Genomic DNA, 53,532 nt, shown 5'->3' on the forward strand with positions numbered 1-53,532 from the left:
TAGGCTAACGCACCAGAATCTTCGGATGGTGCGTTAGCCTACGCCATAACACACCCTACTGAAATATTTTCAGAAATCAAATATGATTCCTATATATTAGTGTTGGGTTAGATGTAAATAAAGGGTGTACGATTTGCGGTCTGTGCTGATGGATCTCACGGCTAAGGTTGAGAGCAAAGACCCTTTGCAAAATTATTTTCAATACTTAAGTATTTGTTCTCACAAGAAGATACTGTTACGTGAGCTTTTTTACTTCTCAGATATTCTCTTAGGATCAACGCTATTTTGTGATTGCAAAATTACAGGCTTCTGGTAATTAGAAGTATAACCTGGTAAAACTTTTACCCCTGGCTGAGTCAACCTTAGCGTTAAAGAAAGTCTGACTTTACCACTATTATTACGTACTGAGCGATGTAGTAGTGTATTAGTAAACAGTACAAACTCACCAGGACGTAACACTACAGGAATAGCTTTTTTTGCAACTTCATCAGTGATTTCAAAAAAGTTATTTCCACTAAAAGGATCGGTTCCTTTTATTTGGCAACTTTTTAAGTAAATATTAGGTATATACTCAAATCCATTATCTTCATTAACTTCTGTCAAAGCTATATATGCATTGATAGTTTTACCATCTCCTTCCAAGAGTTTAGAATAAGAGTCTTGATGCCAAAAAGGAATTAATTGCTGGGCGGGATAATTTACCCATAGTTCTGACCGCCATAATACTAATTTATCCCCTAAATGAGCATTAAGCCTCTCTAATAAGTTTTTATCTTCACATAATTGCAAAATTACAGGTGAATCTAAATGTCTTTCCATGTAAAAACATCTGGTAAACACTTGAAGCAATATAATTAATAACGAACCAATATCAAATCTAATAAATGATTTAACTACCTGTTTTAATAATATTTTTATTGGCATCTTTAGAATAACATTATCAAAAATATATTGGGTAATCTCAGCTATTTCGTTACTGCTTAAAGTTAGAGAATTTGGCCCCCATATTTCATCAGTACCATCATAATTAATTTTCTTTGTATTCTGCTGTTGGTTGCAACCAGCCCATAATAAACTACATTCCCATAATTGCTGTGATAATTCTTGATTTTGTACTATTTCAGGTAATATAATTTCTTGAGCGTGACTATTTAAAAATTTTCCACTAATATTTTGATAATCTGGGGAAATAGCACAAACAAGGGTACTATATGCTCCGGCTTCCGAAGAAATACCTAAACCTAAATATTTACTGAGACGATGCCATCTAGTAATATTTGATTGTACAAAGCCTGGATGTATGGCGTTAACAGTGACTTGAGAATTATTTAATCGCACAGAAAGTTCTCTTGTTAAAAGCAATAAAGAGAGTTTTGAAACGGCATATAATTTTAAGAAATTTAAAGGTGTTTTTTTAACTAATAAATTCCAGTCAATACCACTTGGAGATAATGCCAAATCTGATGCTAACATAATAATGCGGCTAGGAGCAGATTTTTGCAACTTTTCTAGTAATAAATAAGTCAGCAAAAAATGGCCTAAATAGTTCGTTCCCCAAATCAGTTCAAAACCTTCTTTGGTTGTACCTCTGTTGTTGAATATCCCCGCATTATTGACTAATATATGTAATGGCAACTTGTAGCCATTAAATAGTTTTACACACTTACGAACTGAATCTAAAGAAGCTAGATCGAGAGGTAAAAATTTCACATTTTCATTTCCGGTGATTTGGCGGATGTAGTCTATAGCTTTTGCGGCTTTATTTGCCGAACGACAGGCAATAAATACATGATTGCCTAATCTGGCTAAACCTATAGCCGTCATTAAACCTACACCAGAATTACCACCTGTAACCAGACACACTTGCATAATTTCCGCTCTCTTAGTATTTATTTCCAACTAATTCCTAATTGCCAGAAATATAGCCAGTATTAATATAACGTTAAGTATTTCATCGTCTTGCATCATGATTAAATCCCTCTATAATTTGAATTGGGCGGTTAGGCATCACCGTGCCAAAACCTTATTTCCAGGTAATAATTATGGCGCAACAAGTTTTGCGCTCGCTCAAGTCAGATAAAAGCAACTTACTGAATAAGCGATTATTGTCAAAAAAGCCTTGGTAAATGCCTTAACCTTCACTAATCAGCTGTAACAAGGCTTCCGTTGATATCTTGCCACTAATATCAGTACCTTCCAACAGGCTGTCTGCCAAATCTCGCTTGTGGTGGTGCAATTGCACAATCTTTTCTTCTATAGTATCCTTTGCTACTAGACGATAAATGGTAACAGGGCGTTGTTGCCCAATGCGATGGGCGCGGTCTGAGGCTTGGTCTTCCACGGCGGGATTCCACCAAGGGTCTGTATGAATCACATAATCAGCAGCAGTTAGATTCAGTCCTGTACCCCCTGCCTTGAGACTAATTAGAAATACATCTCCTGAACCAGCTTGAAATGCATCCACCCGTTTTTTCCGCTCTGCCACTGAAGTACTGCCATCTAAATATTGATAATTAATACCTTGCTGCTCCAGATAATCTCTAATAATGTGCAAATGGTCAACAAATTGACTAAACACCAACGCCTTATGACGATTTTCCAGCAGTTCACCCAGCACCTCACCAAAAAGTTGCAACTTGGAACTGGGTAATTGAGTATCAGGTATAACGAGGCTGGGATTACAGCAAGCGCGACGCAGTTTCATAATCTCAGCCAAAACCTGCAAATGTTTCTTTCCTGCTTCTGCATCAGTTTCGGTAAGTTTAGATATTGCCTGGCGGCGCAACGCTTCATAGAACGCCTTTTCCTCTCGACTTAACTCTACATGCAACAGAATTTCGGTACGAGATGGTAACTCTTCTAATACCTGATTTTTTGTCCGCCGCAACAGAAATGGTTGAATCAGTTTTTTGAGTTTATTACGTGCAAGTTTATCCTGATATTTTTCAATGGGGGTAGCAAGGCGTTGATTGAAGCTTTCAAAAGAACCCAATAACCCAGGATTAATAAAGCGGAACAAATTCCACAACTCACCCAGGTGATTCTCAATCGGAGTCCCAGTAGTCAGCAACTTAAAATTAGATTTGAGGTTCATGGCTGCCTGAGAACGTTTAGTGGTCATATTTTTAATCGCCTGGGCTTCATCTAGCACAATAGTTTGCCACTGTACAAGAGAAAGCATTTGCGCTACTTCTTCCTGCTGTAATAAACCATAGCTGCAAACCAACGTATCCAACGGTTGTAAACCAGAAAGTAATTTTTGGCGGTTAGCACCAGAAAATTGAATAATATTTAGGGTTGGGGCAAACTTCTGCGCTTCACTCACCCAATTCATACACACAGAGGTGGGGGCAATAATTAGGGTTGGCCCTTCATGGGCATTTCTGAGGATCACAGCCAATGCTTGCAAGGTCTTACCAAGTCCCATTTGGTCTGCCAAACAAGCACCTACACCCCAATGTGCCAGACGCGCCAGCCAACAAAAACCCTCCATCTGGTAGTCACGTAGTTCTGCTTGAAGCGTAGATGGCAGTTCCGGCTGGAGGTTTTGCACCTCCTTAAGCCGCTCTCTATGTGCCTTCCAATGTTTATCTGCTTTTACTTTACCTACCTCATCGACAAAATCTTCTAACCCTAATGTTGCCAAGGGGTGAAAACGAATACCTTTACTATGCTTTTCCGAAAACATCCGTAATTCGTCGAGGCGTTTCCGAAAAGCTTGAGTTAAAGCCAGAAATTGACCATCACCAAGGGGGATGAAACGGCTGGGCGTTTTCTCTAATAGTTCTAGTAGTTGCTGCATATCCAGCACTAGGTCGTTATTCAATTTCAACTCCCCAGTTGCTGCAAACCAGTCTTGCTGACGTTGAATTGATAAATTAAAGTCTTTCAAGTCGGCATTGTGGCTAACACGCAGTTTTTCTCCTTGTGGCCATTCTATGACTACGTTACTTCCCAGTGCTTGCAGTTCTAGCAGCAATTCTAAACAGTCTTCTGGGTCAGCTATAACCCATTCACAATCTTGTTCTTCAGTCCGCGTCAAGGTGGGACAGGCTTTGATGGCGGCTTTAGCAAGCTGTTTCTCTTCAGGTAGATTTCGTCTGGTTTGCAGACGTTTCCCGTCAATCTCGGCAATTACAGTTTCACCACCTGTACCAGGACGATAGTAGGGACCACCTTGGGCAAAGGGGCGCGACAAAAGGCTGATTTTCAAGCCGACATTGGCAGGTAAAAGGTGAATATGGGGTAGAGTCAGGGCGGGTACTTCTTCTGCACCTTCAAGTCCGCCGCCAATATCAGAATGTACGGTAACTATTCCAGAGACGGCATTAATCGCTGCCAAAACTTGCTTTTCGGCGATCGCAGGCACGTTTAATTTATTTTCCTTACCAAGAATCTCGGCGATGCGGCGGTGTTCAGCAGTAATTTCAATGACTTTGATCCGAGTTGGGGTTTCTTTGATATGCAGAATATTTTGTGATTCTGGTAATTTGGGAGAAAATTCCAAGGTGAGACGATCTTGTTTCCCCTTTTTAACCAGTAGTTCCGGTTCTCCCTTGACAATTTCTACACGAATAGTGGGTGTATCTTCCCAAAAAACCAACGGGTGTCCAATTAAAGCAGAGATGGCTTTTTCACCGAAGGTATAATCAACTTTCCCGTAATAAGAGCCATCATTATATGTTTCAATACAACTACATACCCGCATATCTTGGGGTGTGATGTAATCAAACTCAGATAATGCACTGTTCAGACGCTTGAGGGCTATGGGGCGACCTTTACTCCATTCCCCTTTGGCATTCACTTTTTGTTCTCGTGGTTGCAAGACACATCTGCTGGGATAGAAGGTTATGAACCATGCTAAACGTAGTTCCGATTCTGGTTTTAGGGATGTTTGTGATTTTGATTGGAGATTTGCCAAGGCATTGAGGCACATTTCCCAACCTTCTTGGGGTCGAATTAAGTCTACGATGGTTTGAATATTGCTATCTTCTCGCAGTGCGGGAGCAAGTTGATTATAGTTACTGCTAGGTTTTAGCCGAGATAGGAGTTCGGCGGTTTCCATTGCCAACCAGTGATAACCAGAGGCAAGCGATCGCCGATATAGTGGTTCTAGTAAATTAGGTAAGCGTTTTTTAGCACTTTCTGCATCCATCCAGTAAAGGCATAGTGAACAAAACAATGTTTGTAAGCTATTTTCTTCTTCCACGGAAGAAATATGACCGCTGACTACAAATTGTTTTTGGGTAATATCACCAAGGTGAATTTGCAGTACCATGTTCAGTCTGCCATAAGTGAACCTGAGCCAATGATCTGATTGGCGGGACATCAAACTGGTGTACTCTTCTGCTTCTCGGAGGCGTTGTGCTGAACCATCTTTTAAAAGTGCGAGGATAAAAAATAAGCCCCCAATTGTATTGAAATATATTTGGCGTTTGCCTGTAGCCTTTTTGATCGCTTTCAGGGCATCTGTATAATATTTTATGGCTTGTTCATTTTCACCCCGTAGAAAACTTAACCAACCCCAAAAGATAGCAGCGTTATTTTGATATTCATTCGATATACGCTCCAGACTTTCTTGTGCTTCTTGGGTACAACCCTGTAACAGCAGTTGTTCTGTCAAAATCAGATGTAGATAATCTGAGCAATGTTTTCCAGGTGTAGCGCATTCTTCTTCTAACAGCGTCAACACATCTTCAGAAGCGGATAATTTTAAGGCTGAATTGAAAAGAATACTTGATATGCCACTTTCATATAATTCAAGTGGAAGGGTGTTAAACCAATCTGCATCAAATGGATTATTGTATATCTGCTCAAAGATATTTTCTATTACTATTTTTTCTTCGCTATCAGCGTACTTCTGGTAATCTTCAATTTGCTGATTAATAAGACTAAGGTCTTGACGATAAATACCAATGCGGATTTCTCTGATACACTGGCGTAAACTGTAGAATATCCGAGAATCCCTGTTCCAGTGAGTACGTATTGGTAGCTTCTCCTCTACTGCTGTAACGAGGATTTCAAACTGTCCGGTTTGTACAGCATGGCGAGTAGCAATTTCTGTGAGTAACGGATGACATTCAGTACCTTGTCTACTTGACTGTACTAACAAACCTGCTTTTAACAATTTATCAATCTGGGAACTAAGGGTTTTAGTAACCCAAAGTTTATTGTTTTCATCTAAAGCGCCAGTCTTGCTAATACAACTTACGAATGAATTTTTGTCTATCGGTGCATAAATTACCGAAAATAACTGAATAATTTTTTGTAAGGAAGGATGTAACTCGAAGTATATATGGGCGAGTTTTGTTTGCAGTTTTGTGGTATCATTATCCAAATTAATCATATTATTTATTCAGTTCTTTGAATAATTCCATTAATTTACGTTTACGTCCATGAGCCGCTTCTAGTTGTGAGCGATAAACACACCATTCAGCTTTTTGTCCTAGTTGAATATAAGCAGCCTTGACTTTCTTGAGCCAACTAACCGCAGCGTCATAACGGTCAGCTTTTCCTTGTTCCATAATTGGTTCTGCCCGTCTGCGAGCGTTATCAATTACCCAATTTGGACGATGGTCAACTGCTGCATCCATGACTCGATGAACCAGTTTGGAATCATAGTAAGTATCTCTCTCTACTGTTTTAATTGCATCATCAATTAATCCTTCATGGAGGAAAATATCAACTTGAGCTTCTCGTATTCCCCAATCTGGCTGATCTCGCAGTGTTTGCAGTAAATTTTGTTTGAGCGTCAACCAAGTTTCTCCTGCATAGTCTTGAATCCTACCATAGTCTCGAAACGATGGTCTGATTTTAAAAGCAATGATGCTGGCAGTTAAGGCAGTGGCATTATCTTCTAATCCTTGGGCTAAATCACTTGTCCAAGTAGCAAATTCATATAAACAGTTACCTGTTAAATTTATACCAGCAAGACATATTTCTAACGCTTCAACCAAATACCCATCTTCTCGCAAGATTTTTGCCAAGGCAAAACCCTCTTCTGCTTTTTCCATCAGGATTTTAGCCGCAGACATGGCTTCTTCTACTCTTCCCAAAGCTGCTAATTGCGTCAGGTATTGCAGAGTCATTTCTTCTGCTAAAGCTAGATTTAAATACTCTGTGTAACGATTTTGACGTTCAAGAATTTGCAAGCGAATCAATGCTAAATTATCAGCATAGCTTGGTCGTTCATTTTCCCAAAGTTCTGCGGTATCATCTCCTTGCATAATTTGTTGCAGTGGTTCATAATCCCAACCTTGACGCAATGCTTCTAAACTCATACTAAAGTCTGCACTGATTTCGTCTTGCCATGATTCCAACATCAACTGCAAATCTACTATTTCTCCTGTAGACATTTCTGCACACAAAATTGCTTCTGTCCACGCGCTATCAAGAGGTTCTGCGATGGAATAACTGTCTCCACCGTAATCTAGCAACTCGTCCCATTCTTGGGCATAAGTTTCGGTAATAGTTTCGAGAATTGCGATCGCATTATTGCCATCTTCATTTTCTGCTAACTCCCGTGCTTTCTCAATTACAGCTAGCAAATCATCTGTAAATGGGTCTTCTTCTGAACCATACTCTAATTCTTTCAATCCATCCCGCAAAATCCGCAAGACATGAGAGCGAAAAGGTGATATGTCAATTTTGCTTTGACGGGTAGAAGGCTGTTTTGTTTGCGGTTTTGGCAAGTCTATCAAACTTACAAACTCATCAATATCATCAATTAGTTCTGGTCTATTTTCCACCAGTTCTTGCAGTAATCGCTGAGTTTGAAGAATATCAAGGCGATTTAATAATTGTCCTAGCGTTGGACGTTCTTCAATGATCTCTGATTGACGCGAACAGCTTAATAAGGTGGCAACGATATGTTTGCACCAACCATCATAATCATAAGGGCAAGTACAACTTGCTGAGGTAATTCCACCTGCATCAAAACGAATACTGACTTCATATGGTGTAATTTCGCCACCTTCTACCTCTGCTTGAATCAGATTACCTCGTTTTTTGAGATCAGCGATCGCACCCCTACGGTAATATTCTTCACCCCGACTGTAGGATGAAGCGTTGGAGTTATGACGTATTATTGCTTCAGAAATTCCTGGAATCGACATAGCACCCAAGTCTTTTATTTTTAGCTTACGCTTAAACTGCCTTTATTTCCTCTTGGGACTGTATCCCACTTAAATAGCATGGGCGAATTGTAGCGTTTGAGTTGTCGTTGTGATAGACAATAATTCTACTACAGAGCGCCCTATCTCTTCACCCTCTTCTTTTGGCTAAGATATTGGTATCGAAATTTCAATTAATCACGGCACACAAACCAACGAATTGCTATTCTCTGATTTAACAAAAGCAAGCATTCTTAACACAAGGTCGAACATAACATGGAATCTACACAAGACAAATGGGCATTAGTCACAGGTGGAAACCGAGGGATTGGGTTTGCCATCGCTCAAGGTCTACTGGCAAAAGGCTACTCGATAATTATCACTTCCCGCTCCACCTCCTCTCGACGTATTAAATAATGGATTTATTTGCTCAGCATCTTGCAAAAATAACTGAAAAAGAAGCACCCCTAGCGGCTCGGATGCGTCCACGGACACTTGATGAATTTATTGGTCAAGAGCATATTATCGGGCAAGGAAGGCTATTGCGGCGTGCTATTAGTTTGGATCAACTGTCTTCCTTAATCTTTTCTGGGCCACCAGGGACTGGAAAGACTACTCTAGCCCGTGTTATTGCCAACACCACCCGCGCTCACTTCATCGCTATCAATGCTGTACTCTCAGGAGTTAAAGAAATTCGAGCCGCAATTGAAATAGCCCAACAACAGCGCAAGTTTCATAATCAACGAACTATTCTTTTTGTCGATGAAGTCCATCGTTTTAACAAGTCTCAGCAGGATGCCTTATTGCCTTGGGTAGAGAATGGTACAATCATTCTCGTTGGTGCTACCACGGAAAATCCTTTTTTTGAGGTCAATAAGGCACTTGTCAGCCGTTCGCGGATTTTTCAACTTCAGCAATTAACTGATAAAGATTTATACAAAATTATTGAGCAAACACTAGCTGATTCGGAACGCGGTTATGGGAACTTAACAGTACAAATTGACGCAGATGCTTTAGCTCATCTAGTTAATGTTGCCAATGGTGATGCTCGTTCATTATTGAATGCTTTGCAACTGGCTGTAGAGACTACACCTCCCGATGCTACAGGTGTTATTCATATCCCTCTAGCAGTGGCAGAAGAATCTATTCAGCAGCGTGCTGTTTTATACGACAAAGAAGGGGATGCCCATTTTGATACCATCAGTGCTTTTATCAAAAGCTTACGGGGTTCTGACCCAGATGCAGCACTCTATTGGCTGGCCAAAATGGTTTATGCAGGTGAAGACCCCCGTTTCATTTTCCGTCGGATGTTAATTCTTGCCAGTGAAGATGTCGGATTGGCTGACCCACAAGCAGTTATCGTTACAAATGCCTGTGCCGAAGCCTTTGATCGCGTGGGAATGCCGGAAGGACGTTATCATTTGGCACAGGCAGTAATTTATTTAGCGACTGCACCAAAATCCAATAGCATTATGGGCTTTTTTGATGCTTTAGCCGCAGTAGAAATTGAAAATGTTGCAGAAGTTCCCACTCATCTTAAAGATGCTAATCGCGATCAAAAAGGTTTTGGGCATTCTGCGGGTTATCTCTATCCTCACGCTTATCGAGATCATTGGGTAGAACAGCAATATTTACCCACCAGCTTGCAAGGTCAATTGTTTTACCAACCATCAACCCAAGGTTATGAACACCAAATCGCAACACAAGTGGCACGTCGTCGGGAAGCTCAACTTGCTGCAATAGTAGAAGGTATTGGTGTTGCACCAGTGGAAGTTATGACTTATGGAACTGTTGACCGAGGAGATGAGCGCTGGTTACAACGCACACTTTCTCAGGTAAGCACACAATTAGCATCTGTGCGCGAGCGCATTTTCACTTTCGCTCAATTACAACGCCATCACTTAGTATTAGATTTAAATGCTGCCACTGGTTTACTTACTTGGGAAGCAATCCGGCAAGTTCCTGAAGGCGGGGTTTATGCCTGTGTCCGCAATAGTTCTGATGCCAATGCTTTAAATGAACTTGCTGCGGCACTTCCTGAAACAATGCGACCAATAGTTTTTACTGCATCTGTTGCACAGATACCTGCTATGCTGACATCTCTTGCACCAAATGTACAGTTTGACTCTATTATTGGGCGCAATGTACTAGCCTCGGAATTAGATAAGGGACTTGCTGCTCAAATTTTAGGTCAATTGATCCCGCGCTCAGTCAAGCTTATTTTAGCTGAGACAGTACCTCGCCATACCCAAAGGTTTTACCGGTTACTGCCCAGCCAAAATCTCGATGCCCAATTGTATGAGCGATTAGTTTTAGCGGAAGAAGCTATTTATACAGATGCCTCTGACCCCATGCTTAACTGGGATGCTGATGATTTGCGTCACGCTTTTGCTTCAAATGGACACTACGTACAAGTGATTATCGAACAGTATTTGACACCAATGCACATCTCTGAGCATTTTATCAAGCGTTTATTTGCTGCTAATCCCAATCGACCAAGTTATGCCGAACGTCTGGCTGCAATTTTGACCAGTGAGGAAATAGGCATTATTAAAAGTTTATTTACTCGTTACTTACTCAACCAATCCGTTAATTGGTCAAGCACTGTGGCATTTTTAAATATTAGCACATGAATCTTTTTTGACTCACAAATCACAGTCATTTATAGTTATGATTGAAATGGTGCAATTGCTATTAGACACGTCCTGTTAAAAACAGATAACTGAAACCGAGATGATGTTTCTTGATTGACTGACTTTGAGCTTTATTTGTGAATGCTCTGCTCAAATTAAAATAATTTTAGATAACTATGCCAATTAAAAAACGCATTGAGCTTAGTCCGGGATCTTTTCTTAATTCCGCAGATAAAAAGATACTTGTCAATTTAGCTACTGAAGACATTTTAACTTCAATCACGCAAGAATTAAAAACTCGTTACTCTCCAGAAACTCAAAAACTCTTACTTGAGGAAAGTTCCCAGTTATTACCTAATTTCGTGCTACAAGAATTATTAAAGCGCCAAGAGCAGGTAGTAAACGTTAACCCCGATACATTAATAGTGGTTAACTGTCAAATAGCAGAGGTAGAGGTCGATGATTTGGGATTTGATTTAAATGTCGAAGCATATTTTGTCATTGCAGATACAACAGGTCAAAACCATTTTCGGGCTAATAAGATAGTCCTTTGGTCGAATATATGGGGTGATGAACAACGGCTTTTTGATTTAGAAGATGAGCTAGGCGACCAATTCTGGACAGATTATCAAATCCAATTGCTTTTTGATGAAAAAGAGCAGCAAACAATTGAACTATCAGTCTCACAAACAGATGATTATGCGGCGAGGTTAGAATTTTATCCATTGCTAAAAAGGTTTTCACCATCTATAGTTCCCTTTACGGATAATGATTTTTAAAAATTATCCATCAGAATACATGCGTCAGTCGTCAGAATACAGGAAAGGTATTCTGACCGATAAGCCGAAAAAATAACTCCAATGTAGGTCACTCGCTTCGCTCGAATTCAAAATTATCAATTCAAAATTCAAAATTAATACCCCATGCATAAATGCTCTTTCTTGAACAACAAGTTTATAAATCTTTCTCTCCATAAATGAATTTAGGGGCTTGTACCTGAATTAATTAATTCAAAATTACTGAGCTATTCTTCAATTTTGAATTTTGAATTTTGAATTGTTTCGGTCATTGTTCTGGTCAAGGGATTTACTAATTTTGTCTATCTTTGCTCAACGTTCAGTATTCATCCGCAGTTTTCTAAAACTGGCATCTGTAAATGTTCTTTCAAATCTAATGGTTCCGTTAGCAGGACTAATAGATGTAATGTTTTTAGGGCATTTAACGGAGATTCGTCATTTAGCAGGTGTAGCAATAGCAACAATTTTATTCAATTATATTTATTGGACATTCGGTTTCTTACGCATGGGTACAACTGGAATGGTTGCACAGGCTATAGGGCGTAAAGATAACCAATCGGCAGTACTGATTAGTTTACAGCATGGAATTTTAGCGCTGATATTAGGACTTGCCATCCTGATATTTCAAAAACCTTTACAAGTATTAGGGTTTGCAATTCTAAGTGCTACACCAGAAGTTAAAACTTCTGGTGTTGATTTCTATAATGCTTTAATATGGGGTGCCCCAGCAACATTGATTAACTTTGTCTTGATTGGTTGGTTTCTTGGACAAACCCAAAGTAGTAAAGTTTTGTTGCTTTCAGCTATTAGTAATTGTGCAAATGTACTACTTGATTATCTATTTATTGTTCAGTGGGGATGGTCAAGTAGAGGAGCTGGGTTAGCGACAGCCACTAGTCAGTATCTGATGCTAATAGTAGGTACTTTACTATATTGTCAAACAATTTCATTTAAACAAATACAAGCTTCAATTGGGGAAGTATTTAACCTATCTGCTTTAAAATCAGTTTTCATGCTGAATGGAGAAATTATTATTCGGACTTTCGCTTTAATTTCGACAATGGCGATGTTTAGCAATCTCAGTTCTATGTTAGGAACTGAAATTCTGGCGACAAATACCCTGCTTATGCAATTGGTGAGCTTGGCAGCATATTTCATTGATGGCTTGGCATTCGCTACTGAGAGCTTGGCTGGAATTTTTCAAGGTAGTGGAAATATTACTTCTTTAAAACAACTCTTGCAAACTTCTGTAGTCAGTAGCTTAGTTATAGGATTAATGTTTGCTACTGCATTTATTTGTGTCCCAGAATCACTGTTAAGATTGCTGACCAATCATACTGATATTATCAATAATTTACGTTCTTATATTCCTTGGCTGTTACCAGTTTTGGGTTTTGGCTCAGTCGCTTATGCGCTAGACGGTTATTTTCTAGGGTTGACTCAAGGTCATACACTTCGCCAAGCTATGCTGAAAGCCACTGTAATCGGTTTTATTCCATCAGCAATTACAGCAATGTATTTCCATAATAGTCATTTACTATGGCTATCAATGTCTTTATTTATGGCAGCAAGAACAATAACTTTGGCATTGTGTGTACCAAAATCATTTTCTACAAGACAGGGATGAATACAGAATAAATCTATCTTCAGGGGAAATGTATATTTTCAATTATCTATTTTGCCCTTGAGTGATGCCTACGGTTCAAGAAGGCTACGTACCTTTACTGCAAGACTAAAGAAAGACCAGCTATGTTTTAAATGTTGCCAAACGCTTCCGGGAGCCTTACTTTCATTAAGCGTCGGAGAGAACTAAAATACTTTTTAATACAAATATACTATTAACCGAATAAGATGACAGAACTAGGCAGCATTTACAACCATAATGGTCAACCATCTACAGCTAGCATTCAATCACGTCAAATAGCCGAAAAGTTCGCCAATGGCATTGCTGAATTTAATTGGAAAGTTGATTACTTCAAATTTTGTGAGCTTTTAGAATTAGAACCAGGGGAGTATGCAGACGAGCAATACCGATATTTTCAGCAGTTAGCAGAATCGCTGACGAGATTTAATACAGAGTCTTTAGCCAAAATGATTGATGCAGGGATGGAAAAATAAGCTTTTGAGTTGAACACGCAGCTAACGGTGGAGAATACAATCTAAGCTTATTGGTTGAGTTTGAATTTGAATCTCCACCACTGACTAGCAATCTTTGACAAAAAATTATCCTAGCTTACCCTCGTCACTCCTATAAGTCATAGCTCTGGGTTTTCTCTTCTTGAGAGGTACTACTGATTTCTTGGGTGCTTGTGGCGGACGGCATGTTTCACAATAAAGCGGTCGAACTCCAAAGGTTTCTCTTTGGGTCGGTTGTTCGCACTTTACACATACGAAGTTGAAAACGCGGGTATGAATCTCCCGCTTATGCGCTCTGACGGTGTACTCTCGGACTTCAATAGTTTTGCTGGGCATCGGTTCTTTCTTCGGTGTTCTATTTATAAGGATAGTTTCTACTATCAATATATTCATGCATCATTTGATTGAAACAGTGAGGTTTTTCGCCGGGGATTAAGCAGAGGCGATGCCACCGGTTCATGGCAGGTACGCGATCGCACTCCTGAGAGCAACAATTGAAGGCATCTTTAACAGCAGTCGCAGTTTGCTCTCAGCCTTTGGAGTAGCGAGTTCGACTTATATAAATGAAACTAGAATGCAACAACCCTTAATTAATCAGGATTAATTAAGATACTCTCTAATATCATTTTGCTTACGACGAAGAATTTTTAAAGCAAGATGTTCAGTCTTACGAATTGTTTCCGGGCTTTGATTTAGGCGTTTTGCAACTTGACTCAAAGTTAATTCTTGATTATCTTCCAATCCAAAACGTAGAGTCAATACTTCTCGTTGCCTTGGATTGAGCAACATCAGCAAATTGCTCAAGTCTTGGTCTAAAAGCTCTTGAGAAATTTGCTTATCTAGGGAAATACCACCCATCGGTAAAATATCAGCTAGTTCAGTTTCACGCTCATTCCCGACTCGCATTTCTAGCGAGACTGGAGTGCGAGAAACCTGAAGGTATTCCCGTATTTGATTGGGTAATACATTTAAGGATTCGGCAATTTCTGCTACAACTGGAGGACGACCCAAAGATTGAGACAGTTGCTGCTGTACTCTCCTGATTTTATTTAATTTCTCGTTGATATGGATTGGCAGACGGATAGTGCGAGATTTTTCTCCAATCGCCCGTGTTATTGACTGCTTAATCCACCAATAAACGTAGGTCGATAGTTTATAGCCTCGGTTGGGATCAAACTTTTCGATTCCCTTTTGTAAACCTAGTGCCCCTTCTTGGAGCAAATCGAGAAAATCTAAATTGTGGTTCTGGTATTTTTTGGCAACAGAAACCACCAACCGTAGGTTAGCTGTCACCATTTTCTCTTTAGCTTTTTGACCTTGTTGAATGATTGACTGTACTTCAGCTTCACTTTGCCCAAGGGAGGTAGCTAATTCTCTTGCAGTTGGTTGTCGGTTTAGTTCAAGTGCGAGGCTTGAGCGCTGTTCTTCAATCGCCATCATCTGCTGTACAAGCCTAGCATTTGTAATCTCTTGTTCAGGAGTTAGCAGAGGGTAGCGTCCGATTTCTTTGAGGTAGGAGTGAACTAAGTCGGTAGTTGGGCTGGGCATACTTTCAATTAATTGTGAGGGCTACTTTTATTTTTCGTTTGAGTAAAATATTTTATCTCAACAATTAGCTAATAAATTAAATCTTAACTATAGACTTAACCCCATATTTATGTTTGTCAAACAAATTGGCTCTTCAGTACTTACTATGCTAAACTCCTTTGTAAAACCCTGAAAGCCTTATTTATCAACATAATTAGCATTATTTGCTAACATTTTAGGATTTTAGCAATAATTTTGGCTTTTAACCCTATTTTTTAAGCCAAATTTTGATGTTTAACTAATAATTTGGCATAACAGGTACTGAAGAACCAACAAATTTATAACTATAATACTTTAAATCTTCAAATAGGTAAATACTAAAAACTGCTTTATTTTATAAATAAGCTTTAAAATAACGAAGAAATGTAGCTGAGTCAAATCAGAGAGACGCTACGCTAAATTTAGAGTGAAGTCCTCTCTTGAAGAGAGTATGTGTTCAAATCCGCTTCACATTTGAACAAGGCTTAAAAACGCTTTCCGTAGACCAGTTGAAAATTACAAATACTTAGTTGAGAAATAATCATGGATATACAATCTCTACTCACTTTGACAATCGTAGCTATCTTTTGGGCATTTGTTAGTCTCGTTATGTTCCAGTTCATTAACGGACTATTTGTATCGGCTGCTTACACTAGTAATGTGGTTTCAGTTAGCAATGGAAATATAGCCGCTTCTACAATCCCATCAGTATCAGAAGTAATCACACCACAAGCTCGGACTTTTGAAAAGTTGCCAGATCCTTGGACACTAGAGGATGAAGCTGTTCATCATACCAGTAACGAAGCAGTTATTCTCTCATTCCCTACATTGAGATTACTGCCTCCAGTTAAAGAAATTTCACCACAACCAAAACGTACTACTTGTTCAAGCAAAGCTAACAATGCTGCCAACAATTCACCGAAAACTAAAAAGGCTGATGTAAAGTCTTCAGGCAAGCGCAAGCCAGGTAGACCGCGTAAAACTGCTTAATTCGCTTTTTAATTCTCGTTCGATCACCGAAGAATAAATATCTGAATATTAAAAAGTTTAAATGAGGCAATAATTGCCTCATTTATTAATAAGATAAAGGCTTCGCCATAGCAATAGTGAAAAAATAATGTTGTGAGTAATGCAATGGTACAGCAACTTTTTACCCAAGGTTTTCTGTTCGACTTTCAAACAGTATTAGATTATGGGCAATCAATATTAAGTGTTGGTCAAGAGCTTTTGAAAACACTACTTGAGAATCGCCCCCTGAACACGAAAACTGTTCAAGCCCAAATGAATCGCCACTTTCACGGTACTGCGGCAGAGGGCACATGGCAGTGGAAAGATGCTTACGAAGCTGTGGAACTGGCGGCAATTTTGTACCTGCGACAAAAGGGACTCTCAGAAAATCCCTTAGAGCAATTGCAACTGCTCAAATCCCTTTGCCCCACACACAGCCGCCGTACCCAGGAGCAAATTCAGCTTCAGCAGTTTTCAACTCCACTACCATTAGCATGCTTGGTGGCAATGGCTGGACAAGTCACTTCTGATGATTTAGTGCTTGAACCCAGTGCTGGTACTGGAATACTGGCTCAGTTCGCTAAACTTCAAGGCGCGAGTCTCATGCTCAACGAATTGGCAGAGGGCAGAACTAAGATTCTGCGGCGATTATTCCCTGGTACACCATTATTCTCAGTAAACGCGGAACAGATTAACGATTACCTAGCTGGTAAAACTCAGCCCTCAGTTGTGCTGATGAATCCACCTTTCTCCGCATCTCCCAAAATCAACAGTCGCAACCCCGACGCAACTCCTCGCCACATCAACTCGGCATTGCAAAGACTGTCTGACGGTGGACGCCTGGTAACAATCACAGCCAACTGGTTCTCTCCGGCTAACCCAAGCTGGCGAGAGACTTTCCTTAAGTGGCAGGATTTTGCGCGAGTTCTACTATCTGTTGGGGCAACGGCAAGGTGTACTCCAAACACGGGACGACGATGGAAACCCGGATTACGGTAATTGATAAAGTCCCGCCTGACTCCAGCGAAATTCCTTGCATTACTGAAACTTTAAATCTGCCTGAAATACTGGCACTAATTGAGCAGTTGCCTGGACGATCTTCGTGGGAACGCTCAGAAAAAGTCAAAGCTGCTGCGAAGGCAATTGTTGTTCAATTGCCAAAACGTACTACAGTTGCACAACCAGAAACAGTCTCCTTTCTTCCAGACGACGTAGTAGTGCTGGAATATGAGGTTATCGAGTGGACGGCTAGTGAGGGTTTGAAAGACACCCTATACGAAACATATCGCCCACAGCGAATCAGAATTAAAGATGCTTTACCTCATCCCTCGCTGCTTTGTGAGAGTGCAGCCCTAGCACTTGTCTCGCCACCACCACCAACTTATAAACCGCATCTTCCTGGCAAGATTATCACACAAGGTTTGTTGTCAGAGGCACAACTTGAAAGCGTTATTTACGCAGGTCAGGCTCACTGTGAATTTCTGTCTGGGTCTTATATTGTCGATGATTCATGGGATAATGTGACTGTAGCGGCTCAAGGCGAAGAAAATGCCGTAAAATTTCGGCGTGGCTGGTTTCTTGGCGATGGGACAGGTGCGGGGAAAGGAAGACAATGTGCAGGAATCATCCTCGACAACTGGTGTCAGGGACGAAGAAAAGCCATTTGGGTATCCAAAAGTTCTGCCTTAATTGAAGATGCCCGTAGAGACTGGTGTGCGCTCGGAGGTAGTGAAAAAGATATCATTGACCTGAGCAACATTAAGCTTGGCGATCCAATTCCCTTCACCCAAGGCATTCTGTTCTCCACGTACTCAACTCTACGTTCTCAAAAGAACGGTAAAAGTCGGCTTAAGCAAATCGTTGAGTGGGCTGGCAAGGACTTTGAGGGAGCGATCGCTTTTGACGAGTGCCACAGTATGGGGAATGCAATGGCTCAAGAGGGCAAACTGGGTATGGTTGCAGTATCCCAGCAAGGCATTGTTGGGCTGAGGTTGCAAAACGCATTACCGCAGGCACGGGTTATCTACGTATCAGCAACTGGAGCGACGAAGGTTTCTAACCTATCTTATGCAAATCGTCTGGGGCTTTGGCAGACTGGAGATTTCCCTTTCACCTCCCGTGAGGATTTTGTGGAATCCATTGAGGGCGGTGGTATCGCCGCGATGGAAGTCGTAGCCAGGGATCTCAAGGCTTTGGGACTGTATCTGGCGCGGAGTCTTTCATTCGAGGGAGTTGAGTATCAGACTCTCGAAATTGAGTTAACGCCGACGCAGGAACAGAGTTATAACAGCTATTCTGATGCTTTTCAAGTTATTCACCATAATTTAGACAAAGCCCTGGAAACTTGTAACATCTCTGGTGACAAGACTTACAACCGTGCTGCAAAGATGAGCGCGGTGTCTCAGTTCGAGTCGCACAAGCAAAGATTCTTCAATCATCTGTTGACTGTTGACTGGCATCAAGTGTCCACAGTTAATTAAAGCAATTGAAGAGGATTTAGCTGCAAGTAACGCCATTGTTATTCAAATTGTATCAACTAATGAGGAGTTGCTTAAACGCCGACTCAATGAAGTTGCACCCGAAGAATGGCAGGATCTCAATCTTGATCTGACTCCACGGGAATATGTTATGGATTATTTGATGAGTGCTTTCCCCATTCATCTGCATTCCATTCATTCTGGCGAGGATGGAGAAGAAAGATCCGAGCCAGTCTTTGATGCCGATGGCTCTCCAGTTATTTCTATTGAAGCCGTAGCTTTGAGAGATGCCTTAGTCGATAAGTTAGTAAGTCTTGATCCAATTCCTGGTGCATTAGAACAATTGCTGTGGCACTTCGGTCACAAGCAAGTTGCTGAAGTAACTGGTCGCAGTAAACGAGTTCTCAAGGATGATTCCGGGCGTTTGTTTGTTGATTCGCGTGGTTCCGGCGCTAACATTGCTGAAACTGCTGCATTCATGGCGGACGAGAAACAAATTCTCATCTTCTCTGATGCTGGTGGTACTGGTCGCAGTTACCATGCTGACCTTAACGCTGTGAATCGTCGTAGGCGATCGCACTATCTTTTAGAAGCCGGCTGGAGAGCAGACAACGCAATTCAAGGACTTGGGCGATCGCACCGCACAAACCAAGCATCAGCACCCGTGTTCCGACCTGTTACCACTAACGTCATCGGTGAACGCCGCTTTATCTCAACCATTGCCCGAAGGCTGGATAGCTTGGGCGCTCTTACTCGTGGTCAACGGCAGACAGGTGGCAATGGGATATTTGAGGCTAAAGATAATCTGGAGTCGAACTATGCAGAACACGCGCTGTATGAGTTATTCAGACAAATATACCAAGGTCGATTTTATGAAGTGCCTTTAGGAAAGTTCGAGCAAATGACTGGACTGGGCTTAACCTCTCATGAAGGCGGGATGAAAATCGACCTCCCACCCCTACGTCAATTCCTAAATCGGCTGCTGGCTTTACGCATCAATATGCAGAACATCATTTTCGAGCGTTTTGAGTTATTGCTAAGTCAGCAAATTGAAGCAGCGCTAGCCGCAGGAATCTATGAGATGGGTGTAGAGACTTTACGCGCTGAACGGTTTACTGTTGAGAGCCAGGAAGCAGTTTATACACACTCGGCAACTGGCAGCGTGACCAACTACTTGAAAGTGGAACGCACCCAGAAGAACAACATCAGAACTGCTGAAGAGATGTTGGAGTTTGCCAGTATGTACCAGGGGAAACTGATGGTTAACACCAAGTCTGGTCATGCTGCTGTGTCAATTCCGACACATAGTATCTACGACGCTGATGGTGGTGTTGTACCAAGAGTGTTACTCGTCCGTCCCCAAAAAGAAACCCATATACCAGTCAAGGATTTAGAATCTTCCACTTGGAAAGCGGTTTGTGTCGATGCGTTCGTCGCAGGGTGGTCTATTTTTATTCGACCTATTTAAAAATAGGCGATGCACTGAGCGTAGCCGAAGTGGGCTTCATACCATGAATGTAAAAAGTTCTTTGTATATTGCCCTTTCCCCCTTTCCTTTTCCCCCCTTCTTGGTAATCGGCAGCACCGTGTCAGAAAAGAAAAATTGTACACTTAGAGAATTTACAATAATCCAACTTTTTTCAGGCGCGATAGCAATCCAGTCCGGGTGCTATAATTTTTTTGCATCTGCTTAATAGAAGCTTTGAACTCCTCTAGCTTTCCTTGATATTCAGCCAATTTCCGTAAGTCAACTAGATGTGCAACTGCTTGGTCATAAGTTTTGGATTGCTTGAATTCAAGTAACTTATATATATCTGACCATACTTTATGTTGATTTTTAGCTAGAACTTCTAACTTGCGGATTTTTTCCTGTTGTGCTGCTAATTTTTCTGGTTGCTGACGCTGTTGCATTTGCTCATTAGCATTTTCTAGTAACTGGGAGAATGAGCGTCTGTGAGTATCATAATTGCTATCACTTTTGGGAATTTTAAATAGTTCGCGCAGTCGGTTTATAAGTTGTATTCCAACATTAATTTCACCTGTTGCCAATTTCAAAAGAAAATAGTCTTTTTCCTCTGATGACAAAGCTGTAATCCACTCTTTTATGGGTTCAGTATTTTCTTTTTTATCAATACTCACTTGAGATGCCGATGCAATTAAATCCTGGTCAATATCAAATAACTCTATAAAAGTCCCAATCGCATCAGGTAGCTTTTTCAAGTTGGCTGGGACAGGTGGTTCAACTAAATCTTCTTCATCTTCCCCTTCTTCAATTGCTATTGAAGCTGCTTTTAACCAAGCCAGATAGAAAACTTGGTAATCTCCTTGCAAAATATCATCACGCAATTGCACTAACTTCGCTAGCCATCCCTCTGGTTCTATCCAATCTCCATATCCTTCATCCTGGATACTGATATCTACAATTACATAATTTTTGCTACTTGATACAGTAATTTTATCAGGTAAACAATAAGGTTCAAAAACTGATGGAGCAACCACTGTTTTAGGGAAACGAAACATTAATTGTCGCGTTCCCCAATTCGCCATGTATAACATGATGTCGAAACACTTTTCTAGAACTTCCTTGGGTTCACCTCGAAAGTCTCCATAGCTGTAGGTAAAAATTGCGTTTGTTGCACTCAGTTGTACCCGACTAGATAAACTACTTATATATGCTTGTTCTGATGCAGTTAATGGTCGGTCTAATGCCTGGAATTCGTAATACTGGTACTCGCTCATAGTTTTCTTTATCTTTAATAAAGTATTTAATTTTTAAATATTTGGTATTTGCCAATTAATTTCTGATTGTCCATAAGAAATTAATGCAGAATTAATAGCTGAAAAGGGCTTGCTGCCAAAAAAACCATTGTGAGCAGAAAGTGGTGAAGGATGTGCTGATTGAATTATGATATTTTTGTTAGTATCTATCAGCTTTAATTTCTTTTGTGCATCCTTACCCCACAGCACAAAGATCACAGGTGCAGGTTTCTGGCTAATTTTACTAATTACCACATCTATAAAAGTTTCCCAACCCTTATTTTTATGGGAATTTGCCATGCCTGCTCTGACACTTAGTACTGTATTTAACATTAATATACCTTGTTTAGCCCATGTTACAAGATAGCCATTGTTTGGGGTTTCAAATCCAATATCTTGTTTAAGTTCTTTAAATATGTTGCCAAGTGATGGAGGTGGTTTTACCCCTGGTCTTACTGAAAAACATAAACCATGTGCTTGGTTTTCATTGTGATATGGATCTCGTCCCAGCAATACGACTTTTACTTGGTCGTAAGGTGTCAGTTCAAAAGCAGAAAATGTCTCTTCTTTAGCTGGATAGATAGTATAAGATAACCTTTCACTTACTAGAAAATATTGAAGTTTAGTAAAGTAAGGTTGTTTAAATTCTTCAGCTAGTACTTTCTGCCAATCATTAGGAAATTGCAAATTTATCATTCGATGATTATTTAGCGTCCAGACATATTATCCTACATCTCGCAACCTCAAAAATTCCATGTTTTTCACAAATAACTAACACTCTGATGCAATTAGAGAATATCTTCTAAACCTGGAAACAGAGGCGCTTCTTCCCGTTCGTATTTAGCTAGATAATCTCTAAAGGATGTACCACCAGTACCAACATCAGCACCAACTATTTTTAGTTGTGTAATTGCCAACCCTAGATGAGATTTATGAAATCGCCTTTGCAAATTATCATAACCGCTAAAGCACTGAAGAATTGCACTAGCATTTGTATTAGTTTGTAAATTGACTAGACATTCTGCCTGAGAATTACCAGCCGCGCGGTTAATCAGGATTTGATAATAGTAAGTAAGGTTGTGCTGACGATATAATTCAAACCATTGTGCTACCTGTTCACCATAGCGTTGATTAAACTCGATCTCAGCAATATGCAATTTCCCCTCAGCATTTTTAGTACCACCATCCCAGTATTTACAAACCCCACTCATAATTTCTAGATGACGGAACTGAAAAGACTGAAACCCGCTAGTAGGCCCAATACTAGTTCTGAACTCCGCAAAAGCACGCATTGTCCCCAGAATCGGCATCGTTGTATTTACAACTTCGTAAAGACGCAGGATGCGACGAAAGAAATAGCATACCTCTGCCGTATTGCCAATGATCGGATCAGTTGCATCTTGTAGTGCTTGTACTAAAGTCTTCAAAACTCGTTCCATATCAATAATCATTTGGTGAAAAGCAAGTTCACACATTTGATGCACAGCAATAAATAAATCTTCATCAAGAGATGCCGTCAAAGGCTTTTTACAACTAATTAGTTCCTCGATATTATGGTAATTCCAGTAGTGATTCTCACTAATATCCAAGCTAGGATTAATTAGCGGTAAAGGTTGAAACGTATAAGATTCAGACATATTGATAGATATTGTTACTTTTTTTTATTAGCCAAACAATTTTATATTTCTATCTCAAAAATCATGAAAGCTGTCAAAATTTGATTAATCTAAATACAATGCTGAACTCTGAAATGCTTCTTCTGGTGTTCCATAAAAAGTACCATTATTAAATAAGCTAGGTTCGTATTTTTCATTACTATAAGTATAAAAAGCCTTTGTCCATTTCTCTTCATTCCCTTTGTACCGCAATCGACACAGATGAATTGGTGTATTCTTGGCTCTCTCTATATATTCAGAGCGTGTTATTTTAAACATTGATAGGTCATAACTGTCTGGTAAAAATGGTTCTTTATAAGCATCTATGTAACAGAAATATCCCTTAAAACGGACTTCAATACGTATGTATTTTCCTGCATAATGTTGCTCTGCATAAGCTAATATCCGTTGCTTTGTTCTCTGTTTGACCTGTTCCGGGATTTTTACCCCTCCTGAATGTGGATCATTTACCCATCCTCTCATGATTAGCTCCTTCGGTAATACTGAGGCTGATGTCATACTGCAACGGCAGAGATTACAAATCTGAACTTTTTGCAATTCTTATCATTAACTCTACTTTTCCTGGCAGATTCCACAGACTTTCCACGAACTCAACCCAAAATATCTTTACTACTCTTCCCGAAACGCTACATCAATCTCTCAATACCTACTTAGAAAAACATCCTGATTGGGATGAACATCGCCTTATTACCGCAGCCATCTCCCTGTTTCTGCTGCAAAATGCTGATGGAGATCGCGGTGTTTCCCAAGTTTATCTCGAAACTCTGTTTCGTCGTGGCTAATGTTATTCCCTAGAAGCCATACTAAGTAACAAGGTCAATCAAACTATACACTCAGAAAGATTTTTTCAGTCAGGATTAATGGCAACGAAAAACGAGGTAAAAGCGGAAACATTTACTATTGTAGTATCGCAACTTTCAGATGCAGCAGAACCCCAACTCGTAGAAAATGCTGAAGATGTGGCTCAACCAATGGAAAATTCCCTGGGTAGTGACGACATCTTAAACTCACTCAAAACCAAGAGGATCGGGTGATAGTAACCTATAGCCTTATTCTTCAATATCAAATGACAATAGTTATACACTAACATTAACTAAATCAACATCAGCAAGCCATATTGTTCTGCTTTGGGCAGACACTTCTTCTAAAGTTGGGGAGCGCCACTCTACCCCATAAAGCCAATTCTCTTTGAGACTAAAAATTCCTTGAATAATACGGCGTGTCGGCCGTTCACCGAAATCAACCTCAACTATGTCCCCCAATCTAAAAGCTGGAGTAGAAGCAGTGGACTTTTTTAGTACATTTGTTGTATGAAATTCTTGTTCAGCTAAGTAGAGAGTTTCATTCTGGCAAACAATTGCATAAATCCATTCTTGTCCTGACCACTCAACACCACAGCAATAACCTGACAAGTCTAAGATTGGCAACAAAACTTTTTCTAACATTTCCACTGCTAATGGAGGCATGGTCTTACCCCACTCAGGAGAAATATGCCAACAGGATTCTAAGGCGGTAATTTGGTTAATCATCTGGGAATATAATCCTCTTCTTTATATATTCACTCCCTTACATCAGTCTGATCCGGAATATAATTTAAAGGCTTCACTCGCTGTAGCCAATTCAATTCCCCTAATCAATACAGGTTTTAAAGGCAAAGTTCCTAAACATTTGACCTTAATCTCTAATTTCTTGCAAATAGATGCGAACCATGTCGGAACTGAGGCTGGACATACAAACTTTTCGGCTTTTTTAACCAGGGGATTTAAAAGTATAATTCAATAAACTTTTTTATTTTTAGCAATTCAGTCCTGCCTGAAGTAACCGTGTGTACCGCCGTTGGTCATCAGTAGAGCGCACCGCCAGAGATATCGCTTTTTTTGCTCCTACAACGATCGCTAATTTCTTGGCACGGGTCAGCCCAGTGTAAAACAGGTTCCGGGTTAACATCATGTAGTGCTGCATATAGATTGGCAGAATCACCACCGGATACTCTGACCCCTGGCTTTTATGAATAGTCACGCACCACGCTAGCGCAATTTCATTGAGGTCAGCGTAATCGTAAACCACAGTCCGCTCACCATATTGCACTGTAACTTCCTGCTCGACACTATCAATGTTTTGGATAATTCCTAAGTCGCCGTTGAAAACTTCGCGGTTGTAATCGTTGGTTAGCTGGATGATGCGATCGCCCTCACGAAATAAATTGCCACCCCTGTTAATCTCCACCTTGTCGGGGCTGGGCGGATTAATCAACTGCTGCAATACTGTGTTCAGGTTGCGAGTACCCACAACTCCCCGTGTCATCGGGCAAAGCACTTGGACATTGGTAGCTGGATTAAAACCTAACCGAGGGATGAAATCAGTGATGAGTTCACAGATTGCTTGTACTCCATGTTCCGGCTGATGACCGCCGCCGTGCCACAGACAATCAGACACAGGATTATCTCTTATTGGCTCTATTGTTGGGTAAATTCCTCTATTAATTTGGTGGGCAGCAGTGATAATTGCACTTGTTTGGGCTTGGCGAAATACCTGAGTTAAACGCACCACAGGAACTCGCCCCGAATTGATCAGGTCAGCCAATATTTGACCTGGCCCTACTGACGGCAACTGGTCAATATCACCTACCAATAACAGTAAAGCACCAGCTAATACTGCTTTAACTAAAGAGTAAGCCAGAAATAAATCAAGCATCGATGCTTCATCAACGATAATTGCTGTATGGGGCAAAGGGTTTTCACTGTCGCATTTAAATCCCCTTGTCCTGGGGTCAAATTCTAACAATCGGTGTATAGTTTTTGCTTCAAGTCCAGTCATCTCACCCAAGCGTTGAGCAGCCCGTCCAGTTGGTGCTGCCATTGCAATAGATTTCCCCATCGCTTTCCATAAACTAACTATGGTATGGGTGGTGAAAGTTTTTCCTACGCCAGGGCCACCAGTTAAAATCATCATCCTGGAGTAAGCTGCTATCTCGACCGCTTGCTGTTGTTGCTCTGAAAGCTGAATTTTGTGACTAGCCGTGAAGCGCTCAATCCAGGCACGGACACGGGGAATATCTTGTGCAATGGGCTGGCTCAAGCGCCCAGATATCAGTTGTGCTAGGTTTTGTTCAGTATGAAAGTAAGTTGGTTTGTAGCACAGCAGGGTTTGGTCTGGAATTTTCTCTCTAATTAGCTCATCTTTCAGAGCCATGTCTTTGATAGTTTGAGCCATTGCATCTTCTGTTGGCTGATGTTCCTCAGTAGTCAACAGTTTAATCACTGACTCAATTAGTTCTGCCTGTGGTAAGTAACAATGTCCATCTTCAGCAGCTTCACTCAAAGCGTGGACAAGTCCAGCACAATATCTGAATTCGCTATCAGGTGCAACTCCCAAGTTACGGGCAATTTTATCAGCAGTCAGAAAACCGATCCCATAGATATCGGCTGCTAGCTGGTAGGGGTTATGGGTTACTGTAGCGATCGCTTTGTCTTGGTATTGTTTGTAAATCTTGACTGCATAAGTGGTTGAAACGCCGTGGCTTTGAAGAAACACCATGACTTCTTTGATAGCTTTCTGAGTTGACCAAGCATTTTTGATGAGAGTGATCCGCTTTTTGGCAATACCCTGGACTTCAATCAGTCGTTCAATCTGGTTTTCGATGATGTCGAGCGTTTCTAAACCGAAGTGAGCGACGATACGCTTGGCTGTGACTGGGCCAACTCCTTTGATTAAACCACTTCCCAAATATTTCTCAATTCCTGTGAGAGTGGCTGGTTTGGTTTCTCGATAATTAACTACCTGGAACTGTGACCCAAACTGAGGATGGTCACGCCAGAAACCAGTTAGCTGTAGAGTTTGACCTGGCTGGATGTTAGCAAAGCTGCCGACGATTGTTGTGAGTTCGGTGCTACGGGGGCGGGTCAGCCTTGCCACTGTGTAACCCGATTCAGCAGAGTAAAAAGTTAAACGTTCTACGACTCCGGTGATTGTTTCGTGTTGAGGAAAGGCGCTTACTTGTTGAGGGGAAAGATTAGGAGGAGTGGACATTGCTTATGATCCGATGCCGCAGACTATTATAGTACTGGGATTCAGTTCAATCATAGTACATAAATACTAAAATGCCCCCTCAGCATTAGTGTCATCGAGATCAAGATACTAATACTCATGTAGTCTTGTTGGCTATTCTTCTGTAAGAAGCTTTTCTATTTCTGCAAGAAGCTTGTCAAACTTCTGTGTCTTTTTGGAATCATCCCATACTTTGGTCTTTTTAGCTTTTACAGATATCGCCTTGAGACGGTTTTGGTATAATGCACTTTTTTCAGACTTTGTTTTAGTAACGGCTGTCTTTATACTGGCAATACGCTCCTTAATTTGATTCAAAGATAACTTTTCAGTAATTGCTATTGTTAACAGTTCTTCTCGCTGGCTCTCGTCTTTAATTCGGGCTATTTCTCTTGCTTTTGTATATTCTATTTTTCCTTGGTGAAGATATTCCAAAATATCTTTTGGAAGATTGAGTAATGGTAAGCGATTAGTACGAAAACTGTTAGGAGTAAATTTTCCTATGATGTTAAAAGCTTCTAAAACTACCTTCCATTCATCACTGTGAATAACGTTATTCGCCGACTCCCGCTCCGGGTGAGAAACTACGTGGAACAGTGAGATAACTGCTTCTCTCGATTGATTAAGTTTTAAGGATAATAAGTCTAAAATACCTTCTGTTTCCTCAAGAGGGTTTAAATCCTCTCGTTGGAGATTTTCCACAAGAGCGATTTCAAAAGTTTCTTCGTCGGAAAAATCCTTTATGATAACTGGAACTGTTTCCAACCTAGCTTCTTTGGCAGCGCGATAACGTCGTTCACCTGCAACGAGTTCATATTGATTTTGCCCCTTGGGACGAACAAGAAGTGGTTGTAACACCCCTTTTTGTCTAATTGATGCTGTGAGTGCTTCCATTGCCTCAAGATCAAAGTAGCGTCTAGGTTGTTTTGAGGGGAGATGAATAGCTGATAATAAAACTGATTCTAGCGGTGTTTCATTTTTTTGTAAAAATAGTAAATCAACACCCTTGACTTTATAGGCAGGCTCAGAGCTTTTGTTATTAGTCATTGTAAAGTATCCAGACTTTTAGCAATTTTTTCTAAAACTTTTACTGTTGGATGGCTTGAACTATAAAGTGCCAAAGGCATGTGTTTTTCAGAGGCATCCGCAAAAGCTATAGCAATAGGAATAGTTTCGTAAACAGGGATTTGCGCTCCTAATTGACGGACGGAATCAAGGCTTCTATTACCTTGTGCGGTGCGGCCATCATACATAGTAGGAATGATGCCAGCAACCTTAAGCTGTTGGTTTGCTCCCCTTTGAACACGAGCAAGTGTTTGAAATAGTAGCTCTGTTCCTCGAAGTGCTTTGTTATGTGTCTGAATAGGAATCAGGACATGAGTAGCTGCAACTAAGCTAATATAGCTTAATATTCCTAGACTAGGTGGACAGTCTATCAAAATAAAGTCATAATTATTTACTACTGGTTCTAAGGCTTGCTTCAGCTTAAAATCTCGCATATCAGCCATAACCAGTCCCAGTTCAGCACCACTCAAGTCAATATTGGATGGTGCAAGATCCATACCGTGAATGTTTTTGCTGATAGGTAAGGCATCACCATCGACAACTGCATTGTAAACTGTATCCTCTAACTCTGATGCCTCTAGACCCATGAACATCGTCAATGACCCTTGTGGGTCCATATCAACAAGTAATACTTTATTATTTCGTTGTACTAAATGATAACCAAGATTCATAGTAAGAGTGCTTTTTCCTACACCTCCGGCTTGGTTGAACAGTGCGATAATTCTTCGAGTCATAGTTCTTACTGAGAATAAACGGTGATTTACTGTTAGTCTCTGAGATTTATATAAGGGACTATCAGAAGCGAATAACGTTATTCGCCATTAGTATTTTTATTTTTAAATAAGTGAAATCAAGGAAGTCGGCTTTAGTATTGTTCTCCTTGCTAGACGTAAATTTTAACGAAGAGTATATTTAGGGTCATAGTACATCTTAAGTGTTGACTATAAATAAGAAAATATTTTACTCATGATTTCTGTTGGGGAATTATTAAAACCCTTGCTTAATCTTGCTTAATAAAGATGCAAGATATTATTTCAAGAATCTAGGGGAGTCCATTGCTCTGTCTAGTAGGAATAGTCGAGCAGATTAATAGGAGCCTTATCTAGAGTCATTTGAGCTAGTAACTTAATCCTTAACTTCCGAGCGATAGCCACAAGGGACAAAAAAGTATCAATTACCTGTGTAGTCTCATGCGTCTCAGTAATATAGTTAATGTTGCGTTGCTGCGCCATTTATTGTTCTAGCTACTTAATTCAGCACGATTATTGTGTAATGAAACTGTAGTTGGAGAATATAACGGGCGACCTTCAATCATCCAAATCAAGGTTAAGTGCCCCGACTGTGAGCAAACGGCGATTAGGCTGAGTACGGGAGAAGTTCTTAAGGGCAACAGCGATTCCTTCTCCTTGGAGATAAAAAGTTTTCAACTAGCCAAATAATCTTTAATTTTGTCTTGCTCACGTCTTAAAGCTTTCATTCCTTGTCCATGAGCAGAACGTACCTTGGAATGACTCAGATTGAGTTTTTGTGCAACTTGTTTTGCAGTCAGCTTGTCCTCGCCCTCTAATCCAAACTGTAACATTAAGACTTGGCGTTGATTTGGTTTCAAGGTAGCTAATAAATCCTGTAAATCTGACCGGAGACATTCTAGAGCAACATACTCTTGTGCGGAGATTCTTTCGTCGGGTAATATCTCTTGGAGTTGGTTTTCTTGCTCCTCGCCAATTCCTAGCTCTAAAGAAACTAGCGGGCGAAATGCATTTAGGCATTCGGAAACTTGTTTAGGTGATGCGTCAACAGCTTCAGCGATTTCTATAATAGTGGGTGTTCTTCCCAAGGTTTGAAAAAGTTCAATGTGTGCTTTTTTGATTTGCATCAATCTTTTGGTCAAGTCATGGGGTAGGCGAATAGTGTGGGATTGTTCTGCAACGGCTCTAGTAATAGCTTGTCGAATCCACCAGTATGCATAAGTAGAGAATTTGTAGCCCCGATTCGGGTCAAACTTTTCTACGGCTTTCTGTAAACCTATTGCTCCCTCTTGAATAATATCTAGAAATTCCAGATTACTCCAACGATATTTTTTAGCTACAGCAACCACTAACCGGAGGTTGGCGGTAATCATTAAATGTTTAGCCAGTTGACCAAGCTTTTTGATTTGGGTTAATTCTGCTTCTGTTTTATTCACCTCGGCAGCCAGTTCAGCCCTAGTTGCAGAACGCTTTAGCCGTTGTCTAAGAAGATTGTAATGCTTATCAAGTGCCAGCATAGACTTTACTTCTCTTGCATAGAGAATCTCTTGCTCCGGTAATAGCCGATCAATGCGACCAATTTCTCGTAGGTAAATTCCAAGTGTATCAGAGCCAAAGCTTGCCATCTTGCGTAAAGCTAATTTAGACCTTGACAGTAGAGTATAAATCAAACAGTCAACGATGATCTATAAGATTTAATTTCTGCTGCGTTGATAAAAAGATTTCCAAAATGACTCTTGGGGGCTATATGGGGGCTATATATACCCCAACAATAGTCTAAGATTTTGGTGACATTTTGACCCCTATGTAGGGTTCATATAGGTGCTAAGTGGGGTATATTTGACTGGTTAACATTTTGTACCCCACTTAGCCCCCAAGGGGTTATGATAAACTCTTGAGTCTGGAGGAAAAAGGGGTAGTTATTTTATTCTTCTCTACCTCTGCTTCTCCAAATCATCTGAACAGATAACTTTCACTTTCTCAAAGTGTATTACTTGAAGCCTATGTCAAACATTCACACCTTGCAAAAAATTTTTCCTGCTGGCTTTGACAACGGTTACGGAAGTCTAAAACTTTTAGTCGATGGCTTTGAAGTAGTTCGTGTCCCCAGCTATATAACCAATGCAGAAATGGAAGATGTGCCAGGGCGCGTAGTTTTTAATGGTACTGCTTACACCGTTGGCGAGTCTGCTTACCGGACAGGGAATTATTTTGACCGCAACACAGACAATAATGAAAATAAAGTCAACAACGCATTATTGACTTTATTGGGTGCATTGGCACATCTCCCACATCGTAAGGCTTGGCACTTAAAATTAGTCGTCAGTTTACATGATGTTGCTCTGGCATCAGAACTACAAAAAGTACTCAATGGAGAATATAAGCCTTTACTTGCTGGCAAGCAATCAGAAGTAAAAGTAGAAGTGCTGAAAGTTGTACTAGAGGGTATGGGTGCATTGTTTGGGCATCCACTACCAAAAAAATTAACCATTTTAGACTTTGGCAATGGAACAACCCTGTATTCTCGTTACAACCGGGGTCAACGAGAAGTTCACACCGCTTACCCCATTGGTGTAGAAGTTCTCATCGATGATATTTCCCAAAAAATGAAACATTTGAATGGCGGAAAAATCGGGGATGCCTCCAAAATCCGATTTTGTCTGGAAATGGGGCATACCAGGTACAGCCGTGACATCGATATCAAAGATATATACAGTGCTTCTTTAAAAGATTGGTATGAAAAATACTTGAAGAAAGTGGTGAATCTCACATTGGATGCCAAGCACCAAGGGGATGAAATCTGGGCGATTGGTGGAGGCTGCCTCTTACCAGGATTTAAAAAGCTGTTGGAGAAAAACGGCTTTAAAATCCTGGACAATCCGGTAGAAGCCAATGTCTTTGGGCTTTTAGAGATGGCAAAGACCATCAGCAGCAAGAATCCAGCATCTACATCTCTTAAGTGATCGCAATGGCAGACAAACTTGACTTAACCCCAGAAAAAGTTCGGATTAAAGATAGCTACCGAGAGCGGATATTTGCCGAATCACAGCAACTAGGCAAGAGTTACCTGGAGACGCTTTACTTTATCATCGATTGCTATTTTGCTTTCAGAAAGGGTGCATTTCCGACACAACAAGTGGCTTTCACGCCGACTAATACTGAAGATAACAAAGTCCCCTCAAGGAGTTCAACTCCATTTGCAGAGGAGGAAGAAGAAGATTCTGATGGAGAAACATTCAGCCTTGATTTTGATTTGTAACGGGAATGTATTGGTAGGGCGAAAGAATTTGGAATCTGCGGTCAATCTAAAAACTCTACACCATTGCATTAGCTGTGAATCTATTGTTTCTCAAGGTACTCGGCAACGCTATCTGTTGCTTAAATCCCCTTCACCAGCGAGCGATCGCTCAAAAAATTGACTAATCGGGGACTGAATGCTTTATAGTGCTAGCGTAAAGTTCCCTTTTTGTCCCTATTTTAGATAAGTTTTTGTGCAATGACTCAAGCGCCATTTTAAGAGCGATCACCTCGGGATACTGTTGGCGAATTCAGGAAACAGTATATTAGCTAGTTAGTTCAGTGATGAAACGATTAAGAGCCTTTTGAGCAGTTTTATACCCAGAGGCTTGCTTACCCAACTTCAGTTCAGACAAAACACGGTCACGTAAAATTTCTAGTTCAGAAAATCTGAGTGTGTAACGAGACTCGTTGTTCCGTGTAATACTTGGTTGAGTTTCGTGTTCTGATGAGGTAGAAGTTAAAAAATCTGAATTATCCCGTGTAATATTTGGTAAAACTTGATGCCTAACAACCTGTTCTAAATAATCAGCACGGGTTTTGCCTGAGCATTCAGACACAATACCAAGTGCTTTCCAGGTATCATCAGTTAGTCGCAAAGAACGTACTTGACGATAATCATCATTCTTAAGTGCAAACTTTCCCTGAATATCCCGTTTCCACATAAACTTAACCATGTATTACATCGTAAGTTTAACTCAAAAGGACAATATCTTTCCATGTAATACACGGTAGAAGACGGAAATTTTATTGATGTTTTAGCGACAGGCTAAACCGATATTTTCTAGCACGCAGTAGATGCTGTCAGTCTTGCAAAGTGTGAGGAGCGAGTTTTAGCCCTTGGTATCTTCTCCAACCACGCGAAAACTCGACTTAGATTAATAGCAGCAGCTGTGAGAATATGCTGTAGATGAGTTTTCGCTAGCCCAATGTAACGAGAATCGCGCAGTTCAAATGCTCGGACTCCTTGAGAGATAGTTCCTTCAATGCCGGAGCGCAGTGCATACTGTTGTTGAAACTGTTTAGTTTTTTGCCGCTCTCTAGCTTTCTGGAGAGCTTCGTAATCAGATTGCACTTGTAAAGTTAAGCCTCGTGCCTGAGTTTTTGCACGAGTACACTGGGAGCGCACAGGACAAACTAAACAATCTGTGGCACGAAAGCTAACACGAATTATTGGGTTGCCATCAGCGTTTTGAGTTTGTTTCCAACGGCTACTGCTCTTGCCTTGAGGACAATAGGCAGTTTCTTGGGTCCAGTTGATTTGAAAATGGGATAAATCAAATCCCAAACCTGCTTTTGATTGCCATCCGACATCAACAGGTACTGGACCCAACAGATCAATGTCATAGTCCTGTTGGGAATGAGAAAGCAACTGTCCACTAGTGTATCCTTGATCTACTAAATGTTGCTCAGGTAAAAGTTCTTTCTCTGCCAGAGCTTGATGGATTGAGGGTATCACTGTTTGGTCTGGACTAGTAGCGGTAGTTGTGACTACATGAGTGATGATTTGTGGTCCATCTTCATCACAACTTTCTGTCAGATGCACTTTATACCCTGTCCAGTTAGTAGCGCGTTTAGTGCTATTACGTGCATCTAAATCATAAGCCGACCAAATTCTCACAGATGAAGGTGGACCATCTTGTTCATTGCGTAACTCAATTTTATCCGTGGGCGCATGATATTGTTGTAACCAAACTTGACGTAGGACTTCTATTGCTGGTAGCTTTCTGAGAAACTGTGGAGATGTTTCTGTATAGATGGCATCAAGTAAACGAAAGCCATCAGCCCCCATTAGAGTAGCCAATGCTTCTCTCTCTGGTGCGGTTTTTGGCAGTCGATATTCTTCAAAACGTTTTGTATATCGGTCATACCACTCAGTAGGAGCGATGAATTTTAGCCAACTTGGGTCAATTTCTGCCACCGCATTAAGTGCATAACGTAGGGTTTCACCTAAATGTTCTAATCGGTTCGACGCTCTGACTGCTGCCACAACATGGGTAGAGTCGGTGCGTTGTTTTCCCCTTGCTGAAAGCAGTTTCATGTCTTGAAATCTTGTGAGCATTTTATCTAGTATTTGCTGCTCGATACCCCCACAGATTAGTCGGTCGCGGAATTCACTTAAAACACTCAAATCAAAGCCTGGGTCTGTTAATTCTAACGATAAAGTATATTTCCAATCAATTCTTGCTCGTACTGCCTGCGCTGCTTGTCTATCAGACAGGTTTTCTACGAATTGCATTATCAGTAACATCGCTAATCGCCAAGGTGCTTGTCCTGGCTGTCCTTTTTGTGGATACACAGATGCAAAGTCTTGATCCTGAAAGAAAATTCCCATCTCGTCGCGCAGACACATATACATATTACCTTTGGGGAATGCTGCATTAGCTACACGCGCTGTTTCTTCTGGTACTGGAGGAATTTCTTCCGGATGTAAGCACATATACTTGTCTCCACAGATATTTCTTCTAGTTTATTGATAAATTGTCTTTCCTTCTCCTTTTCATCCTTTTATTGTCCTTATTCATGTATTACATGGTAAAGCCTATCGCTTCTTTCCATGTAATACACCGTATACATCCCTCTTTAAATGTTAAGAAATGTTTCGCCAACAGTATCCAGTATCCGGTGGGCGCTCTGCGCCATCGCACTTCTTACGTCTGTCATTGCCCCAACTACCAACGAAGCGGAAAGCGATCGCGCCACCAAGGGTGTTTTGCTTTCCCAACCTCGGCATCAGTTTTGGCTTGCAGTCAATCTCTTCTTTTGCTGGTAATAATTTGGTAGCAGTAATAACTGTAGGACTTACGCATTGACAGGATAAAGCAAATATATGGTATCGATTTCAGGCATTGCTGGTGACTGGTGTAATAGTTGCTCCCGTTTAGATTAGAGAAATGATGCCACAGGAGACGAAGTTTCGCTTTCGGCTAAATATAAACTTTTATAACGAAGGGAACTTTTTGCGTAAAACTTGAAGGCAGGGGAAGATAAGCACAATAGATACTAGCCATTGAAGCGATCGGAGCGTTAGATGACAAATGATTTTCCAGGGAGAGACGACGTTCTCAACCAGGAACTACAGCAGCTAATTGAGCAAGCAAAGCGATATCCGGCTGAGAGTGAAAATCCAGGTGATCGAGCAAAACGACGAATAGCTTTAAACGAGCTGATCAATAATATTAGGTCTTATGGAAGATTAAGCAAGCAAACTAAATGGTTAAGATTACCTGACTATGAATACTATTATGATGAAGCATTGCAGCGTACATTTCTAGAAATTTGTCAAAAAATTGAACAATATAATCCACAATATCCTGTAATGGCATGGGTTAATCAAATTTTTAAGAGTCGATTTTATGATGTGGTTAAAAAAGAGAGAAAAAAGGGAATAACAATGCTTCCTAAAAATCACAAAAGTATATTATCGTTAGATGAAATTAATAGAGATTTACCCGTAACTAAGGATATCTCCTCAGAACAGCAGATCAAGGAGATTATCGAGAGTGACCCAGAGAATTTTTTGACTAATGAATATGTGAAAGGAAATCCTCAAGCTACTTTAAAAACAATCTTACTACTAGTATTAGAAGGTAGGCAATGGCAAGAAATTTCCGAAGAATTAGGTATCCCAATTTCAACAGCTTCTAGTTTTTATCAACGTCGAATGCAAAAAATTATTGGTTATCTAAAGAAATATATATAAGGTAAATAAACTTACTATTCAAACTGGAGATAATTTCTGATGACTAGCATCACTAATCAACTAATCTTTAGCATTTCTTTATCTATTGAAGCCCATACCATTGCTCAAGAATATAGTCAAGGTATCTCAAACATTGTGAAACAGAAACAGGTTTATCTAAATACTTTGGCTGTATATGCTGTAGATAATTATTTACAGTGTATGGGATTTGCAACGGATTGGAAAGCAAGTGATAGCCACAATAATTTAGCCGTAAAATTAATGGATGTAGCTGATTTAGAAGTCAAAAATATAGGGAAGTTAGAATGCCGTCCGGTTTTACCAAAAGCAGAAGTATGCAAAATTCCCCCGGAAGTTTGGTCAGATAGAGTTGGTTATGTAGCTGTGCAATTAAATTCGGCGTTGAAAGAAGCAACAATTTTAGGATTTACACCCCAAGTGGCGGCTGAAATTTCTCTCAGTCAGTTGCAATCTTTGTCAGATTTTTTGCTTTATCTTAGTGAATTAGAAGTTGCTAAATCTCCAAAAACAGAAGCCTCATCAAGCTTGGTGAAAATTGGACAATGGTTAGATGGAGCAGTAGATGCAGGTTGGCAGACTCTTGAGCATTTATTAAATCCTCAACAATTGGGATTAGCTTTTAAGAATGCTGTCAGCATGACGAGAGGTCAAAAAATTGATTTTGAGGCGGAACTGGAGAGAATTTCTGTTGCATTAGTGGTAAAAATTACTTCTGAAGCTGAGGCTGAGGGTGAAGTTGATATTTTAACCCAAGTATATCCAGTAGGACAAAATGTTTTACCTGAAGGAGTAAAATTAAGTATTAGCGATGAATCAGGAGCAACAGTTTTAGAAGTCACATCTAGAGATGAAGATAACTGGATTCAATTAGAGTTTACTGCTGAATTGGCAGAAAAGTTTCAAGTCAAGGTAGTTTATAGGGACTTACAGCAAACAAGAGAATTTCAAGTTTAAATACACTGCAAACGGCTAATAGCTGGACTTTTACTTGATCTGGTGGAAGCTTTGCTTAAGAAAACTTTTAAGGCTCTACCAATCCCTTTACGGTAATTAAACCTCAATCAGGGTGAAAGCCTTATCGAAACAGAATTCAGGAGTCAGGACTCAGAATTCCCAAAAGTAAACTTTTGTAACTATCTTCCCCACCTGCGTAAAAACACTGAATGGGTACAGAAACAGAAATAGAAGCAATCAACAAGGTTGCATCACCCATCATCCAGACTTTTACGGGGAAGAATTATGTTGAAAAAAATAGTAGCATCTTTATTAACGTCTGTTGGTCTGTTAAGTCTCAATGCTAACCCGACATTAGCAATACCTGCCGTTAATTTTGCAGCGCGGGAAACCATTTATCCATCAACTTGTACCATTGCTATTGAGGGTGAAAAATATACTTGCGACTATACAGTTATGGGAGCTTTCAATGATGCTAGTGCCAATATCAAACTATGCTCCAGACGCTATTGCTTGATCCTCATCCTTAGCCCTACCCAACTTGCTAATCTAGCAGATGGTGAAGATTTTCACGTTCGTCAAATTGCTTGGCAAAGAGGTCATTCTATTGGTGATTATTTGAATGTATCTATGCGATGTGGTTTCCAATCAGATGCAATGGGATGTATGGGAGAATTTGAGAATGGTAGCGCGATCGCTATTTACATGGAATAAAATGTGATCTCGAATTATAAAGCGATCGCACCTTAATTCCGTAAAGTTTCGTAACAATTCCTGCCAATCGCGTAAGATATTGACACGCAAAGCGATTGAAAAATAGGGCTTTGGTTTCGCTGTAGAAGTGGTAAGATGATAAAAAAGTTAGTTGTCCTGAAGCTAGATGGTAACTTCGATCAGGGGTTTCGGGTTGGTTTGTCAATTGGCGAAGATGGTTCAATCCCCAATGTTGAGCTAAGTGACAACGAATTAAAATTACCTCCCCTTCCCACTCTACCAGAGATTTATCAAGACTGGTCTAAAAGCTATCGCAGTCTGGATGGACACCGGATTAAAGCGAAAAAAGGGCAAATTACTCATGTTAGATTTCAATCTGTAAAACAAGAATGCCACCATCAAGCAGAAATTATTAAGCAAAGTTTTATTACTTGGTTGCAAGCAGATTCATTTCGGCTGATTAAAGAGCAATGCTTAACACAACTAACTCCTGGTGATGAAGTGCGAGTGATTATTCGTACTACTGAACATCAATTACGGAAGCTACCTTGGCATTTATGGGATTTATTTGAGTCTTATCCTCATGCAGAAGTAGCTTTCAGTTCTCTTTCATCGGAGCGTTTCAACAGAAGCGAACGCTCGAATATCCGCATTTTAATTATTTTAGGTAATAGTGAAGGAATTAACGTTGCTGAAGATGAGGAAGTCCTCAAAGAATACTGTCAAAAAGCTGAAATAATTGTTTTAGTTGAACCTTCAGCAGCAGAACTCAACCACCATCTTTGGGATAACCAAGGCTGGGGTATTCTCTTTTTTTCTGGGCATAGTCGCACAGAGTCAGCAAAAGGCAGAATATTTCTCAACCGCACAGAGAGTTTAACAATGGAGGAATTGAGGCATGGATTGCAAACTGCGGTGAGGGGGGGGTTACAGTTAGCCTTTTTCAACTCCTGTGATGGGTTAGGAATTGCGGCTGAGTTAGAAAGTTTACATATTCCTGAAGTGATTGTGATGCGCGAACCCGTACCTGATATGGTAGCACATCAGTTTGTCAAGGACTTTTTTCAAGAGTTTACAACCGGACAATCTCTTTATCAATCTGTTAATATAGCTCGAAAAAAATTGCAGGGTTTAGAGAAAGATTACCCCTGTGCGAGTTGGCTACCTGTAATTGTGCAGAATTTGTTAGAAATGCCTCCCACTTGGCAAAGTATGGGGGCAATTTCTAACTGTCCTTACCAGGGATTAGCTGCTTTTAGAGAAGAAGATACACGTTATTTCTATGGACGAGAAGAAATCACCCAAAAGTTAGTCACTGCTGTTAAACAAAAGCATTTGGTTGCAGTAGTTGGGGCTTCTGGGAGTGGTAAATCTTCAGTAGTATTTGCGGGGTTAATTCCAGAGTTAAAACAAGATAGAAAGCATGATTGGCTAATTATATCCTTTCGTCCTGGTAATAACCCCTTGGAATCTTTAGCGATGGCTATGCCCGCCGCAGGCATCGCACTTTGTGGGAGAGTGGAGAGTAGACTACCCCGTTTGGCGGAATTAGAGTTAGAAGTGGAGTTAAAAAAGAGCGATGTCTACGACGGGCTACACCTACGCACCTTACAAAACGTTATAGAATCTATCACTCAAGCTTCACCCAAATCTCACCTAGTTCTCGTAGCTGACCAATTTGAAGAACTCTACACCCTTTGTCAGGATATCAAAGAACGCCAAATATTTTTAGATAATCTCCTGAATGCAGTTGCGAACATTCCGCGTTTTACATTGGTTTTAACCTTACGCGCAGACTTTTTTGGAGAGGCTTTAGCTTATCGTCCCTTGAGTAATGCTTTGCAAGATGCTCAGGTAAACTTGAGTCCGATGAATACCGAAGAATTAGCCGCCGCCATAGAAAAACCTGCTGATAGTTTCAACGTCCAGTTAGAGCCAGGATTAACTCAACGGTTGATTGATGTAGTATTGCAGTCTCCCAGTCACTTACCCTTACTGGAATTTACTTTAACTCAGTTGTGGCAGAAACAACGGCAGGGATGGCTAACACATCTTGCATACACAGACATTGGTGGTGTTGAAATCGCCTTAGCAAATCATGCAGAAGCGATATATGCTCAACTGAGTCCCACAGATAAAGAAAGGGTGCAACAGATATTCATTCAGTTAGTACAACCCACAGACACCAATACAGACATTCGCCGTTTAGCCATTCGTCAGGAGGTGGGAGAAGAGAACTGGAATTTAGTTACACGGTTAGCTGATGCGCGGTTAGTAGTGACAAACCGCAATGAAATCAATAAAATCGAAACCGTTGAAATCATCCATGAGACATTAATTAAGAACTGGCGAAGATTAAGACAATGGATGAAAGTAGATGCAGAGTTCCGTCTTTGGCAAGAGCAATTAAGAGCAGCAATCCGCCAATGGGAAAATAGCGGTAAAGATGTAGATGCATTCTGGCGGGGAAAGGCTTTAATTGATGCTGAAGAATGGTTATTACAACGCTCAAATCAAATTAGTATTCCTGAGCAAAATTTTATTAATTTGAGTGTGGAATTACGGGATAGGGAACAAGAGAAGATTAATAAGCTTAGAAAAAAAATCTTGCTGGGATTAGCTGGTGGGTTAGTGGGAACACTGCTATTAACTAGCGTGGCTTTATGGCAATGGCAGCAAGCAGATTTTCAACGACAACAAGCTGAAATTAGTGAGTTAAAATCTCTGAGTTCTTCTGCTGAAGTGCTATTAAAGTCAGGAAATGAAGTTGAAAGTTTTGTTTCTGCCCTGAGAGTTATCGAAAAGTTACAGAAATTAAAGTATTTAGACTTTGGCACAAAAATAACTTTGTTAACCTCAGCCGAATCAACTATAAATCAGATTAGAGAATATAACAGCTTACAAGGGCATGAAGGTTCTGTTAGCAGCGTCAGCTTTAGTCCTGATGGTCAGATTTTAGCTTCAGGAAGTCAAGATAGCACGATTAAAATTTGGCAGAAAAATGGGAGGTTACTGCAAACTTTAAAAGGACACAAAGATCATGTTTTTCAGGTGATTTTCAGCACTGACGGTCAAATTATGGCTGCTGCCAGTTTTGACAACACCATCAGTTGCTGGCGATATAACTCTCAAACTGGTTTATTTGCAGAACAACCTTTTTTAAGATTATCAGATCAGTCTGGTCTTTGGGCAGTTGCTTTAAGTCATAATGGCAGAATAATTGCCACAGCAAACCAGAAGGGTCAAGTAAAACTTTGGACAATTGAAGGTAAGCTGATACAGACAATCCAAGCCCATAGCCAAAAAATCTGGAGTATAAGTTTTAGCCCAGATGGACAAAGTTTTGCGACTGCAAGTGCTGATAAAACAGTTAAACTCTGGACTTTGGAAGGGAAACTGATAAAAACTTTACAGGGTCATAGTGATGAAGTTTTAAGTGTTAACTTTAGCCCAGATGGGACAAATCTGGCCTCTGCAAGTAAAGATAAAACTGTGAAACTTTGGAATATTGCAGGTGAGTTATTGGATACTTTTGAAGGTCATAGTGATGAAGTTTTAGATGTGCGTTTTAGCCCAGATGGAAAATTAATCGCTTCTGCAAGTGCAGATGATACAGTAAAATTATGGAATATTTCAGGCGATTCGAGAATTGGAAAAAACCAGTCTCCGGTAAACGATTCTCCACTCTACACATTTTCAGGACATGGGGGTAAAGCATCTGAAGTCAGTTTTAGCCCAGATGGGAGAAGTCTTGCGAGTGCAAGTGCTGACGGCACAATCAAACTTTGGCATTTAGAAGGTATTTTACCACATTTCCCAGGCAATACTATTAGTATCAGCCCGAATAGTAAAACTATTGCAGTAGGTAATCAACAAGGTATTGTCACAATCCGAAACCGCAATGGCAATTTGCTGCAAAGCTTTCAAGCACACAATGGAGAAATCATTAAAGTGATTTTTAATCCCAGAGGTAAAAGTCTTGTCTCTGTTGGGAAAGATAATCAGATTAAACTTTGGGATTTATCAGGAAATTTATTAAAGAGTTGGCAAGGTTATGAGATAATTAATAATAGTCAATTTGACCCGATTGCAGATGCAAGTTTTAGTCATGATGGTCAAATACTAGCAACTATGGGGAGAATTGACAAACAAGTTAAACTTTGGAATTTAGAGGGAATTTTATTAAAAAGCTGGCGAACTCATGATAATTTATTGACAAGTATTAAATTTAGCCCCGATGGTAAAACCTTAGCAACGGCTGGAGATAAAACAGTCAAACTCTGGAATATTCAAGGTAGTTTACTGCAAACTCTATCAGGTCATCAAGATAATATTGCAGCTATCAGTTTCAGTCCAGATGGGAAACTTGTTGCTACTGCTAGTGTTGATAATACAGTTAAACTTTGGCAGAGTGATACGGGAAAATTATTACGAAGTTTAAAGCATGATGAAAGCGTTTATAGTGTTAGCTTTAGTCCAAATAACCAGGTATTGGTTTCAGCAAGTGGAGATAAAATTAATCTTTGGAGTCTAGATGGTAAATTACTCAATAGCTTTAAAGGCAATTCAGATATTATCTCAGAAATTAATTTTAGTCCAGATGGAAACATAATTGCTTCAGTCGGTGTCAATCACATCGTTATCTGGAATTTAGATATTAGTGATTTACAGCATCATGGTTGTAATTGGTTGCATGATTATTTGACCACTAATCAAAATTTAGATAAAACTGAGGGTCATCTTTGTGATAACTCAACTGATTAATTATGGTGTCTGTTGTCGCGGCGTAACACACCTTTTATCTATTAGGTAATGTTCGTTTTAACTCACATCGCTTCCGACTTCCGACTTCTTTAATTATGCACTATCTAAGACTAAGTGTTACTCTGATAAGTCTGACAATTAGTACCTTGACTATCTGGGAAATAATTCATTCAAAGACTGAAGCTTCTCCTTCTGCGTCTTTACAATCCCAAGCAGGTGCAATCAACTGGTTTTTAAAAGGCATAGAAAAGGTTAACCAACAAGATTATGAAGGAGCATTATTAGACTTTAACCGTGCTATTCAGATTGATTATGACTATGCTGAAGCCTATTTTCAACGGGGATTAATTTATGCTAAATATGCCCAAGGTCAGCCTTTAAATTCTGATGGTATATTATCAGGATGTAGGAGAATTGGTGATTATAGAATTGTCTGTCCGTTTGAGGTGAAAAATCGGATTAAAGAAAATAAACAAAAAGCTATCAAAGATTTTACTCAGGCGATTAAATTTAATCCTTTATATGCAGCAGCTTATTATCAACGGGGATTAGTTGAAGAGTCACAGCAAAAAAAATTACAAGATTTTCAGCAATCTATAAACCTGTATTTCCAAAAAAGTTTAGTTTATTTAAATCAAAATGACTATAAACAAGCAGCAGAATTGCTAGAAACTATTGATAACGTATACGCAGAAATAATATCACTGGAAACCTTATCAACAGGAGATAATAGACAAACAGAGAAAAATCCCATAAATTCTTCAACTATTTCTCCTGAGCGTAAAAAACTGGATGTATTAATGGGTGAAGCTTGTCAGGCTCTTAGAAAAGGGGATTTAAAGGCTGCTGGACAGAAGTACAGGGAAGCTGCTCTTATTTTGAGAGAAAGAAAAGATTCAAGATATCAAGAAGTACAGCAGATTATTACAGAAATTGAGCAAATGGCTAATAGATAAACGGGTATTAGCTATTGGTATTTTACTTTTTAGTTTCCCATAATACCCGATACTTATTTTTGTAACTCTTTTAAGATATTTATAACTTTTTCATAAGCATCTGTGTTTCCTTCAGCTTGAAAAAGTTGGGCTGCTTGCTGTAAATCTGGAACTGCTTTTTGTTTGTCTTCCTTGTTAAGGTAAAGAACACCACGATTGGCGTAAGCTTCAGGCAACTGAGAATTAATGGCAATGGCTTTAGTGAAATCAGTTAAGGCTAATTCCCATTTTTTCTGGTGAGAGTAAACATTACCACGATTGTTGTAAGCATCAGCATCTTGAGGATTAATGGCAATAGCTTTGTTGTAATCAGCTAAGGCTAATTCCCATTTTTCCTGGTCATAGGAAAGAAGACCACGATTGTAGTAAACTTCAGCAAACTGAGGATTAAGGCCAAGCACTTTGTTGTAATCAGCTAAGGCTAATTCCCATTTTTTCTGTTCATAGTAAAGAACACCACGATTGAAGTAAGTTTTAGCATCTTGAGGATTAATGGCAATGGCTTTGTTGTAATCAGCTAAGGCTAATTCCCATTTTTTCTGTTCATAGTAAAAAACACCACGATTGAAGTAAGCTTCAGCATCTTGAGGATTAATGGCAATGGCTTTGGTGTAATCAGTTAAGGCTAATTTCCATTTTTTCTGTTCATAGTAAAAAACACCACGATTGAAGTAAGTTTTAGCATCTTGAGGATTAATGGCAATGGCTTTGGTGTAATCAGCTTCTGTAACTTTATTAGGTTGAGATTCCGAAGTAGTTGATTGACCAAAACCAGGATAAATGCTAACACTCAAGCTAGCTATAGATGTTAAAGCAGTTAGTCCTAAACCGATGAAAAATGATTGTCGTTGCATAATTATGACTCCTGACATTGATGTTAAAAAGTCAACAGGGGGTTTCAGTGTGACACTTCAGCTTCACTCATTGCAGAGAAGCTCAGAGATTCGGTCTAAATCCCTATTACAAAACTTAATTACGTTAGCGTAGCGGTAGCGAGTCCGCGTTCGCGCAGCGTCTCGTAGAGAGCGTCATTCCGAATTACTTTAAGGTGTAGCTGTTCAAATGTTCAACTATTTCTCCTGAGCGTAAAAAACTGGATGTATTAATGGGTAAAGCTTATCAGGCTCTTAGAAAAGGGGATTTAAAGGCTGCTGGACAGAAATACAGGGAAGCTGCTCTTATTTTGAGAGAAAGAGAAGATGCAAGATATCAAGAAGTACAGCAGATTATTACAGAAATTCAGCAAACGGCTAATAGATGAGCGATTGGGATTTAAGTTTTTCCTAATATTCGATACTTATTTTTGTAACTCTTTTAAGATATTTATAACTTTTTCATAATCAGCAGTGTTTCCTTGAGCTTGAAAAAGTTGGGCTGCTTGCTGTAAATCTGGAACTGCTTTTTGTTTGTCTTCCTTGTTAAGGTAAAGAACACCACGATTGGCGTAAGCTTCAGCATCTTGAGGCTCAATGGCAATAGCTTTGGTGTAATCAGCTAAGGCTAATTCCCATTTTTTCTGGTCAGAGTAAAGATTCCCACGATTGTAGTAAGCTTTAGCATATTGAGGATTAATGGCAATGGCTTTGGTATAATCAGCTAAGGCTAATTCCCATTTTTTCTGGTTATCGTAAAGAACACCACGATTGTAGTAAGCATCAGCATATTGAGGATTAATGGCAATGGCTTTGTTGCAATCAGCTAAGGCTAATTCCCATTTTTCTTGGTAAGAGTAAAGAACACCACGATTGTAGTAAGCATTAGCATATTGAGGATTAATGGCAATGGCTTTAGTATAATCAGCTAAGGCTAATTCCCATTTCTTTTGGTCAGAGTAAAGATTCCCACGATTGCCGTAAGCATTAGCATCTTGAGGATTAATGGCAATGGCTTTGTTGTAATCAGCTAAGGCTAATTCCCATTTTTCTTGGTAAGAGTAAAGAACACCACGATTGTAGTAAGCATTAGCATCTTGAGGATTAATGGCAATGGCTTTGTTGTAATCAGCTAAGGCTAATTCCCACTTCTTTTGGTTATCGTAAAGATTCCCACGATTGCTGTAAGCATTAGCATCTTGAGGATTAATGGCAATGGCTTTGTTGTAATCAGCTAAGGCTAATTCCCATTTCTTTTGGTCAGAGTAAAGAACACCACGATTGTAGTAAGCATTAGCATCTTGAGGATTAATAGCAATGGCTTTGTTGTAATCAGCTAAGGCTAATTCCCACTTCTTTTGGTCAGAGTAAAGATTCCCACGATTGCTGTAAGCATTAGCATCTTGAGGATTAATAGCAATGGCTTTGTTGTAATCAGCTAAGGCTAATTCCCACTTCTTTCGGTCAGAGTAAAGAACACCACGATTGTAGTAAGCTTTAGCGAACTGAGGATTAATAGCAATGGCTTTGTTGTAATTAGCTAAGGCTAATTCCCATTTTTTCTGGTCAGAGTAAACATTACCACGATTGTTTAAAAAAGCAGGACGCAAATTGAGTTTAATTGCCTCATTTATTGCCGTTTCTGCTTCTGTATACCGTTTTAAATCATCTAATACACCCGACTTCTCATTATACAAATTGGCATTTTTTGGCTGTAGTTGAATCGCTTTATTTATAGCTAGCAACGCCTGTTCAAGTTGGTTTAATTGTTCATAGACTGCACTTTGGGTTAACCATGCAGCAACAAAGTCTGGTTTGAGTTTAACTGCTGATTCTAATGCATCTACAGCTTCTTCATATTTTCCATCCGAACCTAATGCCAAACCCTTACCATAATAAGCTAAATAAACAAAGGCTGGTTTCAGCTTAATCGCTTCATCAAAGGCTTTCACTGCTTCTTGATAACGACCCAACCGCCATAGTTGATTCCCTCTTTCTATCCATTGTCTAGCTGTTGTATTTCCTTTGAATACATCAATTGATAATACTGCTTCTTGAATTGACTCGATTTGTTGTGCATCCGGTTGGCGTGCTGAAATATTTTCTAGTTTTTGTGTTTGTATACCCAGTCTTGTTGCGATTCCTAAAAATGTACTTATTGGAATGCCTAAGCTATAACCTAGTTGTATCGGACTCCCACTACTATCAGTATCTCCTATTTTTTCATCTAAAACTTGTTCTCCTTCTGCGCGTCCATGAATCCCGATGACTCTTCCTTGAGAATCTAGTACAGGGCCTCCACTCATTCCACCGTAGGTAATACTTGTGTACACTAACTCATATCCTCCCGTTAAGGAACTCACACTTTGTGATCTCCCAGAACTGTTATTTTGAAAGTCAGATTCTTTAACAGCTAATAATCCCCGTTCTTTACTGAAAATCTTCCCAACGGTAAATCGCCAAGGTGAATTCTTCCCTAATTTAGGATACCCAGCAGTGAACATATAGTCAGAGTCATTGGGATTATAATTTGCTAGTGTCGCTACTTGATAATTCTGATTACTTGCAGTAAATTTAACCACTGCTAAATCCACGCCTTCTTCAATCTTGATTGTGCCTTTATCTACTGGATATTGTTTTCCATCTGGAGCAAGTATTTTATAGTTAGACTTGACACATGGTTTCGTGGCATCCTCTCCTCCACAGACTACATGAGATGCTGTCAAGACTGTATAGGTGTTTCCATCTTTTGCAATAATTATTCCTGAACCATTGCCATCTTTTTTAATAATTATTCCTGAACCATTGTCACCGCCAATATTATCTATTCTTACGGTAATTTGTTTGGCTTTTTCTTCTAATTCCCCTAACCATCCTGTCAATACTTTTGGTCTGTCCTCATCAGGAATGTTGAGTAAAGGTAGAGAATAAGCTGTCAATATCTCTGGGTTCACCTGCGCTAAGACAGTGGAAATAGGAATTCCCCAACTGAGACTTCGCATTCGCTTAATTTCTGATTCTGTGGGACGCGAACCATCAGGATAAACATAACCTGTATTTAAAATCGGATAAGCACCTCTACCATTAATTCCAATAAGTTTTCCATGAATGTTGAGAATTGCACCGCCACTCATTCCCTGTTCAATGTTGCTGTTATAGCCGATTTGATACCCTTGCTTGAGTGGTTTCTCAGCAATCTGTTGCACTTTACCAGTGCGAAATACTATTTGTCCTTTTTCGGCAGAATAACCCGCAGCCATGACTGGTGTCTCAGCAGTAGGAATTAATTGGGCAAATTCGTTTGGCAGACAATAATTTTGATTACTTTGGAATTGTAATAAGGCTAAATCCAATTTTTCAAAGTTAGTATTGGGGACTATTTGCGCGGCATAGGTTTTGCCATCGGATGTTTGTAAACTAATGCTGTTAACTCCTCTAACTACATGGGAGTTACTCAGCACTAGATAAGTATTACCTCGTTTAGCAAGTAATGTTCCTGAACCGCCGTTATTATCCCCAATGACTCTGACTGTAATGCGACTGGCTAGGGTTTGCAGTTTGTTTTCTGAATAATCATCAAACACATCATCTACTTTGATTTCACAAGAGGATATCTCTGATGCTGCTTGCGAAAGAGTAGGAGAGGAAGTTTCATTAGCAAAGACAGGGAACGGTAAGAATAACAAGGAACAAATAAGGGCTAAGTTTTGATTCATATCTATATTGAGAATTAGAGGAAAAAACATTCAGAGAATACAGAAGACAGGTCTTCAATTATAGTGAGCGATGATGCCAATGGTAGGTTAAGGCAAAAGCCATAACCTACAGGAGCAACATAACTAATTACTATTTAGTGTTAAGCAAAGGAGTCTTCTTGAAAAAATCTTGTACAGCAATATACACTTGCTCACCTGAACTTTGCAGTATAGGCCCCCTATCTGAGGCTGTACCTTCAAAAATATCAGTTAGCTGTTGTAGAATTAACTTAGATTTGCTGTCAGAATCGCTGTCAGAATCGCTGTCAGATTTGATTGAAAATAGTTGATTGCTGCTATTACAAGTTTCACCTTGATTAGCAAGACCACAGATAATAGGAGAGTCATTAACTCTACCATAAGTTAAGTAATTTAAACGACCCTGGTCATAAGATTCTTGGAATTTGGTAGTGACTTTTTCACAGCGCTTTTCAGGAGTCCAGCCACTTTTATTAAAATATTCAGATTTCCAACCAATAAAACGTATATTCCCTTGACGTTCAGGAACCCAAGCAACTGTAGCCGGAATATTTTCACCACTTGCTTTATCAAAAATTTGCCGACAAAAAAACGTAACTTTATTAGGTTGAGATTCCGAAGTAGTTGATTGACCAAAACCAGGATAAATGCTAACACTCAAGCTGGCTAGAGATGTTAAAGCAGTTAGTCCTAAACCGATGAAAAATGATTGTCGTTGCATAATTATGACTCCTGATATTGATGTTAAAAAGTGAATAGGGGACTTCAGTGTGACACTTCAGCTTCACTCATTGCAGAGAAGCTCAGAGATTCGGCCTAAATCGCTATTACAAAACTTAATTACGTTAGCGACGCGCAAAGCGAGTCCGCGTACCCCTGCGGGGAAGCAAGCTACGCGCAGCGTCTCGTAGAGAGCGTCATTCCGAATTACTTTAAGGCGTAGCTGTTGCCCGTAAACTGTAGTTTCCCGTTTCTCCTTGTTCGTCAGAACTTGCGATTATCACATAAAGCCCATCTGCTGGTAAATTAGTCTTGATCTGGGCATTAAAATCACCAGGGCCTATATCATTGTTTTCGGCTATTGGCTTGAATTTTTGACCTTCAGAAGATTCGCTTACTTGATATAAAGTTAAAACTGAGTTAATCTTCTTACTGGTCATATCAATGACTATTTGTTGATTGGCTCGACCTTGAAATTGATACAAGTTAACAAACGCACCATTTTTTTCTGCAATGCGATCGCCCTCCCCTAAACTGCCATTAATTACTTGACCATTGAGTGAGATAGTTGCAATAGTCCGTTCTTTTGTTTTCGGTAAGGTAGATTCATTAGAAACTCGTTTCTTTCGCACGTCTGCTAAAAAAGATTTCACCTTTTCGACAGGAAGAGCTAAATTAATCCCAGTACCACTTGGTGTGGAAGCAATTAGATTACCTGCGTCATCAAATACTCGAGCCTTGGCGACCAAGTAATTGACACCAATAACCTCTCCTTGGCCATTTAATAAAGGTCCTCCAGAGTTTCCCTGATTAGTATTAGCGGTATGTTGGATTTCTCCATCTGCTCGAATACGGCTAATGTCGCCTTGAGTGCAAGTATCACGATAGTCTTCGCTTAGAGGGGTACCAATAGCAAAGACGTGATAACCAACTTTAGCTGAACCTGCACTACCTAAAGAAAGGTTTGGCAGATTTTTGCGGTTTTGTATTTTTAAAACAGCTAAATCTAAACCTCCCATTGCAAAACCAATCACATCTGCGGGGACTTGCTTACCATTGTTAAAAACTACTGTTACTACACTGGGGCTACCCTCAACAACATGGGCATTTGTAATAATTAATCCGTTTCGACTAACGATAAAACCACTACCATGTCCATTGCCATCTTTAACAGTTACGACAGCATTGCTCCCTTTTTCACAAACTACGTTAGCTTCTTTCTCCTCAGATGTTTGTGCTAATACCCGGTCAGAGCGTTGTCCATGTTGTCTGTTATCCGATAATAGCTGTTCAAAGCTGACTGCTCCTATAAGGGCAAATATAGTACATATCGTTAAAGTTCCAAATTTATAGTACATATCGTTAAAGTTCCAAATTTGAGGAATCCGTTGTTGATCATCGCTTTATATGCAGTTGATATCTCACTCTTGAAAAATAAATGTTGGATTAACTAGAATGTAAATCCCCGAATCTGAAGTAATAGCAAAAAAGTGGCTTCACAAGAAAGCTTAAAGCTTTTCTATCCGTAAAATCCTAAAGATTGAGTGAATTTTAGGTAATTATTTGGTGATTGACTCGTTTTCAACAACTGGTGCTGTCTCGATTAATTTCTCTATATTCACATAGAGATTACCTTGGTTATCTGTAGAGAAATAGCTTGGCTGTGGTGAGTTTTGATAACTCACCCGAGAAACACCCTCGGAACTATCCCCGCGACTTTGACCAACTAAACTCCTAAGTGCTGCTTGGGGATTAGTCCCTATTTCTAAAGTGAGCAACACATGATTTTCTTGACAAGATGCCCCTTTTTGGGGAGTAACACAAATCACGGGGTAATTCCCGACTCTACCACTTCTGATGTACTGTAAAATATTCTGATTGTAGAAGCTTTGAAAGCGACTAGAAACTTGTTGGCAGCGTTTTTTTGCTGTCCAACCACTAGCACTAGCCCAGCTTTCATAGCTCACAATAGCTCTATTTCCCTTGCTAGTAAGGACTTTGGTAACATAGTTGCCTTGGTAGGTATCACAAAAGAACGAGAGATCCGCTTGAGCTAGACTTGGTTGTATCATACTGCTGCTTATAGTCAGAGCGATACCTGCGGTGGTAACAGAGCGCCGCCGTTGTCCGGGCTGCGCCAACGCACATCCAGCAATAGGTTTAGTCAATAGACTGTGTTTGATCATTGTTCCATCTCCTACCCTCAATAGATTGATGTCGTCAACAAGTAAACTACTTATTTGCTTCTGTTTAGGTTTCGTTAGCAGCCTGTAGTTTTTACGCAGATGACTACACTTGTTACAAAACTTTATATTCAACCCGAGTTTGCGATCGCATCTGGTCTAATTTTTGAAAAAATCTCAGTATGTGTAGGGTGCGCTTTTAACTTACAGCAGTTTTCATGTATTTAAACCACATCTGTCGTAGGGGCACAGCAATGCTGTGCCCCTACCGCGTGGTCTATTGACCTGAAAATAGCTGTAATTCCGAATTACGAATTACTAATTGAGCCAAGCAAACGAATCGATAATTTGTTGGGCAGACTTTTCTCGCAGATCATAATCACCCCTATCTGCCTCATAAATCAGGGCATATTCGTGATGATTTTTCACCGTTGCCACTCGCATCCGGCGAATTACTCTACCACGGTCACTTCCTTGATAAACTAATAAATAAGCTTCCTTTCCTCCTAAAAAAGTTTTTCTATTTTCAATAATTTCTGAGTTGGTGAACCATTGTTGAATATCTTTGACAGTTTCCTGTTTGACATCAGATAAGGAATCAGCAGCTTCTAAATCTCTGACCTCGACTATAATTTTGCTCAAAGCACCATTTGATGAATCAGAATCAGATGATACTAATTCAGTAACTGTCCGCGTAAAGTTTTGAGATTTATGTGGAGATAACCTCCAATCCTGATGATATTCGAGGTGAAAGCCATATTCCGAATTTTCGTAACCTAAATTATTTTTATTAACAAATATGTCCGGAATAAAATTTTTATATAAATTGCTATGAATGATGGAATCAATAACTGGTATAATCATCACAAAACCAGTCACAGAAAATATCCATAAGGATATATAAGACCGTCTGATTCGAGAACTCATAATTTTCTGAGAAGAAGAGTTAATTAACACAGTCTGTCGAAGCGTGGTACTCGCAGCAACCTGATTATGCACATTTATCCTGGGAATAATCTTGATGTCTGGTAACAAGTCTAACCATGCTTTAATAGTTTGCGAACGAGCTTCTGGATTAACAGCCATGCCTTGAATAATCGCTGTATTGACTCCCTCACTAATTTCCGGATTAATTTGTTTTGCACCTATTAAAGGATCAGTATCATACTGAGCCAGATTATAGTGTCTGCTTTGAGCATTTGCTGGGCTTTCTCCAGTCACTGCAAAATAGAGAGTAGCTGCTAAAGAATAAACATCTGTGTAAGCAGCTTGTTTTTCCGTAGGATAATGTTGTTCAATTGGGCTATATCCTTCAGAAATGAAAGTAGTATGAGTAGTTAAGTTACCTTGCTTATACTCACGAGCAATACCAAAATCGATGAGAACTGCTCTGCTCCCATCGGTTGTGATCATAATATTTTGGGGTTTAACATCTCGATGTAAAAAGCCTTGTCGGTGAACTGCATCCAAAGCCTCAGCAATTTGACGTATATAGTATATGGCTTCAGCTTCCGCTAAAATTTTTTGTTCAACCCAAGCTGCTAAATTTTGCCCTGGAACGTATTCCATCACCATACAGGGTAGTGATTCTTCTTCAAATAATTCGATAATCTTTACGATGTGAGGATGATGGCTGCATTTAGCGAGTCGTATTGCCTCGTTTAAAAAATCCTGACGCAATTTCTCAAACTGACAATTATTCTGGACATCCTGATTAAGAGTTTTGATCACTACCTGCTGAGATTTTCTGTCTCTCGCTAGGTAAGTAACACCAAATCCGCCATATCCTAATTCTTTCTCTATACTGTATTTACCTTTGTATAGCTGATGTCCTGATTTCCAATAACTTCTAACCTCTGACTGGAATGGTATATTCATTTTAAAGACCCCCTGAGCAATTGGCTTCTAGTAAGATTTCGCTTCTAGGAGGTCTTTTTTACGCAACTTCGTATAAATGCTTTAGCATCTACAGAGTTTAGGAATTTGAAATTTTTTCGACGATTTACTCACAAAGTCAACACCTAGTCTACTACTCCTATTAGCCAACCAGAGGTTTGCACCTATTTGTCAAAGCAAATCTCTCTAACTACAGGAGGGCCAGGTAAACTCATACCTTTATCACAGCCCATTGTCATGGCTGTCGAGTTACAGAATCACTAGCATATTCGGTTTTTCTAGCTATCTGTCGCGCCAGCAGTTGCTTCCCTTTGTTAAGTGAGCCGTACCATAAATGGTGGAAACTGGTGTAGTCTGGTGTGGGTATTAGTCGCTTTCGAGCGATCGCTACTCTTAAATTTCTGCCGCAGAGATTCAAGGACAGGAGCATTGGTGGCAGAAGTTACACCAGCTATGTCATATATGGAGATTGTTGCTTAATTGTTTTATGTCTATTCAAGTCTACGGAATTCCCAATTGCAACACTTGCAAAAAAGCTTTGACGTGGCTCCAACACAACAATATTTGTAACGACCTGCAATACTAATCGCTCAAACCTGCAATCAAGACATTTTCAAACCAGGATTATTTGCAACTATAATTACCCTTCAGCCAGGATTA

The 53,532-nt window shown here is 39.9% G+C and carries 44 protein-coding genes and 1 pseudogene; 22 read left to right on the forward strand and 23 right to left on the reverse strand.

The window, feature by feature from the left end; translation table 11 throughout:
• Positions 1–249 precede the first annotated feature (249 nt).
• The 3 genes from ACYTXL_RS16265 to ACYTXL_RS16275 form a co-directional block, all read right to left on the reverse strand.
• Positions 250–1,899, reverse strand: coding sequence for an SDR family NAD(P)-dependent oxidoreductase (locus ACYTXL_RS16265; RefSeq protein ID WP_461925645.1), 1,650 nt, complete (start codon positions 1,897–1,899; stop codon positions 250–252).
• Positions 1,900–2,131: 232 nt separating this feature from the next.
• Complete coding sequence (locus ACYTXL_RS16270) at positions 2,132–6,346, reverse strand: DEAD/DEAH box helicase (RefSeq protein WP_461925646.1); 4,215 nt, start codon at positions 6,344–6,346, stop codon at positions 2,132–2,134.
• Position 6,347: 1 nt separating this feature from the next.
• Positions 6,348–8,114, reverse strand: a complete 1,767-nt coding sequence (locus ACYTXL_RS16275) for an SWIM zinc finger family protein (protein WP_461925647.1) — start codon at positions 8,112–8,114, stop codon at positions 6,348–6,350.
• 273 nt (positions 8,115–8,387) lie between these two features.
• Here ACYTXL_RS16275 and ACYTXL_RS16280 point away from each other — a divergent pair, with 273 nt between their 5' ends.
• The 5 genes from ACYTXL_RS16280 (at position 8,388) to ACYTXL_RS16300 (ending at position 13,659) form a co-directional block, all read left to right on the forward strand.
• Positions 8,388–8,528 carry an SDR family NAD(P)-dependent oxidoreductase gene (locus ACYTXL_RS16280; RefSeq protein ID WP_335216317.1) on the forward strand — a complete coding sequence of 47 codons (141 nt, stop codon included), beginning with the start codon at positions 8,388–8,390 and terminating at the stop codon, positions 8,526–8,528.
• Positions 8,528–10,744 (forward strand): AAA family ATPase, encoded by a 2,217-nt coding sequence (locus ACYTXL_RS16285; protein ID WP_461925648.1) that lies wholly within the window; start codon positions 8,528–8,530, stop codon positions 10,742–10,744. Before ACYTXL_RS16280 ends, ACYTXL_RS16285 begins: the two co-directional genes overlap by 1 nt.
• A gap of 176 nt (positions 10,745–10,920) precedes the next feature.
• Positions 10,921–11,523 (forward strand): hypothetical protein, encoded by a 603-nt coding sequence (locus ACYTXL_RS16290; protein WP_461925649.1) that lies wholly within the window; start codon positions 10,921–10,923, stop codon positions 11,521–11,523.
• A 316-nt stretch (positions 11,524–11,839) separates the two neighbouring features.
• Positions 11,840–13,168 (forward strand): guanitoxin biosynthesis MATE family efflux transporter GntT, encoded by a 1,329-nt coding sequence (gene gntT, locus ACYTXL_RS16295; RefSeq protein ID WP_335215386.1) that lies wholly within the window; start codon positions 11,840–11,842, stop codon positions 13,166–13,168.
• A 224-nt stretch (positions 13,169–13,392) separates the two neighbouring features.
• Positions 13,393–13,659 carry a hypothetical protein gene (locus tag ACYTXL_RS16300; protein WP_335215387.1) on the forward strand — a complete coding sequence of 89 codons (267 nt, stop codon included), beginning with the start codon at positions 13,393–13,395 and terminating at the stop codon, positions 13,657–13,659.
• A gap of 105 nt (positions 13,660–13,764) precedes the next feature.
• Here the strand turns inward: ACYTXL_RS16300 and ACYTXL_RS16305 are convergent, their stop codons facing one another.
• On the reverse strand, positions 13,765–14,013 hold the full coding sequence (locus ACYTXL_RS16305) for a hypothetical protein (protein WP_335215388.1): 249 nt from the start codon (positions 14,011–14,013) through the stop codon (positions 13,765–13,767).
• Between the two features lie 109 nt (positions 14,014–14,122).
• On the opposite strand from ACYTXL_RS16305, the gene ACYTXL_RS16310 reads away from it, so the two are divergent.
• Positions 14,123–14,281, forward strand: coding sequence for a hypothetical protein (locus tag ACYTXL_RS16310; protein WP_461925650.1), 159 nt, complete (start codon positions 14,123–14,125; stop codon positions 14,279–14,281).
• Here the strand turns inward: ACYTXL_RS16310 and ACYTXL_RS16315 are convergent.
• A complete protein-coding gene (locus tag ACYTXL_RS16315) occupies positions 14,278–15,225 on the reverse strand; it encodes an RNA polymerase sigma factor, RpoD/SigA family (protein WP_461925651.1) in 948 nt (315 codons plus the stop codon). The two genes, ACYTXL_RS16310 and ACYTXL_RS16315, sit on opposite strands and share 4 nt — an antisense overlap.
• A 561-nt stretch (positions 15,226–15,786) precedes the next feature.
• On the opposite strand from ACYTXL_RS16315, the gene ACYTXL_RS16320 reads away from it, so the two are divergent.
• The 4 genes from ACYTXL_RS16320 (at position 15,787) to ACYTXL_RS16335 (ending at position 20,196) form a co-directional block, all read left to right on the forward strand.
• Positions 15,787–16,233: a hypothetical protein gene (locus ACYTXL_RS16320; protein ID WP_461925652.1), complete on the forward strand. Its 447-nt coding sequence runs from the start codon at positions 15,787–15,789 to the stop codon at positions 16,231–16,233.
• A 144-nt stretch (positions 16,234–16,377) separates the two neighbouring features.
• Positions 16,378–17,250 carry a hypothetical protein gene (locus ACYTXL_RS16325; RefSeq protein ID WP_461925653.1) on the forward strand — a complete coding sequence of 291 codons (873 nt, stop codon included), beginning with the start codon at positions 16,378–16,380 and terminating at the stop codon, positions 17,248–17,250.
• Entirely contained in the window at positions 17,229–18,731 is a 1,503-nt protein-coding gene (locus tag ACYTXL_RS16330) for a strawberry notch family protein (protein ID WP_461925654.1), read from the forward strand. The genes ACYTXL_RS16325 and ACYTXL_RS16330 overlap by 22 nt, the downstream gene beginning before the upstream one ends.
• Complete coding sequence (locus tag ACYTXL_RS16335; protein WP_461925655.1) at positions 18,700–20,196, forward strand: strawberry notch C-terminal domain-containing protein; 1,497 nt, start codon at positions 18,700–18,702, stop codon at positions 20,194–20,196. Before ACYTXL_RS16330 ends, ACYTXL_RS16335 begins: the two co-directional genes overlap by 32 nt.
• Positions 20,197–20,348: 152 nt before the next feature.
• On the opposite strand, the gene ACYTXL_RS16340 is transcribed toward ACYTXL_RS16335, so the two are convergent.
• The 4 genes from ACYTXL_RS16340 to ACYTXL_RS16355 form a co-directional block, all read right to left on the reverse strand.
• Positions 20,349–21,467: a hypothetical protein gene (locus ACYTXL_RS16340; RefSeq protein WP_461925656.1), complete on the reverse strand. Its 1,119-nt coding sequence runs from the start codon at positions 21,465–21,467 to the stop codon at positions 20,349–20,351.
• A gap of 33 nt (positions 21,468–21,500) precedes the next feature.
• Positions 21,501–22,181, reverse strand: a complete 681-nt coding sequence (locus ACYTXL_RS16345) for a uracil-DNA glycosylase (protein ID WP_461925657.1) — start codon at positions 22,179–22,181, stop codon at positions 21,501–21,503.
• Positions 22,182–22,273: 92 nt separating this feature from the next.
• Complete coding sequence (locus ACYTXL_RS16350) at positions 22,274–23,122, reverse strand: tryptophan 2,3-dioxygenase family protein (protein ID WP_461925658.1); 849 nt, start codon at positions 23,120–23,122, stop codon at positions 22,274–22,276.
• An 84-nt stretch (positions 23,123–23,206) separates the two neighbouring features.
• Positions 23,207–23,659 carry a hypothetical protein gene (locus ACYTXL_RS16355; RefSeq protein WP_230967494.1) on the reverse strand — a complete coding sequence of 151 codons (453 nt, stop codon included), beginning with the start codon at positions 23,657–23,659 and terminating at the stop codon, positions 23,207–23,209.
• Here ACYTXL_RS16355 and ACYTXL_RS16360 point away from each other — a divergent pair.
• Together ACYTXL_RS16360 and ACYTXL_RS16365 are read left to right on the forward strand one after the other, a co-directional pair.
• Positions 23,653–23,943 carry a DUF2811 domain-containing protein gene (locus tag ACYTXL_RS16360; RefSeq protein ID WP_461925659.1) on the forward strand — a complete coding sequence of 97 codons (291 nt, stop codon included), beginning with the start codon at positions 23,653–23,655 and terminating at the stop codon, positions 23,941–23,943. The two genes, ACYTXL_RS16355 and ACYTXL_RS16360, sit on opposite strands and share 7 nt — an antisense overlap.
• Positions 23,944–24,021: 78 nt before the next feature.
• Positions 24,022–24,195: a hypothetical protein gene (locus ACYTXL_RS16365; RefSeq protein ID WP_461925660.1), complete on the forward strand. Its 174-nt coding sequence runs from the start codon at positions 24,022–24,024 to the stop codon at positions 24,193–24,195.
• Positions 24,196–24,237: 42 nt separating this feature from the next.
• Here the strand turns inward: ACYTXL_RS16365 and ACYTXL_RS16370 are convergent, their stop codons facing one another.
• The 5 genes from ACYTXL_RS16370 to ACYTXL_RS16390 all read right to left on the reverse strand — a co-directional run bounded on the left by ACYTXL_RS16370 (position 24,238) and on the right by ACYTXL_RS16390 (position 30,644).
• The gene (locus tag ACYTXL_RS16370) at positions 24,238–24,690 is read right to left on the reverse strand and encodes a DUF1392 domain-containing protein (protein WP_461925661.1); all 453 of its coding nucleotides are present in this window, start codon (positions 24,688–24,690) and stop codon (positions 24,238–24,240) included.
• A gap of 265 nt (positions 24,691–24,955) precedes the next feature.
• A complete protein-coding gene (recD2, locus tag ACYTXL_RS16375) occupies positions 24,956–27,190 on the reverse strand; it encodes an SF1B family DNA helicase RecD2 (RefSeq protein WP_461925662.1) in 2,235 nt (744 codons plus the stop codon).
• Positions 27,191–27,322: 132 nt separating this feature from the next.
• A complete protein-coding gene (locus ACYTXL_RS16380; RefSeq protein ID WP_228676564.1) occupies positions 27,323–28,252 on the reverse strand; it encodes a ParB/RepB/Spo0J family partition protein in 930 nt (309 codons plus the stop codon).
• Positions 28,249–29,004, reverse strand: coding sequence for a ParA family protein (locus tag ACYTXL_RS16385; protein ID WP_375492394.1), 756 nt, complete (start codon positions 29,002–29,004; stop codon positions 28,249–28,251). The genes ACYTXL_RS16380 and ACYTXL_RS16385 overlap by 4 nt, the downstream gene beginning before the upstream one ends.
• Positions 29,005–29,693: 689 nt before the next feature.
• Positions 29,694–30,644, reverse strand: coding sequence for a sigma-70 family RNA polymerase sigma factor (locus tag ACYTXL_RS16390; protein ID WP_461925663.1), 951 nt, complete (start codon positions 30,642–30,644; stop codon positions 29,694–29,696).
• A 378-nt stretch (positions 30,645–31,022) separates the two neighbouring features.
• Between ACYTXL_RS16390 and ACYTXL_RS16395 the strand changes: the two genes are divergently transcribed.
• Both ACYTXL_RS16395 and ACYTXL_RS16400 read left to right on the forward strand, forming a co-directional pair.
• Positions 31,023–31,982 carry a ParM/StbA family protein gene (locus ACYTXL_RS16395; protein ID WP_461925664.1) on the forward strand — a complete coding sequence of 320 codons (960 nt, stop codon included), beginning with the start codon at positions 31,023–31,025 and terminating at the stop codon, positions 31,980–31,982.
• A gap of 5 nt (positions 31,983–31,987) precedes the next feature.
• Positions 31,988–32,278 (forward strand): hypothetical protein, encoded by a 291-nt coding sequence (locus ACYTXL_RS16400; protein WP_461925665.1) that lies wholly within the window; start codon positions 31,988–31,990, stop codon positions 32,276–32,278.
• A 304-nt stretch (positions 32,279–32,582) separates the two neighbouring features.
• On the opposite strand, the gene ACYTXL_RS16405 is transcribed toward ACYTXL_RS16400, so the two are convergent.
• Together ACYTXL_RS16405 and ACYTXL_RS16410 are read right to left on the reverse strand one after the other, a co-directional pair.
• Positions 32,583–32,981, reverse strand: coding sequence for a hypothetical protein (locus tag ACYTXL_RS16405; RefSeq protein WP_461925681.1), 399 nt, complete (start codon positions 32,979–32,981; stop codon positions 32,583–32,585).
• A 119-nt stretch (positions 32,982–33,100) separates the two neighbouring features.
• Entirely contained in the window at positions 33,101–34,756 is a 1,656-nt protein-coding gene (locus ACYTXL_RS16410; protein WP_461925666.1) for an IS1182 family transposase, read from the reverse strand.
• A 157-nt stretch (positions 34,757–34,913) separates the two neighbouring features.
• On the opposite strand from ACYTXL_RS16410, the gene ACYTXL_RS16415 reads away from it, so the two are divergent.
• The 6 genes from ACYTXL_RS16415 (at position 34,914) to ACYTXL_RS16440 (ending at position 43,428) form a co-directional block, all read left to right on the forward strand.
• A complete protein-coding gene (locus ACYTXL_RS16415; RefSeq protein ID WP_461925667.1) occupies positions 34,914–35,129 on the forward strand; it encodes a hypothetical protein in 216 nt (71 codons plus the stop codon).
• A gap of 218 nt (positions 35,130–35,347) precedes the next feature.
• On the forward strand, positions 35,348–36,019 hold the full coding sequence (locus ACYTXL_RS16420; protein WP_461925668.1) for a sigma-70 family RNA polymerase sigma factor: 672 nt from the start codon (positions 35,348–35,350) through the stop codon (positions 36,017–36,019).
• 39 nt (positions 36,020–36,058) lie between these two features.
• Positions 36,059–36,994, forward strand: coding sequence for a DUF1822 family protein (locus tag ACYTXL_RS16425; RefSeq protein WP_461925669.1), 936 nt, complete (start codon positions 36,059–36,061; stop codon positions 36,992–36,994).
• Between the two features lie 285 nt (positions 36,995–37,279).
• On the forward strand, positions 37,280–37,708 hold the full coding sequence (locus tag ACYTXL_RS16430) for a hypothetical protein (protein WP_461925670.1): 429 nt from the start codon (positions 37,280–37,282) through the stop codon (positions 37,706–37,708).
• A 135-nt stretch (positions 37,709–37,843) separates the two neighbouring features.
• Complete coding sequence (locus ACYTXL_RS16435) at positions 37,844–42,472, forward strand: nSTAND1 domain-containing NTPase (RefSeq protein ID WP_461925671.1); 4,629 nt, start codon at positions 37,844–37,846, stop codon at positions 42,470–42,472.
• A gap of 146 nt (positions 42,473–42,618) precedes the next feature.
• Positions 42,619–43,428, forward strand: a complete 810-nt coding sequence (locus ACYTXL_RS16440; protein WP_461925672.1) for a tetratricopeptide repeat protein — start codon at positions 42,619–42,621, stop codon at positions 43,426–43,428.
• A gap of 53 nt (positions 43,429–43,481) precedes the next feature.
• Here ACYTXL_RS16440 and ACYTXL_RS16445 read toward each other — a convergent pair whose 3' ends face one another.
• Positions 43,482–44,321 carry a tetratricopeptide repeat protein gene (locus ACYTXL_RS16445; protein WP_461925673.1) on the reverse strand — a complete coding sequence of 280 codons (840 nt, stop codon included), beginning with the start codon at positions 44,319–44,321 and terminating at the stop codon, positions 43,482–43,484.
• A 251-nt stretch (positions 44,322–44,572) separates the two neighbouring features.
• Here ACYTXL_RS16445 and ACYTXL_RS16450 point away from each other — a divergent pair, with 251 nt between their 5' ends.
• Entirely contained in the window at positions 44,573–44,728 is a 156-nt protein-coding gene (locus tag ACYTXL_RS16450) for a hypothetical protein (protein ID WP_461925674.1), read from the forward strand.
• Positions 44,729–44,764: 36 nt separating this feature from the next.
• On the opposite strand, the gene ACYTXL_RS16455 is transcribed toward ACYTXL_RS16450, so the two are convergent.
• From ACYTXL_RS16455 to ACYTXL_RS16480, 6 genes are all read right to left on the reverse strand, one after another.
• The gene (locus ACYTXL_RS16455; RefSeq protein WP_461925675.1) at positions 44,765–48,055 is read right to left on the reverse strand and encodes a tetratricopeptide repeat protein; all 3,291 of its coding nucleotides are present in this window, start codon (positions 48,053–48,055) and stop codon (positions 44,765–44,767) included.
• A 130-nt stretch (positions 48,056–48,185) separates the two neighbouring features.
• Positions 48,186–48,794 carry a COP23 domain-containing protein gene (locus tag ACYTXL_RS16460; RefSeq protein WP_461925676.1) on the reverse strand — a complete coding sequence of 203 codons (609 nt, stop codon included), beginning with the start codon at positions 48,792–48,794 and terminating at the stop codon, positions 48,186–48,188.
• A 211-nt stretch (positions 48,795–49,005) separates the two neighbouring features.
• Positions 49,006–50,151: a S1C family serine protease gene (locus tag ACYTXL_RS16465; RefSeq protein ID WP_461925677.1), complete on the reverse strand. Its 1,146-nt coding sequence runs from the start codon at positions 50,149–50,151 to the stop codon at positions 49,006–49,008.
• Between the two features lie 201 nt (positions 50,152–50,352).
• Positions 50,353–50,979, reverse strand: a complete 627-nt coding sequence (locus tag ACYTXL_RS16470; RefSeq protein ID WP_461925678.1) for a COP23 domain-containing protein — start codon at positions 50,977–50,979, stop codon at positions 50,353–50,355.
• A gap of 315 nt (positions 50,980–51,294) precedes the next feature.
• On the reverse strand, positions 51,295–52,854 hold the full coding sequence (locus tag ACYTXL_RS16475; protein WP_461925679.1) for a protein kinase domain-containing protein: 1,560 nt from the start codon (positions 52,852–52,854) through the stop codon (positions 51,295–51,297).
• Between the two features lie 253 nt (positions 52,855–53,107).
• A complete protein-coding gene (locus ACYTXL_RS16480; RefSeq protein WP_461925680.1) occupies positions 53,108–53,302 on the reverse strand; it encodes a hypothetical protein in 195 nt (64 codons plus the stop codon).
• Positions 53,303–53,359: 57 nt separating this feature from the next.
• On the opposite strand from ACYTXL_RS16480, the pseudogene ACYTXL_RS16485 reads away from it, so the two are divergent.
• A pseudogene (locus ACYTXL_RS16485) lies at positions 53,360–53,437 on the forward strand (arsenate reductase); the annotation flags it as partial.
• Between the last annotated feature and the right edge of the window lie 95 nt (positions 53,438–53,532).

The sequence above is a fragment of the Nostoc sp. genome (assembly GCF_054880495.1).

Bases quoted from the DNA above. Each gene is read 5' to 3' on its own strand.
- ACYTXL_RS16270 (WP_461925646.1), bottom strand. From the start codon at position 6,346: ATGATTAATTTGGATAATGATACCACAAAACTGCAAACAAAACTCGCC.
- ACYTXL_RS16275 (WP_461925647.1), bottom strand. From the start codon at position 8,114: ATGTCGATTCCAGGAATTTCTGAAGCAATAATACGTCATAACTCCAAC.
- ACYTXL_RS16280 (WP_335216317.1), top strand. From the start codon at position 8,388: ATGGAATCTACACAAGACAAATGGGCATTAGTCACAGGTGGAAACCGA.
- ACYTXL_RS16285 (WP_461925648.1), top strand. From the start codon at position 8,528: ATGGATTTATTTGCTCAGCATCTTGCAAAAATAACTGAAAAAGAAGCA.
- ACYTXL_RS16290 (WP_461925649.1), top strand. From the start codon at position 10,921: ATGCCAATTAAAAAACGCATTGAGCTTAGTCCGGGATCTTTTCTTAAT.
- ACYTXL_RS16300 (WP_335215387.1), top strand. From the start codon at position 13,393: ATGACAGAACTAGGCAGCATTTACAACCATAATGGTCAACCATCTACA.
- ACYTXL_RS16305 (WP_335215388.1), bottom strand. From the start codon at position 14,013: ATGCCCAGCAAAACTATTGAAGTCCGAGAGTACACCGTCAGAGCGCAT.
- ACYTXL_RS16310 (WP_461925650.1), top strand. From the start codon at position 14,123: ATGCCACCGGTTCATGGCAGGTACGCGATCGCACTCCTGAGAGCAACA.
- ACYTXL_RS16315 (WP_461925651.1), bottom strand. From the start codon at position 15,225: ATGCCCAGCCCAACTACCGACTTAGTTCACTCCTACCTCAAAGAAATC.
- ACYTXL_RS16320 (WP_461925652.1), top strand. From the start codon at position 15,787: ATGGATATACAATCTCTACTCACTTTGACAATCGTAGCTATCTTTTGG.
- ACYTXL_RS16325 (WP_461925653.1), top strand. From the start codon at position 16,378: ATGGTACAGCAACTTTTTACCCAAGGTTTTCTGTTCGACTTTCAAACA.
- ACYTXL_RS16330 (WP_461925654.1), top strand. From the start codon at position 17,229: ATGGAAACCCGGATTACGGTAATTGATAAAGTCCCGCCTGACTCCAGC.
- ACYTXL_RS16340 (WP_461925656.1), bottom strand. From the start codon at position 21,467: ATGAGCGAGTACCAGTATTACGAATTCCAGGCATTAGACCGACCATTA.
- ACYTXL_RS16345 (WP_461925657.1), bottom strand. From the start codon at position 22,181: ATGATAAATTTGCAATTTCCTAATGATTGGCAGAAAGTACTAGCTGAA.
- ACYTXL_RS16350 (WP_461925658.1), bottom strand. From the start codon at position 23,122: ATGTCTGAATCTTATACGTTTCAACCTTTACCGCTAATTAATCCTAGC.
- ACYTXL_RS16360 (WP_461925659.1), top strand. From the start codon at position 23,653: ATGTCATACTGCAACGGCAGAGATTACAAATCTGAACTTTTTGCAATT.
- ACYTXL_RS16355 (WP_230967494.1), bottom strand. From the start codon at position 23,659: ATGACATCAGCCTCAGTATTACCGAAGGAGCTAATCATGAGAGGATGG.
- ACYTXL_RS16365 (WP_461925660.1), top strand. From the start codon at position 24,022: ATGGCAACGAAAAACGAGGTAAAAGCGGAAACATTTACTATTGTAGTA.
- ACYTXL_RS16370 (WP_461925661.1), bottom strand. From the start codon at position 24,690: ATGATTAACCAAATTACCGCCTTAGAATCCTGTTGGCATATTTCTCCT.
- recD2 (WP_461925662.1), bottom strand. From the start codon at position 27,190: ATGTCCACTCCTCCTAATCTTTCCCCTCAACAAGTAAGCGCCTTTCCT.
- ACYTXL_RS16380 (WP_228676564.1), bottom strand. From the start codon at position 28,252: ATGACTAATAACAAAAGCTCTGAGCCTGCCTATAAAGTCAAGGGTGTT.
- ACYTXL_RS16385 (WP_375492394.1), bottom strand. From the start codon at position 29,004: ATGACTCGAAGAATTATCGCACTGTTCAACCAAGCCGGAGGTGTAGGA.
- ACYTXL_RS16390 (WP_461925663.1), bottom strand. From the start codon at position 30,644: ATGGCAAGCTTTGGCTCTGATACACTTGGAATTTACCTACGAGAAATT.
- ACYTXL_RS16395 (WP_461925664.1), top strand. From the start codon at position 31,023: ATGTCAAACATTCACACCTTGCAAAAAATTTTTCCTGCTGGCTTTGAC.
- ACYTXL_RS16400 (WP_461925665.1), top strand. From the start codon at position 31,988: ATGGCAGACAAACTTGACTTAACCCCAGAAAAAGTTCGGATTAAAGAT.
- ACYTXL_RS16405 (WP_461925681.1), bottom strand. From the start codon at position 32,981: ATGTGGAAACGGGATATTCAGGGAAAGTTTGCACTTAAGAATGATGAT.
- ACYTXL_RS16410 (WP_461925666.1), bottom strand. From the start codon at position 34,756: ATGTGCTTACATCCGGAAGAAATTCCTCCAGTACCAGAAGAAACAGCG.
- ACYTXL_RS16415 (WP_461925667.1), top strand. From the start codon at position 34,914: ATGTTTCGCCAACAGTATCCAGTATCCGGTGGGCGCTCTGCGCCATCG.
- ACYTXL_RS16420 (WP_461925668.1), top strand. From the start codon at position 35,348: ATGACAAATGATTTTCCAGGGAGAGACGACGTTCTCAACCAGGAACTA.
- ACYTXL_RS16425 (WP_461925669.1), top strand. From the start codon at position 36,059: ATGACTAGCATCACTAATCAACTAATCTTTAGCATTTCTTTATCTATT.
- ACYTXL_RS16430 (WP_461925670.1), top strand. From the start codon at position 37,280: ATGTTGAAAAAAATAGTAGCATCTTTATTAACGTCTGTTGGTCTGTTA.
- ACYTXL_RS16435 (WP_461925671.1), top strand. From the start codon at position 37,844: ATGATAAAAAAGTTAGTTGTCCTGAAGCTAGATGGTAACTTCGATCAG.
- ACYTXL_RS16445 (WP_461925673.1), bottom strand. From the start codon at position 44,321: ATGCAACGACAATCATTTTTCATCGGTTTAGGACTAACTGCTTTAACA.
- ACYTXL_RS16450 (WP_461925674.1), top strand. From the start codon at position 44,573: ATGGGTAAAGCTTATCAGGCTCTTAGAAAAGGGGATTTAAAGGCTGCT.
- ACYTXL_RS16455 (WP_461925675.1), bottom strand. From the start codon at position 48,055: ATGAATCAAAACTTAGCCCTTATTTGTTCCTTGTTATTCTTACCGTTC.
- ACYTXL_RS16460 (WP_461925676.1), bottom strand. From the start codon at position 48,794: ATGCAACGACAATCATTTTTCATCGGTTTAGGACTAACTGCTTTAACA.
- ACYTXL_RS16465 (WP_461925677.1), bottom strand. From the start codon at position 50,151: ATGTACTATAAATTTGGAACTTTAACGATATGTACTATATTTGCCCTT.
- ACYTXL_RS16470 (WP_461925678.1), bottom strand. From the start codon at position 50,979: ATGATCAAACACAGTCTATTGACTAAACCTATTGCTGGATGTGCGTTG.
- ACYTXL_RS16475 (WP_461925679.1), bottom strand. From the start codon at position 52,854: ATGAATATACCATTCCAGTCAGAGGTTAGAAGTTATTGGAAATCAGGA.
- ACYTXL_RS16480 (WP_461925680.1), bottom strand. From the start codon at position 53,302: ATGCTCCTGTCCTTGAATCTCTGCGGCAGAAATTTAAGAGTAGCGATC.